The organism is Kribbella sp. NPDC059898 (genome assembly GCF_042730855.1).
Taxonomy (GTDB): domain Bacteria; phylum Actinomycetota; class Actinomycetes; order Propionibacteriales; family Kribbellaceae; genus Kribbella.
On record NZ_JBHWKR010000013.1, the window covers coordinates 195,571 to 252,446 of the forward strand.

49 protein-coding genes and 2 pseudogenes (2 of these 51 only partly in view) are annotated in these 56,876 nt (G+C 68.4%); 24 read left to right on the top strand and 27 right to left on the bottom strand.

The annotated features are described in order from the left end of the window. A protein-coding gene (locus ACFV9C_RS33670) for a VOC family protein (protein WP_380199890.1) crosses the window boundary here: on the bottom strand, nucleotides 1–326 show its beginning. Its footprint begins 361 nt before the window's first position; the window shows 326 of its 687 coding nt (coding positions 1–326); its start codon is at nucleotides 324–326; its stop codon lies beyond the left edge, outside the window. A 71-nt stretch (nucleotides 327–397) separates the two neighbouring features. On the opposite strand from ACFV9C_RS33670, the gene ACFV9C_RS33675 reads away from it, so the two are divergent. Together ACFV9C_RS33675 and ACFV9C_RS33680 are read left to right on the top strand one after the other, a co-directional pair. After that, nucleotides 398–1,813 (top strand): M1 family metallopeptidase, encoded by a 1,416-nt coding sequence (locus ACFV9C_RS33675; RefSeq protein WP_380199892.1) that lies wholly within the window; start codon nucleotides 398–400, stop codon nucleotides 1,811–1,813. Nucleotides 1,814–1,824: 11 nt separating this feature from the next. Then, nucleotides 1,825–4,551, top strand: a complete 2,727-nt coding sequence (locus tag ACFV9C_RS33680) for an ATP-dependent RNA helicase (protein WP_380199895.1) — start codon at nucleotides 1,825–1,827, stop codon at nucleotides 4,549–4,551. 5 nt (nucleotides 4,552–4,556) lie between these two features. Here the strand turns inward: ACFV9C_RS33680 and ACFV9C_RS33685 are convergent, their stop codons facing one another. After that, on the bottom strand, nucleotides 4,557–6,503 hold the full coding sequence (locus tag ACFV9C_RS33685; protein ID WP_380199897.1) for a GTP-binding protein: 1,947 nt from the start codon (nucleotides 6,501–6,503) through the stop codon (nucleotides 4,557–4,559). A 161-nt stretch (nucleotides 6,504–6,664) separates the two neighbouring features. On the opposite strand from ACFV9C_RS33685, the gene ACFV9C_RS33690 reads away from it, so the two are divergent. Continuing rightward, entirely contained in the window at nucleotides 6,665–6,979 is a 315-nt protein-coding gene (locus ACFV9C_RS33690; protein WP_380199899.1) for a chorismate mutase, read from the top strand. A gap of 6 nt (nucleotides 6,980–6,985) precedes the next feature. On the opposite strand, the gene ACFV9C_RS33695 is transcribed toward ACFV9C_RS33690, so the two are convergent. Beyond that, entirely contained in the window at nucleotides 6,986–10,150 is a 3,165-nt protein-coding gene (locus ACFV9C_RS33695; RefSeq protein ID WP_380199901.1) for a discoidin domain-containing protein, read from the bottom strand. 134 nt (nucleotides 10,151–10,284) lie between these two features. Beyond that, nucleotides 10,285–11,160 carry a MurR/RpiR family transcriptional regulator gene (locus ACFV9C_RS33700; RefSeq protein WP_380199903.1) on the bottom strand — a complete coding sequence of 292 codons (876 nt, stop codon included), beginning with the start codon at nucleotides 11,158–11,160 and terminating at the stop codon, nucleotides 10,285–10,287. Nucleotides 11,161–11,286: 126 nt separating this feature from the next. Between ACFV9C_RS33700 and ACFV9C_RS33705 the strand changes: the two genes are divergently transcribed. Next, nucleotides 11,287–13,581, top strand: a complete 2,295-nt coding sequence (locus ACFV9C_RS33705; protein WP_380199905.1) for a DUF4838 domain-containing protein — start codon at nucleotides 11,287–11,289, stop codon at nucleotides 13,579–13,581. 6 nt (nucleotides 13,582–13,587) lie between these two features. Here ACFV9C_RS33705 and ACFV9C_RS33710 read toward each other — a convergent pair whose 3' ends face one another. The 3 genes from ACFV9C_RS33710 to ACFV9C_RS33720 are packed head-to-tail and all read right to left on the bottom strand — an operon-like array spanning nucleotide 13,588 to nucleotide 15,750. Next, complete coding sequence (locus tag ACFV9C_RS33710) at nucleotides 13,588–14,121, bottom strand: hypothetical protein (RefSeq protein WP_380199907.1); 534 nt, start codon at nucleotides 14,119–14,121, stop codon at nucleotides 13,588–13,590. Then, on the bottom strand, nucleotides 14,103–14,654 hold the full coding sequence (locus ACFV9C_RS33715; protein WP_380199909.1) for a hypothetical protein: 552 nt from the start codon (nucleotides 14,652–14,654) through the stop codon (nucleotides 14,103–14,105). The genes ACFV9C_RS33710 and ACFV9C_RS33715 overlap by 19 nt, the downstream gene beginning before the upstream one ends. A gap of 52 nt (nucleotides 14,655–14,706) precedes the next feature. Beyond that, entirely contained in the window at nucleotides 14,707–15,750 is a 1,044-nt protein-coding gene (locus ACFV9C_RS33720) for a LacI family DNA-binding transcriptional regulator (RefSeq protein WP_380199911.1), read from the bottom strand. A 119-nt stretch (nucleotides 15,751–15,869) separates the two neighbouring features. On the opposite strand from ACFV9C_RS33720, the gene ACFV9C_RS33725 reads away from it, so the two are divergent. From ACFV9C_RS33725 to ACFV9C_RS33740, 4 genes are read left to right on the top strand one after another with little or no spacing between them, the layout of a single operon-like run. Beyond that, the gene (locus tag ACFV9C_RS33725; protein ID WP_380199913.1) at nucleotides 15,870–17,372 is read left to right on the top strand and encodes an alpha-N-arabinofuranosidase; all 1,503 of its coding nucleotides are present in this window, start codon (nucleotides 15,870–15,872) and stop codon (nucleotides 17,370–17,372) included. A 23-nt stretch (nucleotides 17,373–17,395) separates the two neighbouring features. Next, on the top strand, nucleotides 17,396–18,736 hold the full coding sequence (locus ACFV9C_RS33730; RefSeq protein ID WP_380199915.1) for an ABC transporter substrate-binding protein: 1,341 nt from the start codon (nucleotides 17,396–17,398) through the stop codon (nucleotides 18,734–18,736). A 9-nt stretch (nucleotides 18,737–18,745) separates the two neighbouring features. After that, nucleotides 18,746–19,639 carry a carbohydrate ABC transporter permease gene (locus ACFV9C_RS33735; RefSeq protein ID WP_380199917.1) on the top strand — a complete coding sequence of 298 codons (894 nt, stop codon included), beginning with the start codon at nucleotides 18,746–18,748 and terminating at the stop codon, nucleotides 19,637–19,639. Beyond that, the gene (locus ACFV9C_RS33740; RefSeq protein ID WP_380199919.1) at nucleotides 19,636–20,538 is read left to right on the top strand and encodes a carbohydrate ABC transporter permease; all 903 of its coding nucleotides are present in this window, start codon (nucleotides 19,636–19,638) and stop codon (nucleotides 20,536–20,538) included. The genes ACFV9C_RS33735 and ACFV9C_RS33740 overlap by 4 nt, the downstream gene beginning before the upstream one ends. Here ACFV9C_RS33740 and ACFV9C_RS33745 read toward each other — a convergent pair. From ACFV9C_RS33745 to ACFV9C_RS33760, 4 genes are all read right to left on the bottom strand, one after another. Then, a complete protein-coding gene (locus tag ACFV9C_RS33745) occupies nucleotides 20,535–21,467 on the bottom strand; it encodes an aldo/keto reductase family oxidoreductase (RefSeq protein ID WP_380199921.1) in 933 nt (310 codons plus the stop codon). The two genes, ACFV9C_RS33740 and ACFV9C_RS33745, sit on opposite strands and share 4 nt — an antisense overlap. A 74-nt stretch (nucleotides 21,468–21,541) precedes the next feature. Continuing rightward, a complete protein-coding gene (locus ACFV9C_RS33750) occupies nucleotides 21,542–22,384 on the bottom strand; it encodes an alkaline phosphatase family protein (RefSeq protein ID WP_380199923.1) in 843 nt (280 codons plus the stop codon). Nucleotides 22,385–22,513: 129 nt separating this feature from the next. Then, entirely contained in the window at nucleotides 22,514–23,293 is a 780-nt protein-coding gene (locus ACFV9C_RS33755; protein ID WP_380199925.1) for an alpha/beta fold hydrolase, read from the bottom strand. A 13-nt stretch (nucleotides 23,294–23,306) separates the two neighbouring features. Next, nucleotides 23,307–23,894: a TetR/AcrR family transcriptional regulator gene (locus ACFV9C_RS33760; protein ID WP_380199928.1), complete on the bottom strand. Its 588-nt coding sequence runs from the start codon at nucleotides 23,892–23,894 to the stop codon at nucleotides 23,307–23,309. Between the two features lie 92 nt (nucleotides 23,895–23,986). On the opposite strand from ACFV9C_RS33760, the gene ACFV9C_RS33765 reads away from it, so the two are divergent. Next, the gene (locus tag ACFV9C_RS33765; protein WP_380199930.1) at nucleotides 23,987–24,412 is read left to right on the top strand and encodes a nitroreductase family deazaflavin-dependent oxidoreductase; all 426 of its coding nucleotides are present in this window, start codon (nucleotides 23,987–23,989) and stop codon (nucleotides 24,410–24,412) included. A gap of 51 nt (nucleotides 24,413–24,463) precedes the next feature. On the opposite strand, the gene ACFV9C_RS33770 is transcribed toward ACFV9C_RS33765, so the two are convergent. After that, on the bottom strand, nucleotides 24,464–25,705 hold the full coding sequence (locus ACFV9C_RS33770; RefSeq protein WP_380199932.1) for a glycosyltransferase 87 family protein: 1,242 nt from the start codon (nucleotides 25,703–25,705) through the stop codon (nucleotides 24,464–24,466). A gap of 193 nt (nucleotides 25,706–25,898) precedes the next feature. Here ACFV9C_RS33770 and ACFV9C_RS33775 point away from each other — a divergent pair, with 193 nt between their 5' ends. Then, on the top strand, nucleotides 25,899–26,960 hold the full coding sequence (locus ACFV9C_RS33775) for a GDSL-type esterase/lipase family protein (protein WP_380199934.1): 1,062 nt from the start codon (nucleotides 25,899–25,901) through the stop codon (nucleotides 26,958–26,960). Here ACFV9C_RS33775 and ACFV9C_RS33780 read toward each other — a convergent pair. The 3 genes from ACFV9C_RS33780 to ACFV9C_RS33790 all read right to left on the bottom strand — a co-directional run bounded on the left by ACFV9C_RS33780 (nucleotide 26,876) and on the right by ACFV9C_RS33790 (nucleotide 30,918). Beyond that, the gene (locus ACFV9C_RS33780; protein WP_380199936.1) at nucleotides 26,876–28,129 is read right to left on the bottom strand and encodes a helix-turn-helix domain-containing protein; all 1,254 of its coding nucleotides are present in this window, start codon (nucleotides 28,127–28,129) and stop codon (nucleotides 26,876–26,878) included. The two genes, ACFV9C_RS33775 and ACFV9C_RS33780, sit on opposite strands and share 85 nt — an antisense overlap. Then, the gene (locus ACFV9C_RS33785; protein WP_380199938.1) at nucleotides 28,126–29,829 is read right to left on the bottom strand and encodes a hypothetical protein; all 1,704 of its coding nucleotides are present in this window, start codon (nucleotides 29,827–29,829) and stop codon (nucleotides 28,126–28,128) included. Before ACFV9C_RS33785 ends, ACFV9C_RS33780 begins: the two co-directional genes overlap by 4 nt. Nucleotides 29,830–29,964: 135 nt before the next feature. Continuing rightward, nucleotides 29,965–30,918 (bottom strand): helix-turn-helix domain-containing protein, encoded by a 954-nt coding sequence (locus ACFV9C_RS33790; RefSeq protein WP_380199940.1) that lies wholly within the window; start codon nucleotides 30,916–30,918, stop codon nucleotides 29,965–29,967. Nucleotides 30,919–31,020: 102 nt separating this feature from the next. Here ACFV9C_RS33790 and ACFV9C_RS33795 point away from each other — a divergent pair, with 102 nt between their 5' ends. The 5 genes from ACFV9C_RS33795 to ACFV9C_RS33815 all read left to right on the top strand — a co-directional run bounded on the left by ACFV9C_RS33795 (nucleotide 31,021) and on the right by ACFV9C_RS33815 (nucleotide 37,564). Continuing rightward, a complete protein-coding gene (locus ACFV9C_RS33795; protein WP_380199942.1) occupies nucleotides 31,021–32,154 on the top strand; it encodes a glycoside hydrolase family 99-like domain-containing protein in 1,134 nt (377 codons plus the stop codon). Further along, nucleotides 32,151–33,950, top strand: coding sequence for a DUF2264 domain-containing protein (locus ACFV9C_RS33800; RefSeq protein WP_380199944.1), 1,800 nt, complete (start codon nucleotides 32,151–32,153; stop codon nucleotides 33,948–33,950). The genes ACFV9C_RS33795 and ACFV9C_RS33800 overlap by 4 nt, the downstream gene beginning before the upstream one ends. A 96-nt stretch (nucleotides 33,951–34,046) precedes the next feature. Then, nucleotides 34,047–35,018 (top strand): ABC transporter permease, encoded by a 972-nt coding sequence (locus ACFV9C_RS33805; RefSeq protein WP_380199946.1) that lies wholly within the window; start codon nucleotides 34,047–34,049, stop codon nucleotides 35,016–35,018. Next, the gene (locus ACFV9C_RS33810) at nucleotides 35,015–35,908 is read left to right on the top strand and encodes a carbohydrate ABC transporter permease (RefSeq protein ID WP_380199948.1); all 894 of its coding nucleotides are present in this window, start codon (nucleotides 35,015–35,017) and stop codon (nucleotides 35,906–35,908) included. The genes ACFV9C_RS33805 and ACFV9C_RS33810 overlap by 4 nt, the downstream gene beginning before the upstream one ends. Before the next feature lie 60 nt (nucleotides 35,909–35,968). Continuing rightward, a complete protein-coding gene (locus tag ACFV9C_RS33815) occupies nucleotides 35,969–37,564 on the top strand; it encodes a hypothetical protein (RefSeq protein ID WP_380199950.1) in 1,596 nt (531 codons plus the stop codon). Nucleotides 37,565–37,596: 32 nt separating this feature from the next. On the opposite strand, the gene ACFV9C_RS33820 is transcribed toward ACFV9C_RS33815, so the two are convergent. From ACFV9C_RS33820 to ACFV9C_RS33835, 4 genes are read right to left on the bottom strand one after another with little or no spacing between them, the layout of a single operon-like run. Beyond that, nucleotides 37,597–38,424 carry a carbohydrate ABC transporter permease gene (locus ACFV9C_RS33820; protein WP_380199952.1) on the bottom strand — a complete coding sequence of 276 codons (828 nt, stop codon included), beginning with the start codon at nucleotides 38,422–38,424 and terminating at the stop codon, nucleotides 37,597–37,599. 24 nt (nucleotides 38,425–38,448) lie between these two features. Then, on the bottom strand, nucleotides 38,449–39,432 hold the full coding sequence (locus tag ACFV9C_RS33825) for a carbohydrate ABC transporter permease (protein ID WP_380199954.1): 984 nt from the start codon (nucleotides 39,430–39,432) through the stop codon (nucleotides 38,449–38,451). Between the two features lie 7 nt (nucleotides 39,433–39,439). Then, nucleotides 39,440–40,780, bottom strand: coding sequence for an ABC transporter substrate-binding protein (locus ACFV9C_RS33830; protein WP_380199956.1), 1,341 nt, complete (start codon nucleotides 40,778–40,780; stop codon nucleotides 39,440–39,442). Nucleotides 40,781–40,824: 44 nt separating this feature from the next. After that, on the bottom strand, nucleotides 40,825–41,955 hold the full coding sequence (locus tag ACFV9C_RS33835) for a DUF4185 domain-containing protein (RefSeq protein WP_380199959.1): 1,131 nt from the start codon (nucleotides 41,953–41,955) through the stop codon (nucleotides 40,825–40,827). Between the two features lie 177 nt (nucleotides 41,956–42,132). On the opposite strand from ACFV9C_RS33835, the gene ACFV9C_RS33840 reads away from it, so the two are divergent. Together ACFV9C_RS33840 and ACFV9C_RS33845 are read left to right on the top strand one after the other, a co-directional pair. Beyond that, entirely contained in the window at nucleotides 42,133–45,846 is a 3,714-nt protein-coding gene (locus ACFV9C_RS33840; protein ID WP_380199961.1) for a hypothetical protein, read from the top strand. 648 nt (nucleotides 45,847–46,494) lie between these two features. Next, a pseudogene (locus ACFV9C_RS33845) lies at nucleotides 46,495–46,623 on the top strand (IS5/IS1182 family transposase); the annotation flags it as partial. Nucleotides 46,624–46,968: 345 nt separating this feature from the next. On the opposite strand, the gene ACFV9C_RS33850 reads toward ACFV9C_RS33845, so the two are convergent. Beyond that, nucleotides 46,969–47,163, bottom strand: a complete 195-nt coding sequence (locus ACFV9C_RS33850; RefSeq protein WP_380199963.1) for a hypothetical protein — start codon at nucleotides 47,161–47,163, stop codon at nucleotides 46,969–46,971. A 230-nt stretch (nucleotides 47,164–47,393) separates the two neighbouring features. Here ACFV9C_RS33850 and ACFV9C_RS33855 point away from each other — a divergent pair, with 230 nt between their 5' ends. The 4 genes from ACFV9C_RS33855 (at nucleotide 47,394) to ACFV9C_RS33870 (ending at nucleotide 48,849) form a co-directional block, all read left to right on the top strand. Then, nucleotides 47,394–47,564 (top strand): hypothetical protein, encoded by a 171-nt coding sequence (locus tag ACFV9C_RS33855; RefSeq protein ID WP_380199965.1) that lies wholly within the window; start codon nucleotides 47,394–47,396, stop codon nucleotides 47,562–47,564. Between the two features lie 128 nt (nucleotides 47,565–47,692). After that, complete coding sequence (locus tag ACFV9C_RS33860; RefSeq protein ID WP_380199967.1) at nucleotides 47,693–47,857, top strand: hypothetical protein; 165 nt, start codon at nucleotides 47,693–47,695, stop codon at nucleotides 47,855–47,857. A 75-nt stretch (nucleotides 47,858–47,932) separates the two neighbouring features. Then, the gene (locus tag ACFV9C_RS33865) at nucleotides 47,933–48,085 is read left to right on the top strand and encodes a hypothetical protein (protein ID WP_380199969.1); all 153 of its coding nucleotides are present in this window, start codon (nucleotides 47,933–47,935) and stop codon (nucleotides 48,083–48,085) included. Then, nucleotides 48,082–48,849: an enoyl-CoA hydratase/isomerase family protein gene (locus ACFV9C_RS33870; protein WP_380199971.1), complete on the top strand. Its 768-nt coding sequence runs from the start codon at nucleotides 48,082–48,084 to the stop codon at nucleotides 48,847–48,849. The genes ACFV9C_RS33865 and ACFV9C_RS33870 overlap by 4 nt, the downstream gene beginning before the upstream one ends. Before the next feature lie 139 nt (nucleotides 48,850–48,988). Here ACFV9C_RS33870 and ACFV9C_RS33875 read toward each other — a convergent pair whose 3' ends face one another. The 4 genes from ACFV9C_RS33875 to ACFV9C_RS33890 form a co-directional block, all read right to left on the bottom strand. Next, nucleotides 48,989–49,474 carry an HNH endonuclease signature motif containing protein gene (locus ACFV9C_RS33875; protein WP_380199973.1) on the bottom strand — a complete coding sequence of 162 codons (486 nt, stop codon included), beginning with the start codon at nucleotides 49,472–49,474 and terminating at the stop codon, nucleotides 48,989–48,991. 80 nt (nucleotides 49,475–49,554) lie between these two features. Continuing rightward, nucleotides 49,555–50,232, bottom strand: coding sequence for a FadR/GntR family transcriptional regulator (locus ACFV9C_RS33880; RefSeq protein ID WP_380199975.1), 678 nt, complete (start codon nucleotides 50,230–50,232; stop codon nucleotides 49,555–49,557). 10 nt (nucleotides 50,233–50,242) lie between these two features. Next, entirely contained in the window at nucleotides 50,243–51,004 is a 762-nt protein-coding gene (locus tag ACFV9C_RS33885) for an SDR family NAD(P)-dependent oxidoreductase (protein ID WP_380199977.1), read from the bottom strand. Next, nucleotides 51,001–51,861, bottom strand: a complete 861-nt coding sequence (locus ACFV9C_RS33890; protein WP_380199980.1) for a fumarylacetoacetate hydrolase family protein — start codon at nucleotides 51,859–51,861, stop codon at nucleotides 51,001–51,003. Before ACFV9C_RS33890 ends, ACFV9C_RS33885 begins: the two co-directional genes overlap by 4 nt. 98 nt (nucleotides 51,862–51,959) lie before the next feature. On the opposite strand from ACFV9C_RS33890, the pseudogene ACFV9C_RS33895 reads away from it, so the two are divergent. Next, nucleotides 51,960–52,299: pseudogene (locus tag ACFV9C_RS33895) on the top strand (aldo/keto reductase); the annotation flags it as partial. Nucleotides 52,300–52,398: 99 nt separating this feature from the next. After that, complete coding sequence (locus ACFV9C_RS33900) at nucleotides 52,399–52,626, top strand: aldo/keto reductase (protein WP_380200064.1); 228 nt, start codon at nucleotides 52,399–52,401, stop codon at nucleotides 52,624–52,626. On the opposite strand, the gene ACFV9C_RS33905 is transcribed toward ACFV9C_RS33900, so the two are convergent. After that, nucleotides 52,603–53,016 (bottom strand): peroxiredoxin, encoded by a 414-nt coding sequence (locus ACFV9C_RS33905; RefSeq protein WP_380199983.1) that lies wholly within the window; start codon nucleotides 53,014–53,016, stop codon nucleotides 52,603–52,605. The two genes, ACFV9C_RS33900 and ACFV9C_RS33905, sit on opposite strands and share 24 nt — an antisense overlap. Then, entirely contained in the window at nucleotides 53,013–53,987 is a 975-nt protein-coding gene (locus ACFV9C_RS33910; RefSeq protein ID WP_380199986.1) for an L-threonylcarbamoyladenylate synthase, read from the bottom strand. The genes ACFV9C_RS33905 and ACFV9C_RS33910 overlap by 4 nt, the downstream gene beginning before the upstream one ends. A gap of 48 nt (nucleotides 53,988–54,035) precedes the next feature. Here ACFV9C_RS33910 and ACFV9C_RS33915 point away from each other — a divergent pair, with 48 nt between their 5' ends. Then, nucleotides 54,036–55,397, top strand: coding sequence for a hypothetical protein (locus tag ACFV9C_RS33915; RefSeq protein ID WP_380199989.1), 1,362 nt, complete (start codon nucleotides 54,036–54,038; stop codon nucleotides 55,395–55,397). Here ACFV9C_RS33915 and ACFV9C_RS33920 read toward each other — a convergent pair. Next, nucleotides 55,367–56,876, bottom strand: partial view of an alpha-L-rhamnosidase C-terminal domain-containing protein gene (locus ACFV9C_RS33920; RefSeq protein ID WP_380199992.1) — the 3' portion only. Its footprint extends 206 nt past the window's final position; the window shows 1,510 of its 1,716 coding nt (coding positions 207–1,716); the start codon falls outside the window, past its right edge — the gene reads right to left on this strand; its stop codon occupies nucleotides 55,367–55,369. The genes ACFV9C_RS33915 and ACFV9C_RS33920 overlap by 31 nt on opposite strands.

The following is a 56,876-nucleotide window of genomic DNA, read 5'->3' on the forward strand; positions in this document are numbered from 1 at the left end:
GACCGTACTTCGCCTGCTCCGGGCTCCGGCACGAACCCGGACTTCTCAACGGTCGTGGAGATCCTGCGCGCGAGCTCGGCATCGAGGGTGGTGACCGCCGCCTGCTCCGTCGACTGCAAGGTGAGGACAGCCCGATCGGCGCGTACGTCGACCCGCAGATGGCGATCCGCGTCGTCACCACACGCCGCGACCACATCCGCTGCCACGCCGATCGCTTGCGCAAGCGTCCCCACCAGAACCGACGTCTGGAAGGTGCCCAGCACATACCGCCACCCGTACTCCTGAACAGCCTCCGACGCTTCCTGCCGACCGAGTCTCCGCTCCATGCCCGCATCCTGCCAGTCACCTGGGACAGGACTAGGGTTGGGCCGGTCGTCGAAGCTGCAATGGAGGAACTGTGAGACGTGTCGCCGGTTGCCTGCTGGTTGTCAGTGCGTTGGCTCTCGGCCTGGTGGCCGTGCCGGGTCCGGCGGCGGATGCTTCGCCCGGGCGGGCGTCGCGGTTCTCGCCAGGCGCGCCGGGCGCGGGCGATCCGTACTTCCCGGACATGGGGAACGGCGGGTACGACGTCAGCCACTACGACATCAAGCTGGCGTTCGATTCCAGCACCAAGGCGATCAGCGCGACCACGACGATTGTTGCCCGCGCCACGCAGAACCTGTCCCGGTTCGACCTGGACTTCCAAGGGCCGCTGAAGATCAGCAAGCTTTCCGTCAACGGGCGCGCCGCGTCGTTCACCCGGAGCGGTGCGCAGGAGTTGGTCGTCACTCCCCGGCACGGCCTGTGGCGGGGTACGACGTTCGTCGTGTCGGTGACCTACGCGGGCGTCCCGCAGAAGATCGACGACCCGGCCCTGGGCATCTCCGGCTGGGTCGCCACGAAGGACGGGGCGGTCGCGCTCAACCAGCCGATCGGCGCGGCGACGTACTACCCGGTGAACGACACCACCGACGACAAGGCGACGTACACCCAGACCGTCACCGTGCCGACCGGCCTCACCGTGCTGGCGAACGGCGAACCCGGACCGACCACCACGCGCAACGGCCGGACGACCTTCCGCTGGCAGATGAACCAGCCGATGGCCAGCGAGCTGGCGATGCTCGCGATCGGGAAGTACGACGTCACCCGCGGGACGACCGCGGACGGCCGGCCGAACATCACCGCGATCGGCCAGTCGATCGACACTAAGCCCGGTCAGGACAAGGTGTTCAACCAGACCACGGCGCAGATCGTGCAGTGGGAGTCGTCGCTGTACGGGCGGTACCCGTTCGGCTCGACCGGCGGCATCCTCGCCGATGTCGGCGTCCACTACGCCCTGGAGACGCAGGGTCGACCGGTGTACGACCAGCGCACCAGCAAGGTCAGCGGCGACCTGCTCGCCCACGAACTCGGCCACCAGTGGTTCGGTGACAGCCTCACGCCGGTGCACTGGTCGGACATCTGGCTGAACGAAGGCTTCGCCACGTACTCGGAGTGGCTCTACCAGGAGAAGTTCAACGGCGTCCCGGTGCAGCAGAGCTTCGCGGAGACGTACGCCGGCGAGAAGGACTGGTCCGGCAAGGTGGCCGACCCGGGACGGGATCAGATCTTCGACGACCTGGTCTACAACCGCGGCGCGATGACGTTGCAGGCGCTCCGGCTGAAGATCGGCGACCGTGCGTTCTTCCAGGTGCTGAAGGAGTGGCCGGCGACGTACCGGCACGGCAACGTGTCGACGCAGACCTTCATCCGGTTCGTGGAGCGGCTGACGCACCGCGACCTCGGTGCGTTCTTCCAGACCTGGCTCTACCAGCCGGGCAAGCCGACCCTCTGACCATCCGGGGCGTGTTGCTGCCTGAGCCGTCGGTGCCGGGGGCCGATCTGCCTGTCCGGGCGGTCCTGCCTGCCACGGTCGACGCGGTGCGTTCGCGCGGTACGGCGGTGCTGGTCGCGCCGCCGGGATCGGGAAAGACCTCGCTGCTGCCGCTCGCGCTGGGCGACGCCCTCGACGGGACGATCATCGTGGCCGAGCCGCGACGGCTGGCGACCCGCGCGGCGGCGGCCCGGCTGGCGACGCTGGTCGGCGAACCGCTCGGGCAACGGATCGGTTATGCGATGCGCGGTGAACGCAGCGGCGGCCGCGGGCTGCGCGTCGAGGTAGTGACGACAGGGCTTCTGGTACGGCGTTTGCAGCAGGACCCGGAGTTGGCGGGGGTCGCCGCGGTGGTGATCGATGAGTGTCACGAGCGGCATCTCGACGCTGATCTGCTGCTGGCGTTCTGCGTCGACATCCGGGCGAATCTTCGGGACGACCTGGCGATCGTGGCGACCTCGGCGACGCCGGACACGGTGCGGCTGAGTCGCACGCTGGGCGGCGATGCTCCGGCGCCGGTCGTCACCGCGTCTGCCGCGCTGTACGACGTTGCGGTCGAGTGGTTGCCGCCACCGGTCGCCGTACCGCTGCTTCCCGGAGGGCGGGTCGATCCGCGGCTGCTGGATCACGTCGCGGGCGTCGTACGGCGTGCGGTGGCCGAGAACGACGGCGACATCTTAGTTTTCGTGCCGGGGGAGGCCGAGATCAACGGGGTGGCTCGTCGGTTGGCCGGTGACAATGTGCTGCCGTTGTTCGGTCGGCAGTCGCGGGCTGAGCAGGAGCGGGCGTTGACCTCGACCGCGACTCGCCGGATCGTGGTCACGACGTCGGTCGCGGAGAGTTCGCTGACGGTGCCCGGGGTTCGGGTTGTGGTCGACTCGGGTCTGGCCCGGGAGCCGCGGACCGATCAGTCCCGCGGCCTTGGCGCGTTGGTCACGTGCCGGGTGTCGAAGTCGTCGGCCGACCAGCGCGCGGGCCGCGCCGGCCGGGAGGCGCCCGGCCGGGTCTATCGGTGCTGGTCGGCCGCCGACCACGCACATCTCGACGATCACCCGGCGCCGGAGATCGCGATCGCCGATCTGGCCGGGTTCGCTCTCGACCTGGCGGCCTGGGGTGCGCCGGCCGGCGAGGGTCTGACGCTGCTGGAGGAGCCGCCGGCGGTGGCGATGACCGCGGCCACCGAGTTGCTGCACCGTCTCGAGGCCGTCGACGACGCCGGCCGGATCACCGAACGGGGACGGCAGATGGCGGCGATCGGAGCGCATCCCCGGTTGGCTCGTGCTCTCCTGGACGGCACACCGCGCGTCGGAGCCGCCCGCGCTCGCGAGATCGTCGCAATGCTCTCGGACACCTCCAGCGGCGACTCCACCGACGACCTACCAGCCCGCTGGCAAGCCCTCCGCCGCGGCACCGACCGCGGAGCCACCACCCGCTGGCAAGAAGAAGTCAAACGCCTCACCCGAGGCACCACAGCGAACGACGCCTCGGCGAGTGGTTCGCGTGGTGGGGCGGCGGGCCGCGCGTCGGCGAGTGGGTCGGGTGGTGGGGCGGCGGGCCGTGCGGCGGCGGGTGCGGCTCGGGGGGTGCCGGCGGGGCGGGGGTCGGCGGGTGCACTGGCCGATGGTGTGTCGGCGGGTGGCTCGCGAGGTGGGACGGGAGATGGCGCGTTGGCGGCTGGCTCGGGTCGTGGGATGGCGGGGGATGGGGTGGTGGGTGCTGTGGTGGATGAGGTTGCGGTGGGGGTGGTGGTGGGGTTGGCGTATCCGGAGCGGGTTGGGCGGGTTCGGGGGGTGGGGTCGGCGACGTACCAGATGGCTGGGGGGACGGGGGCTGTGCTGGATGCGCAGTCGGGGTTGCGGGGGATGAGTTGGTTGGCGATCGCGGTCGCTGATCGGGCGCCGGGGCGGGCCGATGCGCGGATCCGGTCCGCGGCGCCGATCGATGAGCGAACGGCGCGGGACGTCGCGGGCGAGCTGGTCGCGACCACCGACCAGATCCGCTGGGACGACGGCCGGATCGTCACGCGGCGCGTCGAAACCCTCGGCGCGATCGTGCTCAACGACGTACCGCTCACAAACCCAGATCCACTGCTCGTCCAGGCGGCCGTCCGCGACGGTATCCGGCGCAGCGGTCTATCAGTACTGCGATGGTCCGACGCCGCCCGCGCCTTGCGGGAACGGCTCGCGTTCTGCCACGCCCACCTCGGACCCCCATGGCCCGCGGTCGACGACGAAGCCTTGCTGGCCGGTCTCGACGACTGGCTGGGCAGTGAGCTCGCCTCCGTACGAGTCTCGCGCGATCTCGCCCGCATCGACGTGACTTCGGCGCTCCGGCGACTCCTGCCGTGGCCCGCGGCGACCCGGTTCGGCGAACTCGCCCCGGAACGCCTCCACGTGCCCTCAGGCTCCGAACTACGACTGACGTACGACGGCGCCGAGCCGCCGGTCCTCGCCGTGAAACTGCAGGAAGTCTTCGGCTGGACGGCCACTCCCACTGTCGCGGACGGCCGCGTCCCGGTCGTCCTGCACCTCCTGTCTCCCGCCCGGCGCCCCGTCGCGATCACCAGCGACCTCGCCTCGTTCTGGCAGCAGGGCTACCCCCAGGTCCGAGCCGAACTGCGAGCCCGCTACCCCCGCCACCCATGGCCGGAAGACCCTCTCACCGCCGTCCCGACCAAGCGCCCGAAACCACGCCAATGACGGCGTCACTCCCCGCGCCGAGGTGGTCGTCCATGAACGGGTTGATAACCGTCGAACCGGTATTGCAGAACTCCTTCACCACCGGTCAGATCGGGCAGCTGGTGCTGGAGCTCGTGTAGTCGCGCCGCGACGAGTCGTGCCTCGATCCGTGCCATCGCCCCGGCCTGCCACTGACCGACGGGTTCCGCGCCCATCCGGCCCAGAACGGATTGCAGCGCGGCCGCATGGTCTTCCGGTATCTCCAGCGAGACCCGCAGCACAGGCTCGCACACCTGAGTCCCGGCCCGACGAAGCGCCTGCACGCACACCACCGGTGCGACCTTGCGATAGTCCAACGCCGTACTGCGAGGTCCGCGCTTCGACGGCGGCCCGTCGGCCACGCTGTAGGCGACCTCGATCAGCGTGACAACACAATCGGTGACAGCCCAACCGTAGAGGCCGGCCGCCAAAGCTCCGCGGACATGCTGCTCGACGGTGGCCGCGAACCGGGAAACATCGCCATACAGATATAGCGGTACGTCGCGAGCCGCCACCGCGACGACGAAACGGATCCCGGTACCGGGATCCGCCGGCTCGATCCGCAAGCCGATGGTCGCCTGGTACGGGTTGCTGGGCGTGTTGAGCCGCTCGACCGCCGTACCGACGCCACTGGGCCGTTCGATGTGCAGCACGGACGCATCGGCGAACCGGGCCTGTACGCCGTACTCGTCGGCCAGCGTCGCCTCGAGAACCTCCTGTTGCACCCGGCCGTAGAGCGAAACGGTCGGCCGCCCGGACGCGTCGACGTGGACGTTGATGAGCGGGTCCTGATCGGCCAGCTGGGCCAGCGCGGACCGCAACGCCGGCCCGTCCTCGGGGCGCTCGGTCCGGACCGCCGCCTCCAACGTCGGCGGCGGGAACTGCGGTTCGGCCGGGTCGGGTACGTCGCCGGCCGTATCGCCGACCCGGACCGCCGGCACCCCGTGGATCCTGCCGATGGTGCCGGGACCGAGGCTGTCGACGAGTTCCCACCCGCGGTCGCCGTACGTCTCCAGTGCGCTGGGCTTGCCGCTCCGCCCGCCGGGCAACTCCAGCAGCTGACGCGGTCGCACCGTGCCGCGCAGCATGCGCAGGTACGCGACCTTCTCACCGCCTGAGCCGCGCTCCACCTTGAACACACGCGCCGAAACGGCGTCCTCGGCGTACCCGGACGCGGTCGGCAACAGCGTCGACAGCGACGCCATCAGGTCGCCAACGCCGGCGCCTGTTGCCGCGGACCCGGCGAACACCGGATGCAGCAACCCCGCCGTCGTCTGGGCCGAGATCGCAGTACGCAGCCTGCCGGCCGACACCACAGCGCCGTCCACGTACCCGCGCAGGAGCGGCTCGTCGTGCTCGGCAAGCGTCGTCGTTGCCCGCTCGGCGAACGCCGGGTCGTCGTACCTGGAGACACAGAACTCGGCGGCGCGCGATCCGGCCTGACGGACCTGGCCCATGACCAGGACGTCAGGACTCAGCCGGGTACGGACGGCGGCAACCACCCGGTCGAGGTCGGCACCGACCCTGTCGATCTTGTTGACGAACAACAGCGTCGGCACCCGCAGACGCTGCAGGGCGCGCATCAGGATCCGGGTCTGCGGCTGCACACCCTCGACCGCCGACAGCACCAGGATCGCGCCGTCGAGGACGCCCAGAACACGCTCGACCTCGGCGATGAAGTCCGGGTGGCCCGGGGTGTCGACGACGTTGATCCGCCGGTCGCCCAGCGTGAACGACACGACCGCGGACTTGATCGTGATGCCCCGGCGCCGTTCGAGCGCGAGGGTGTCCGTACGAGTGGTACCTGAATCGACCGAGCCGAGTTCGTCGATCGCCCCGCCGAGGTGCAGCAGCCGCTCGGTGAGAGTGGTCTTACCTGCGTCGACGTGAGCGAGGATGCCCAGGTTCAGAAAGCGAGTAGGAGCTGGTGACACGCGAAGTCCTCAAGACAGGAGAAGCCGGAAGAGTGAGGCGAAGGTTCGCGTGTGCTGCTCGCATCGAAGACTCCTGAATCGCGTGCCCGAACAGAGCTACCACTGCCACCCTAGGACCGCGCACGAGGCCGGTGCCAGCGCTTTTCAAGTAGCCTGCCGGTATGACTACGGGTAACGCCGTGCAGGATGAGCTGGAGCGGCTGCGGGACAGCATCGACAACATCGACGCGGCCGTCGTTCATATGCTGGCCGAGCGGTTCAAGTGCACTCAGCAGGTCGGGCGGCTGAAGGCTGAGCACGACCTGCCGCCGGCCGACCCCAACCGTGAGGCCGCTCAGATCGCGCGGCTGCGGCGGCTGGCGGAGAACGCGAAGCTCGATCCGGCGTTCGCGGAGAAGCTGCTCGGGTTCATCATCAGCGAGGTGATCCGGCACCACGAGCAGATTGCGGCCGACACAGAGGTCGGCCGCAACTGAGATCGGTCAGCCGTCGTTGTCCGCGCTGGGGATGTAGGCGCCCGGTACCTCGTCCGGGGTGTAGATCGTGGGGTCGCCCGGGTAGGGCTTGGTGAACGCGTGGGCCTCGTACCAGGAGAAGCGGTTCATCTGCGCCGGAGGAGCGGAGTCGACCTTGGCGTTCGGGCCGGTGAAGGGCTGCTTCGCCTTCCAGGCCTCCCACTTCGCGGCGACCGCCTGCTGAGCGGCAGGGACGTTGTCGGTGGGTACGGGCGCGGCGGCCGGGTTCTGCGCCGCGGGGGTGTCCGCGCCGCAGGACGGAAGGGTCGACAGGCCCTGGGTCAGCGGTGTCCGGTTGGGGAGTGCGGTGAACGGCGTGTAGTCGGGCTTGGTGGTGAACGCCGTACGCATCGGGGTGGCGGCGCTGTCCTTCTGGTTCATCGGCTGGATCCCGAGGATCTGCTCGATGGTGCGGATCATCGTGATCTGCGTGTAGTAGTGGCTGTCCGTGACGCCGTGCTGCGCGTACGGGCTGATGATCTGGATCGGAGCGCGGTGGCCGTCGACGTGGTCGAGCCCTGCCTGTGAGTCGTCCTCGACCACGAAGATCGCGGAGTCCTTCCAGTACTTGCTGTGCGAGATCTCGTCCACGACCTTGCCGACGGCGAGGTCGTTGTCCGCGACCTGGGCGGGGCCGGTCGGCCCACCGCCGGTGTGGTCGTTCGGGAACCAGAACATGTTCAGGTTCGCCGGCCCGTTCTGCTCGAAGTCACGCTTCCAGATCTCGTACCGGTAGATGTCGGGGATGCTGAGGTCGCCACCTGGGTAGCCGTGCACGGAGATGTCGTTGAGCGACGGGATGTCGACGTTGGAGTACATCGGGTACGCCGTGGCCCGCGCCGGGTCGGCCGCCATGTTCTTGGTGTCGCAGTACAGGTTCTGCCAGCTCGCGGCGGACGGCTTGTTGTTCTGCTGCATCTGGTACTCGCCGAAGTCACGGGCGGTCTTGCCCGCCGCCTCCGCACCGGTCCAGAGGAACCCGCTCTTCTGGTGGCCGAGTACGTCGTTGTACGAGTCGTAGCTGCGCTGGTACTCGCCGGCCGTCGACTCGGTGTACTCCGGGTTGTCGGCCTGCATCAGCCAGCTGTGGCCCTCGGCGGAGTTGGTCCCGATGTCGTAGGTGTTGTCGTACAGCCCGAACTGGCGGGCCAGTGCGTGCTGGTTCGGCGTCACGTTCTCGCCGTACTGCGTCAGCGCCGGGTCGCCGTTGCCCTCGGGCATGTCGCCGTACACCTGGTCGTACGTCCGATTCTCCTTGACGAGCAGGAACACGTGCTTGATCGTCGACGGGTCACCGAGCTTGAGCGGGACCGGCACCGGCTTGGCGCCGCCTCTCGCGCGCTGCACGGAGTTGGGGGTCCACCCGTTCTGCTTGAAGACCTGCTGTGTGTAGGTCCTGATGACGCCGTCGTCCGGGAGCTTGAACTGCTGCAGGCTGGATGTCGTGTCGTGGGTGCCGTGATTGCTGCTGTTGCGCAGGGCATCGATGCCGCGGGTGTTCGAGACCACCACGGTGTCGCCGAGGGTGGTGATCTCGGACGGGAAGTAGTCCGTGGGGAGCAGGCCGATGTAGCTGACCGGCTCCAGTGGGTTCTTGTACTTGTAGACCGCGATCGCGTTGGCGCGGCCGAGCGTCACCAGCAGGTGGCCGTCGTCGGTCAGGTTCACCGCGGTCGGCTCGTACCCGACCGAAGCCTCCGGCCACGGCTGAGTGGCGATGGTCTGCACGACCTTGTCCTTGGACGTGTCGATCACCGAGACGTTGTCGGTGGCCGTGTTCGTGACGAACACCGCACCGTTCTTCGCGTATACGGAGGCCGGGTGCAGGCCGACGTCGATGCTGGTGGCCGCGGCCGCTGGGTTCGCCAGGTCGATGACGCTGACCGTCCCGGTGGTGGAGCTACCGGTGAACGGATCGGCCGGTACGGCGGTGCCGTACGAGTTCATCGTGGTTTCGGCCGCGGTGGTCGAGGAGCTGATGTCCCACTCGCTGAGCTGCAGGAGCGGGTCGCCGTAGTTCGCGGTGACGTTCAGTCGGTAGTAGCGGTACGTCGTGGTGTTCTTGAACGTGTAGCTGTTGGTGATGTACCGCGAGTCGAAACGCTGCCCGGTGCGCTTGTCCAGGTCGGTCCAGGTACTGCCGTCGTTCGAACCCTGGAGAGTGAAGTCCTTGGGGTCGCGGCCGGGCGAGTCGTTCGCGGAGGTCAGCGAGTAGCGCACCACCGCCGCGGGCTTGGCCAGCTCGTAGGTCACCGAGCCGGTCGGCTGCTTCGACAGCCACTTGGTCGAAGGATCGTGATCCTTGAGGTTCCCGGCGACCTCGTTCGGCGGGTTCTCACCGTTGGCGGCTACCGCGCTGATCTGGCCGGTCAGGCTGCCCGGCATGGGCTTGGCCGGGCGGCCGCCCTCGTTGCTGACGTAGAGCTTGTCGCCGACCTCGACCATGCCGCGCGGGGCGATGCCGACGGGCCAGCTCTGCTGGACGGCGCCGGTCGCGGCGTCCAGAGCGAGGATCCGGTTCTGCCCGTTGACCGCGACGTACACGGTCTTGCCGTCGGCCGAGAACACCGGCGCGGCGGACAGCGCACGCTTCGAGCCCTGAGCGGCGATGCCGACGTTCGCCGGGTTGGAGAGAGTGCCGTCCGCGTTCACGGTGAACTTGGTGAAGCCGTCGGTCCGGCCCAGCCACAGCTGCGTACCGTCCGGCGAGTACGTCGGGCCTTCCTGTCCGACGTCACCGCCGCTGACCCGCAGGTCCGACTGCGCGTTGGTGCCGACGTACTGCTGCACCTTGTAGGTCTTCAGGTCCACGATCGCGAGCACCTGACCGCCGTCGGTGAGTGAGGCCGCGAGGTGGGTACCGTCCGGGCTGACCGAGGACGACATGATCTTGCCGTACGGGATCACCAGACGCCGCCCGATCGGCTTGATGTACTGGTCGTCGGACACCACCTGACCCCGGTCGGTGGTCTGCCCAACGTGCTCGAACCCGAACTGATCGGTCTGCGCGAAGGCGTTGCTGCCGGTCGCGACCGCACCCAGGGTGGCGACCGCGATCAGTGGTTTCCATGCCTGCCGTCGAGTGCGAGGACTCGTGCGATCCTTCGTACGCCGTTGCCGTGTGACGTGCATCGACTCGTCCCTTCCGGGGCCCTAGGGGAAGCGGTTCGACAGAACCGCAAGGAACCTAGGTACGGCACGTGACGCAGCCCCGGCAGCCAGTCGAACGCGACGGAAACGCCGGACGACCGAGCATGTCCGCGTTCTCAGCCGCGGCGGCGGTGGTCCACCAGGTGCGGCTGGACCGCGTGCGCGACCTTCTCGAACGTGGTCAGCGAGCGGTCGAAGCTCTGGTTGGCGACGGCGACGAAGATCAGGTCCACCAGGAAGAGCTGCGAGTGGCGCGCGGCGAGGGCCTGTGAACGGAAGAGGGAGCCCTCGTTCACGGCCGTGAGCAGGCAGTGGTCGGCGGCGGTGGCCAAGGGACTGCCGGTGGAGTTGGTGATGGCGACGGTGACGGCTCCGGCGGCCGCCGCGGTCTGCAGCACCTGGACGGCTTCGTGCGTACGGCCGCTGTGCGAGAAGGCGACCAGGACGTCGCGGGGTTCGAGCGCGGCGGCGGCGCCGAGGCCGTCGTGGACGTCGGACCAGGACCAGGCCGGCAGGCCGATCACGTTCAGCCGGTGCCGCATCTCCGCGGCGGCGAGCGAGCTGCCGGACACGCCGTACAGGTGGATGCGGCGGGCCGCCGTGAGCGCGTCGACGACCGCGGCCAGGGCCTTGATGTCGAGCTGGTCGACGGTCTGCTGGATCGCGAGCATGTCGCCGCCGGCGATCACCGCGGCGGTGCGTTCGAGCGAGTCGCCGGGCTGGACCTCGGAGCCGATCGCCTGCTGCCAGTTGGCCTGTTCGGCGCGGCCGTTGTCGGTCGCGATCGCAACCTTCAGCTCGGCGTAGCCGGTGTACCCGAGCCGCCGGCAGAACCGGTTCACGGTCGCCGGGGAGGTGTGACTGAGATCGGCCAGTTCGTTGATCGTCGAGCCGACCGCACCGGCCGGGTCGGACACGATGTACGACGCGATCCGGCGCATCCCCTCGGGCAGTTCGTCGGCGGCGGTGGCCAGCTGGGACAGGACGCTCACGTCGTCATCGTGGCGTCCGATGAGACGGTCCGTCAAGCCTGGTGAGTGAAAATTTTCGCTCATGACCTTGACACAAATCTTCCATGATGAATGATTCTGTCTCAAGCCGCTCAGAGAGGACCTGTGATGCCGAACATCTCGCGTCGTACCGTGCTGGCCGCGGGTGGAGTTGCCGCTGCCGCGACGATGGTGCCCAGGACGGCGTACGCCGGATCGCCCGTGCTGGAGCTGGTGCACAAGGGGGCGCCGAGGTACACGATCTATCACGGGTCGGGGGAGGGGGCGGTGACCCGGCAGGCGGCGCGGGAGTTGGCGCAGACGATCGGTGCGATCACCGGTGTCAGTCTGCCGGTCGTGGTCGGGGCGCAGCCGCCGCGCGGTGCCGACCGGCTGGTCGTGCTCGGGCGGGAGAACCCGCTGACCGCCGGCCTGACCCTCGACTACAGCACGCTCGGCGACGACGGGTTCGCGCTCCGGACTGTTGGGCAGACCATCTATCTGACCGGGCCGATCCCGCGCGGCACGCTGTACGGCGTCTACTGGGTGCTCGACCGGTTGTGCGGGGTCCGGTGGTGGTCGCCGGACTTCACCAGCATCCCGAAGTCGCCGACGATCGCCCTCGCGGTGAGTGCGCTGAACGGCGACCAGGTCCCGCGGTTCCGGTTCCGTGAGTACGCCGCCGGCGACGGCAAGGACGCGGCGTACCGGCAGCACAACCTGCTGAACGGGCTGCGCGGACAGGACGAGTTCGACACGCTGCCGCGGACGCCGGGGATCGACACCTGGTCGCGGTACTGGCCGGAGGACAAGGACGACTACTTCAAGACGATCCTTCCCGAGTCGCAATGGGCGGACGGCGGGCAGGTCAGGATGATGGACGCGACGACCCGGGCCACGGCAGCGGAACGGCTGATCGTCAAGATCCAGCAACGCGTCGACGCCGGGGAGGCTCCGACCGCGTCGTTCGCACAGAACGACCAGCCCTGGAGTCCCGACCCGGCCAGCAGGGCGTTCATCGACCTGCACGGCGGCGCGTACTCGGCGCCGCTGGTCGACATGCTGAACGACATCGCCACCCGGGTGACCAAGCGGATCCCATCCGCGATGCTGGAGACCGAGGCGTACAGCTGGAGCTTCACCCCGCCGACCGGGATGAAGGTGCACGACGCGGTCGTGATGACGGTCGCCCCGATCCTCGCCGACTTCGGCAAGTCGCTGATGGGTCCGGGCAACGCCGACGTCGACGCGGGCATCCGGGAGTGGGGGCGGATCGCGAAGAACATCGTGATCTGGGACTACCTCTGCGACTTCCACGCCTACCCGCAGCCGTTCCCGAACTGGTGGGCGATGTGCGAGTCGTTCCCCGAGTTCGCCAAGATCCCGTCCATCCAGGGGTACTTCGGCGAAGGCGCGTGGAACGTCCGCGGCGCCGAGTTCGCGCACCTGCGGATCTGGGTGCTGTCCCGGCTGATGTGGAACCCGGCGGAGAACCCGGACGCGCTGATCCGCGAGTTCCTCCAGGGGTACTACGGTCCCGCGGCCGGCCCGCTGTACGAGTACATGAAGCTGATGGCCGGCGCGGTCGCGTCCACGAACACCCGGCTGACCTGCTTCGTGCCGGAGAACTCGCCGTACTTGAACTTCGAGTCGCTCACGGCGGCCGACGTACTGCTGGACAAGGCGCAGGCGCTGGTGCAGGACGACGGAGTGCTGTCCGCGCACCTGGCCGGCGTACGGCTCGGGGTCGACTTCCAGATCCTGATCCGGCGGGACGAGTTCGGGCGGTACGCGAAGGCGCACGGGATCAGCTGGAACCCCGACACGAAGCGCCGGCTGGCCCGGTTCCAGACCGAGATCATCCAGTCCGGGCTGACGCAGTACACCGAGACCGGCGGCACGCTGCAGCAGATGATCGACCGGGCGACGACGGTCGTGGAGCGGGTGCCGGCGCCGGTGCCGCAGGTCGCGCAGGGGTTGCCGGCGGGGGACTGGTTCGAGATCCAGGACTTCGACTTCACGATCTCGACCAAGACCGCGGCGATCGTCCCCGACGACCTCGCCTCCGACCACGGCACCGTGCGGATGGTTGCCACCGGCAACACCGACTGGGCGGTGATGTTCCCGCTCGACAAGCTCCCGGCGGAGGGCACCTGGAAGCTGTACGTCGCGGCCCGGATCCCGGCCACCGCCGCGGACGGCACCAAGCAGGCGCTCGCGACGGGCGTCTGGCCGCCGTTCGGCAACGTGGTGTTCCCGACGGTCGCGTCGATGCGCGACGGCCAGTACCACGAACTCGCCATCCCCGGCACCTACCAGCGCGACACCGACCCCAACACCACCCACTGGTTCTGGATCGCCCCGGTCGACAACGCCGACGTCCCCTACCTGTACGTCGACCGCCTGATCGGCGTCCGCGCGTAGCCGTCCTCAGATCGAGAGGAAGTCGGTGAGCATCGCGATCGCGCCCGGGCGGCCCGGGCCGATCGCGAACCAGACGAGGGCGACGGCCAGCTGATCGAGGTCGTCGGCGGGAGTGGCGGACCTGAGGTGGAGGCGGCCGAGGATGCCGCTCCTGGTGGAGGCGATGAGGGTGCCGGCGCGCTGGAGTTCGGTTCGCCGTCCGCGAAAGTGGAGCACTTGGTACGTGCGTCCCGCGAGTTGCAGGGTGCCGTTGTGGTCGCGGCGGCGTGTGCGGGTGGGGCTGCCGAAGGTGATCAGAGCTTCTTCGGACGGTGCGTCGGGGTAGTAGACGGTGACCGGGTGGGTCTGCAGCATGTACGGGATCAGCGTCGTGGTGGCCGGCGGTTTCCAGGGGAGCGCCTTGCCACCGCCGGTCCAGCGGACGAGTTGCCAGGTTGCGCGGACGTGCCCGCTCGGGGCGCGGAGTACCGCGTGGCCGGTGTCGTCGGCGGTGGCGGTCCAGCCGAACGGTGACCTGCGCGTCACGGTTGGTTCGGCCACCGCTGGATCCTTCCCGGAAGGCCGCGGGCAGCGTCGTGCTGTTCCTTCAGCAGGAGGTCGAGGGCGATCTTCAACGTGTCCGCCCGGGGACTGAGCAACAGCGGCAGGGCGGCGCGCCGTGCCGGTTGCCCGTCAGGTCCGGTGCGTTCGGCGACCACAAAGGTGTACGTCGCGCGGCTCTGCGCGACGCCGATCCGGAACTCCGAGATCTCCGCCCAGCGCACCCGCTTGCCGCGCACCACCAGGCCCTCGCCGTCGACCACGACCCGGACCCGGGGGATCAGCAACCACGCGATCCAGCTCGCGACTCCGAGCAGCGGTCCTACGAACACCCCGCCGATCGCGATCGGCATGTCCGGGTTCGGGCTGGTGAACGAGAACGCGAACATGCCCAGGAACGGCACCGTGAACGCGACGATCCCCGCGACCGCCTTCAACGACGTCCGCACCTCGAACGCGCCCGTACGCCGGAACTCGTCCACGAGCCGTCCCGCTGCCGGGGGAAGCTCCCACGGGAGCGGAGGACGCGACACGGCGCGAGAATACGGCACTCCGCCGATCCGGAAGAACCGTGAAGCATTTGGCTTAATCCCGCTCGCGGAGCGGCAGCGTGCCAATCGGACCGCCCGGTGATCGGCCGGCCGTGCTCTCCCGGATCGTGAGCGACCACGGTACGTCGACCTGTACGCCGTCGTCGCAGCCGTCGATCAGGAGCCCGATCGCGCTGCGGACCAGCGCCTCCATGTCGGGCGTGATCGTGGTGAGGGACGGCGTACTGAAGGCGGCCTGGCGGTTCCCGTCGAACCCGGCGATCGCGATCTCGTCCGGCACCGCGACGCCGGCTTCGTAGCAGGCCCGGATCGCGCCGAGCGCCATCAGGTCATTGAAGCAGACGACGGCGTCCGGACGTCCGTCCTGCTCGAGCAGCGTCCGCATCGCCTGCCGGCCGCACTCCTGGTCGTACTTGTGGACGCCCCGCAACAGCTGCCGGTCGAACTCCAGACCCGCGGCGTCGAGCGCCTCGATGACGCCGCGGAACCGCAGCAGTCCGGTGCCGATGCTGTCGTCGTGCTCGAAGTGCCCGATGACCGCGATCCGCCGGCGGCCGGTGGCGATCAGGTGCTCGGTGACGGCGCGCGAGGCCGCGACCGAGTCCACCGTGACGCGCGACCAGCCCGGCGGTGGCTCGCGTTCGCCGAGCAGCACCATCGGCTGGCTCGGTGAGCGTTCCGCCAGCTCGGGCCCGGACAGGCTGAGCGGCGAGAACAGGATGCCGTCGATCATGTGCGTCTGCGCGCCACGCAGGACGAGCTGCTCGTGTTCCCGGGTTCCTCCGGTGCTTTCCAGCAGTCCCAGGTAACCACGTTCGACGCACACCTGCGTGAAGAGCGCGGCGAGTTCGGCGAAGTACGGCGCCTCGAGCTCGGGGACGACGAGCGCGAGGAATCCGCCGCGCCCGTACTTGAGCTGGCGCGCGGACAGGTTCGGCCGGTACCCGAGCGCGGTGATCGCCTCCAGCACCCGTGCCCGGGTCACGGGCCGCACGTGCGGTTTCCCGTTGACGACGTTCGAGACGGTTCGCACCGAGACGCCGGCGCGCCGGGCGACATCGCGCAATGTCACGGCCATACAGGGATTCTAACGATGAAGATTTCTGCGTGCCGAGCCGTTGACAGCGTGTTTGCACCCGTTGCAAACTTCCTGCACCGCGGGCGTTACATCGTTGGAACTATCTGTGAGGACTGCCCATGCTCACGTCCACGATCGACCCGGCGTTCAGCGTCGGTGAGCTCAATCCCCTGTTGTTCGGCACGTTTGTCGAGCATCTCGGTCGCTGTGTCTACACCGGGATCTACGAACCTGCCCACCCGACCGCCGACGCCGACGGGTTCCGCGGCGACGTCGCGGAACTGGTGCGCGAGCTCGGTGCCACCGTCGTCCGTTACCCGGGCGGAAACTTCGTCTCGAACTACCGCTGGGAGGACGGTGTCGGGCCGCGCGAGCAGCGGCCGCGGGTGCTCGATCTGGCCTGGCGGTCGATCGAGACGAACCAGGTCGGCACCGACGATTTCCTTGCCTGGTGCAACAGAATCGGCATCGAGCCGATGCTGGCGGTGAATCTCGGCAACCGCGGCCTGGCCGAGGCGGTCGACTACCTGGAGTACGTCAACGGCGCGGCCGGCACCCGGTACGCCGACCAACGCGTCGGCAACGGCTACGCCAAACCGTGGAACGTCCGGCTCTGGTGCCTCGGCAACGAGATGGACGGCCCGTGGCAGATCGGCCACAAGACCCCGCTGGAGTACGCGCGCCTCGCCCAGGAGGTCGCGCGGGCGTACAAGACGTTCGACGCGGACCTCCAACTGATCGCGTGCGGCTCGTCCAACACCACGATGCCGACGTTCGGCGAATGGGAACGCGTCGTCCTGGAGCACTGCTTCGACGACGTCGAGCTGATCTCCGCGCACGCGTACTACGAGCCGGTCGGTGGCGACGAGGCGTCGTTCCTGGCCGCCTCGACGCACATGGACCGCTTCATCCGGGACGTGGTCGCGACCGCCGACCACGTCGCGGCGATGCGGCACTCGGAGAAGCGCATCAAGGTGTCGTTCGACGAGTGGAACGTCTGGTTCGCCGCCCGGCACGGTGAGCAGGAGGTCGAGCGGACCGAGGCGTCCGAGGCGCCCGACCTCATCCAGGACGTGTACAACGCGCTCGACGCGGTCGTGGTCGGATCGCTGCTGATCACGCTGCTGCGCAACACCGACCGGGTCGGCGTCGCGTGCCAGGCGCAACTGGTGAACGCGATCGCCCCGATCCTCACCGTCGAGGGCGGGGCCGCGTGGCGGCAGACGATCTTCCATCCGTTCGCGCTGACCGCGAAGCACGCGCGCGGAACGGTTCTCCTGCTCGCCGGCGACCACGGCCGGATCGACACGCCGGCGTACGGCGAGGTCGAGCAGGTCTGGGCCGTCGCGACGTACGACGCGGAGTCCGGCGACCTCGCCGTCTTCGCGGTCAACCGGTCGCTGACCGACCCCGCCTCCTGGACGGTCAGGCTCGGCGCGTTCGGCGACCTCCGGGTGGTCGAACACCTGGCCGTCGCCGAGGACGACCGGTACGCCGTCAACTCCCAGGACGCGCCCGACCGGGTGGTCCCGCACCCGGGCGTCTCCGAAGTTGCCGGCGGCAACCTCGAGGTCACGCTGCCGCCGGCGTCGTGGCACTGCATTCGGCTCACGAGCCGTTGATCCCCTCAGAAAGGACCTGAACGATGAACGCACCAGATCCTGTGCGGCTCGGCCGCCGGACACTGCTCGGTGCCGCCGGCGCGGCCGCGGCCGGACTCTCGCTGACGGCCTGCGGCGGCAGCCACGGCCCCGGCCAGGCCGGGGCGGCACCCGCGACCGGCAAGGGCGGCGCGGACGGGTACGACGGCCCGAACGTCGAGCTGCAGTACTGGAACGGACTGACCGGCGGCGACGGCCCGGTGATGAAGAAGCTGGTCGCGAACTTCATGGCCGCGAACCCGAAGATCAAGGTCACCACCACGTCGATCGCCTGGGCCGACCTGTTCCAGAAACTGCCGGCCGCGGTGCAGAGCGGCAAGGCCCCGGACATCTGCCTGATGCACACCGCGGACATCGCGACGAACGGCGCCCGGCGGGTGATCCAGCCGATCGACGACGTCGTGAAGGGCCTCAACCTGACGGCCGCGGACTACGCCGACGCGGTCTGGAAGTCGGCGCACTACAAGGATTCGCAGTACGCGATCCCGCTCGACATCCACCCGGCAGGCCTTTACTACAACAAGAAGGTGCTGTCCCAGGTCGGCGCGGACCCGGAGAAGCCGCCGGCCACCAAGGACGAGTTCATGGCGGTCCTGGACAAGTGCAAGTCCAAGGGCGTGAAGGGCTACTGGGTGAGCGCGCTCAGCGTCGGCGGGCTGATCGCCCAGTCGATGATCTTCCAGAGCGGCGGCTACATGATCAACGACGACGGTACGAAGACCGGCTTCGGCGACCAGCCCGCGATCGACTCGATCACGTTCTTCAAGGGCCTGATCGACCAGGGCTACTCACCGCAGAACGCCGCCGGTGACGGCGACTGGGTGTCGTTCAGCAACAACAAGGCCGCGTTCATGATCGTCGGCCCGTGGATGGTGACGCCGTGCAAGACCGCGAAGGGCCTGGACTGGGGCTGCGCGCCGATCCCGGTGTTCGGGTCCGACCAGCAGACCTGGGCCGGTTCGCACTGCTTCACGTTGCCGCGCCAGGTGAGCAACGACAAGAACAAGGCCGATGCGTCGCGCTTCTTCATCAACTGGATGAGCCAGCACTCGGTCGGCTGGGCCGAGGCCGGGATGGTGCCGGCCCGCAAGTCGGTGCGCGAGTCGGCGGACTTCGCGAAGTACACCGAGGTCAAGCAGTTCGAGAAGATGATCGACTGGGCGCACTTCCCGCCGAACGTGCCGGGCATGTCCGACACCGACCCGGAGTGGTCGAAGGCCGTCAGCCTGGCGATGACGGGCAAGAAGCCGGTCGACCAGGCGCTCCGCGACGCGGCCCAGAAGGGCGATCAGATCCTGACCTCGAACAAGAAGAAGTACGGGTGAGTCGGGGCCATGAGCCGGACCGCGCTGCGCCACCACCGCCCGTGGACGCCGTACCTGTTCGTCGCCCCGTTCGTCCTGCTGATGCTGACGTTCCTGATCTGGCCGGCGATCCGCGGTGTCTGGATGAGCCTGCACAACTGGGACTTCATGCTGCCCGCCAAGCCGTGGGTGGGGTTGCAGAACTACCGTGACCTCTTCGACTCGGGGTCGGTGATCTTCCAGCCGTTCTGGAACGGGATGCAGAACACGTTCCTGTTCGTCCTGATCAGCGTGCCGTTCCTCGTCACGATCCCGCTGGGGCTGTCGCTGCTGCTGAACCGGAAGTTCCCCGGCCGGACGTTCTTCCGGGCGGTGATCTTCACGCCGTTCGTGCTCGGTGTCGCGGTGGTCGGCGTGCTGTTCGGATACCTGTTCGACCCGGAGGTCGGCCTGGTCAACGGACTGCTCTCCGGGATCGGGCTGCCGAAGATCGCCTGGCTGTCGAGCCAGCCGCAGGCGTGGATCACGATCCTGATCACCACGATCTGGTGGACGATCGGCTTCAACGCGGTGATCTTCCTGGCCGGGCTGCAGTCGCTCCCACCGGAGCTCTACGAGGCGGCCGAACTGGACGGCGCCGGCCGCTGGGGACAGTTCCGGCACGTCACCGTCCCGGGGCTGCGGAACGTGTTCGTGTTCGTGCTGACCACGACGATCCTGGCCAGCGCGAACCTGTTCGGCCAGCCGTACCTGCTGACCCACGGCGGGCCGGGGGACAGTACGACGACGGCGATCATGGCGATGACCAACGAAGGTCTGCGGGGCTTCCGGATGGGTACGGCGGCCGCGATGAGCTACGTGCTGGCGCTCGCGCTGGCGCTGGTCTCGATCGCCAACTTCCTGCTGATGAGGGAGCGCAAGTGACGACGACTCTGCCGAACGTAGCCCGCACCGCGACGCCGGACGACGACGGTACCGGACGCCGGCGGCCGGCCTATTCGCGGAACCGGGTCGGCCCGCTGACGTACGTCGCGATGACGCTGATCTCGCTGCTCTTCGTGCTGCCGCTGCTGTGGATGCTGCTCACGACGTTCAAGACCGAGACCGACGCGCGGTCGATCCCGATCCACATCCTGCCGGGGCAGTGGACGCTGCGGGCGTACCACCTGATCTTCGCCGACGCGGCGAACCCGGTGTACCTGTGGCTGGCGAACTCGCTGATGGTCTCGGTGCTGCACATGCTGCTGGTCGTCGCGGTCGCGTCGATGGCGGCGTACGCGTTGTCCCGGATGCAGTTCGTCGGACGCAACCTGCTGTTCGGCGTACTGATCGCGACGCTGTTCGTGCCGGGGTTCATCTTCTTCATGCCGAACTACCTGACGATGAGTACGCTCGGCTGGCTGGACAGCATCTGGGCGCTGGTGGTGCCCGGAGCCGCCAACGCGTTCGGGGTGTTCTTCCTCCGGCAGTTCTTCCTGGCGATCCCGCGGGAGCTGGAGGAGAGCGCGCTGATCGACGGGGCGAACTCGTGGACGATCTTCACCCGGATCGTGCTGCCGCTGTCGAAGCCGGCCCTGGTGACGCTGGCGGTGCTGAGCTTCCTCGGCGCCTGGAACGACTTCGTCTGGCCGGTGTTCGTGCTGTTCAGCCCGGAGAAGATGACGCTCGCACCGGGTCTGGCGACACTGCAGGGCGCTTACACCACGGACTACCCGGTCGTGATGGCGGGCGCGACGCTGGCCGCCATCCCGGTGCTGATCCTGTACGTCGTCGTCCAGCGCTACGTCATCGAGGGGGTCGCCAACAGCGGACTCAAAGGCTAAGGCACCTGGTGGCCGGCGGCTTTGAACAGTTCGTACCACTCGGAGCGTGTCAGCGGGACGTCGGAGCCTTGTGCGGCGCCCGCGACACGCTCGGGTGTGGTCGTGCCGAGGACGACCTGCAGCTGCGCCGGGTGCCGAGTGATCCAAGCGGTGGCGACCGCGATCGCGGGTACGCCGTACTGCCTGGCGAGCCGGTCGATCACCGCGTTCAGCTCCGGGTACTCCGGGGAGCCGAGGAACGCGCCGGTGAAGAAGCCGGCCTGGAACGGGGACCACGCCTGCACCGTGATGCGGTGGATGCGGCAGTAGTCGAGAACGCCGCCGCCGTCGATCACAGTGGACTGGTCGAGGCCGGCCATGTTCGCGGCAACGCCCTGCGCGATGATCGGCGCGTGCGTCAGCGACAGCTGCAACTGGTTGACGACGAGCGGCTGCCGTACGGCGGTCTTCAGCAGCTCGATCTGCAGCGGCGTGTGGTTCGACACCCCGAACGCGCGGACCTTGCCCGCCGCCTCCAGGTCGTCGAACGCGCGCGCGACCTCGGCCGGCTCGACGAGTGCGTCGGGGCGGTGGATGAGCAGTACGTCGAGGTAGTCGGTGCGGAGCGCCCGCAGCGAGGCGTCGACCGAGGCGACGAGGTGCTCGTACGACGAGTCGTACCCGAACGCCGGGTCGATGCCCGCCTTCGTCTGGAGGGTGATCTCGGCGCGCTCGGACGGCGTCAGCCGGAGCGCCTCGGCGAACCGCTCCTCGGCGCCGTGCAGCGCACCGCCGTACACCGCGGCATGGTCGAAGAAGTCGATGCCGGCGTCCCGCGCGGTGCGGACGAGGGTACGGATCTCGTCGTCGGTCTTGTCGCCGATCCGCATCACGCCGAGCGTGACGTTCGGTACGGCGAGCCCGGTGGCGCCGAGAGGCACAGTCTTCATCGAGGGTCCTTACGGTTCGTGGTGTCGACGACGAAGAGCCTACGTGCACGCCACCGGGCCCGCGGTCGGCCGGGTCAGTTCCAGCTGTCGGTGATCGGCACCGCGTTGGCGGCCGCGCCGGCGTGCGGCAGGTCGTACATGTCCTCGACGGTGCGCAGGACGCGGAAGTGGTCGATCCGCTCGCTGTAGCTGCCCGGCTTGACCGGCTGGCCGTTGAGGATCGTCGCGATCCGGTTGCCGGCGGAGTGGTCGTCCTCGTCGAACGTCGTGATCAGCACGCTGTTGTGCGTCTTGGCCCACTGGACATAGCCGTCCAGGTGGCTCTTCAGCCAGCTGTCACCGGTCGCGACCGAACAGTCGTGCATGTCGTTGCACAGGTTGGGGATCACCCACGACACCGTCGGCAGCTGGCTGTAGTCCGTCGGGAAGGCACTGAACGGCTTGCTGGTTGCCGACGGCACGTTCTTGAAGTTGACCCAGGGCGCGTGCTTGCGGGCGTAGCGACCCGACGTACACGCCGTCGACCCGACGGACGGCAGGCCTTCGGAGTAGCCCCCGAACGTGAGGCCCTTCGCGATCAGCTGGGCGCCTTCGTTGTCGGTCGAGAAGGTGTGCGGGCAGGAGTCGTCGGTGACGCCCTGGTTGGATCCCGAGAACAGGTCGAGGTAGTTGGGCTGGCTCGGGTGCTCGATGGCGTACGAGCTGGTGAAGTTCGCGCCGGTGGACGCCAGCTGGTTGAAGTACGGCGCCTGCGGGTTGCCGATGATCGATCCGGCGGCGGTGTTCTCGAACAGCACGATCACGACATGATCGGGACGCGGCACACCGGCGGCCGCGACGGCGGCCGGTGGTGCGGTCAGCGGGGTGCAGAGACCGATGATCGAGGCGAGTGCGACTACGGGGCGGATGATGCGCACCAGGTGCTCCTTTCGAGAGCGAACGGTTGGGACGCCAGCGTCCGGTACGACGCCGACGACCAACCCACCATGCCTCGAACGACACTCCGACACCAGATGAACACGGTCCGTGAAATGCTGAGGGTTCTCTCAGCGTTGGCGGTCGAGGAACCCGGTCAGCGCCGCGAGGTACTGCGGGCGGTTGTCGCGGCGGACCGAGTGGCCGGCGTTCGGGATGTGTACGGCGTGGAACTCGCCGGCGGCGGCTTGCGCGCACCGTCCGGCGTACTCGGGGGAGATGAGTCCGCCGCGCTCGGGGTCGCCGTGGATCAGCAGCACCGGGCAGGTGATCTGGGCCAGCAGGTCCGTCAGCGGGGCCGCGTCCTGGAACGTGAGGTCGAACAGGTGCGGGTTGACCTGTGCCTTCGACACGGCCCAGGGCTCGAGCTCGTCGTCCGGCCAGCCGGGGTCGTTGGCCCGGCCGCGGGCGATCCGGTCCGGGAGGTCGAGGGAGCGGAGGCCGGCGAGCCAGTCCGGCTCGGACCACGGTTCGTCCGGATGGTTGCCTGGGGCACCGGTCGGCGGGTCCTCCAGTACGACGGCGCGCACCAGGCCGGGCCTCGACGCGGCCAGGTAGGCGGCGGCCATCGCGCCCATCGAGTGGCCGACCACGACGACGCCGTCGTTCGGCGGCTGGTCGGACAGGACGAGAGCCGCGTCGTCGCGGTGGGCGGTGTAGCGGATGGGTTCCTCGGGGAGCCCGGACTCGCCGTGGCCGCGGGCGTCGATCGCGAGCGTGCGGATGCCTGGGAGTGCTCGGATCACCGGGTCCCAGCACTGCGCCGAGTCGGAGAAGCCGTGCAGGAAGGCGACTTCAGCGGCGCCCTCGCCGGTCCGGTACCACGCCAGTTGGTCCGTTCGTCCTCGCATGCCGAGCATGATTTCACAGCTGGAAGACCCCGGCCCGGGCCGCCGCGAGGGCGATGCCGGCAGCTTGCTCGGCGGTGTGGTCGTCGACGGGTTCCGAGACGACCGTGAGCTGGAAGTAGATCGGGGCGATCAACGTGCGGATCACCGCGCCCGGGTCGGTGCCGGCCGGGAGCTCACCACGTTCGACGGCCCGTACGACGACCTGCTGCGCGCGGCGCGGTCCGTACTCGAACAGATCCCGGCGTACGTCGTCGATCTCGGCGAAGCGGGCCGCGTCGCTGTAGATCGCGGTGAAGATCATCCGTCCCGGCGGACTGCTCACCCAGGCGACGAATGCCTGCGCGAGAGCGAGCAGATCGTCGGCCAGACGCCCGGTGTCGGGGATCGGGAAGTCGGTCGTGATGTGCTCCCCGAGCACCTCCGCCACCAGCCGCTCCCGATTCGGCCACCGCCGATACACCGTCGTCTTGTGCACCCCCGCCCGCCGCGCCACGTTGTCGATCGTCAACGCGGCATACCCACCCTCGGCCAACTCCACCAAAGTCGCCCCAAGCACAGCCGCCCGCACCCGGGGGCCTCGACCAGGCGGTTGTGCACTCATTCGATCACCTTATCGCAACTCGGAGTTGCGATCGGCTCCAAGGTTGTGCAACGCTGGTGATCGCAACTTGGAGTTGCGATGAAGGGGTGGAGATGCGGACCAAGGACCTGGTGTACAAGTTCTCGACGAGGCTGCATGGGGCGGTGTTCTTCGGGTCGAAGGGGCGGGTGTTCGGCCGGGCGATGGGGATGCCGGTGGTCGGGCTCGTGACCGTCGGGCGGAAGACAGGTCAGCGGCGTACGACGATCTTGACCGCGCCGATCGCCGACGACGAGCGCGTCGTGCTGGTCGCCTCGTTCGGTGGCGACGACCGCCACCCCGCCTGGTACCGGAACCTCCGCGCCAACCCCGACGTACAGGTCCTCCTCCGCGGCCGGACCCGATCCCTCCACGCCCGCACCGCAACAGGCCCGGAGCGCGAAGCCCTGTGGACCGACATCATCAAGATCCATGAAGGCTACGAGCGCTACCAGCGACGGACCGACCGCCAGATTCCCGTGGTGATACTCGAGCCCTGAGCCCGTCTCCCTGGAACCAACCTCCCGGACCAGACCAGCCTCGGCTCCGGCCTACTGGCCGCTGTACTGCGTTGACGGGTACTTCGTCTGCTGCCGAGCGCGTCGGGTCATGCTCGTGATCGCGATCATGGTGACAGCTGCGATGCCCGCGAGGATGTAGGCGTTGCCGGGGAGCTGCTGGCCAAGGGTCCAGTCGTACTCGCGGTCGAAGGCCTGTGGCACCCACCGGAACGGCCCCGCGATGAAGTAGCCGAACCAGGCGGCGGCCACCGCGAGCCTGACCAGCGGCCGACGAGCGGGCACCGTCTTGGCCAGCGCGACGCCCATCGGAATCATCCACACCCAGTGGTGGTCCCACGAGATCGGTGCGCACAGCAACCCGACTGTCGCGCAGACACACAGGCTCGCCAACATCTGCCCCTGGTCGTACAGGCGGCGACTCAGCCAGAGACCGGCGACGACTGTCGCCAGCACCAGGACCATCCACACCGCTCCACTCGAGGGTGCGCCGAATCTGACGAGCAGCCCGTTCCAGGACTGATTGCCGGCGAACGCGGGCGGTCCGATCCGGCCCGCGTTGAACACCAGCCGCGTCCAGTACTCCCACGATGCGCTCGGTGCGAACACGAACCCGATCAGCACCGTGCCGCAGAACGTTGCGGCCGCATACCTGAGCGCGCGCCATTGCCTGGTGACAAGAAGCCACGCGACGAAGACGAGCGGCGTCAGCTTGATCCCCGCCGCAACCCCGATCCAGACGCCCCGGCCGGCGTGCTTGCGGTCGAGTACGTCGTACATGACCAAGGCGCAGAGGAAGAGGTTGATCTGACCGTACGACAGCGTCTCGCGCACCGGCTCGACGAGAAGGCACACGGCCACCGCCACCACCATGGCCGCGGTGCGCAGTCGCGGATGGCGCAACGAGTAGCGCAGGATCAGCCACAGCGCGGCGATCGAGGAGGCGATCGAGACGCCGTACGCGAGCGGCCACGGCAGCAGCGCGAACGGTACGAAGACCAGCGCGGCGAACGGCGGATACGTGAACGGCAGCGAGATCCTCGGCAGCCGGGCCGAGTACAGCGCCGACGGGTCGGTCAGGATCGTGTCGCCGCCGAGCCGGTAGACCTTGAGGTCCGCGCCCGTGTGGTCCCACAGCACCGGCAGCAGGACAGCCGCCGTGATGCCGGCCAGTACGGCCAGGACCCACATCCAGCGGGCGTCCAGCAGCGCGACGATGCCCCACCGCTCCGCGCCCGTCCGGTCGTGCTGCTGTGCCGACGGATCGTCTGTCAACCCGGTTCTCCCCCCACATCCCGCCCCACCCAGCATCCGACTCCGGCCGGATCTGCGCTAGCGCGGTATTGGAGCGACCGCGTTACAGCCTGCTAACAGCCGGACCGCGAAATATCGTCCGGTGATCGGGCAACGTAGTCCAAGGACTGTCGCGCGCCCAGTCGTTACGGTCACTCCGAAAGGAGGCGGTCGGATGACTGGGATCGGTCGAAGAACGGTTCTCAAGGCGGTCGCGGGTGGGATTGTGCTGGGGGTTCCCGACGTTGCGTTCGCGGTGCCGAGGACGACGGTGGTTTTGCCGGACGACAGGTGTATCCGGTACTTGGGACGATGGCAGCCGCAGCCGGACGGGTCTGTCATCGGGTATTTCCAGAGTGGGCTCGAGTTCGATTTCGTCGGTACGTCGGTGTCGGTCACGCTCGGCAATACCTGCCGGCTGCTGTACCGCGTCGACGGGGGACCGGTGCAGCGGAACATCACCGCGACCGGGACGGTGGTGCTCGCGTCCGGGCTCGAGAACACGAAGCACTCCGTCCAGGTCTACTCGGAGTACCAGCAGTCGTTCCCGCGGGTGAAGTACTTCGAAGTGGGACAGGTGGTCCCGGCGGCGAAGCGTCCGACGATGGAGGTCATCGGGGACTCGATCTCGGTCGGGTACATCGGGCCGGGGCTGGTGAACTCGCTGGGGAACTCGTTCAGTTACAAGACGCCCGAACTGCTGGGGATGTCGCACAACACGATCGCGTTCGGCGGGATCGCGATGACGCCGGGGTTCGGTTCGCCGGACAAGTCGGGCATGCTGAACCGTTACACCAAACTGTCGGAATATGTTCCGGGTGAGGTGAACGTTCCCGAATGGGACACGTCGAGATATGTCCCGGACTATGTGGTGATCAATCTCGGCACGAACGACTCGACGAGCCCGAACTTCACACCGGCCTATCTGGCGTTCCTGCGGAATCTGCGCGGCTATTACCCGGACGTCACGATCATCGCGATGTCGCCGTTCAACACCAACCACCGCGACGAGATCGCCGAGGTGGCCGGCACGACCGGGGACCTGTTCGTCGACACCACGGGCTGGATCGACCGGGCGACCGAGACGACCGACGGGACGCATCCGACGGTCGCCGCGCACGACAAGATCGCCGGCAAGCTGGCGGCGGCGATTCAGCAGCTGACCCCCTTGCCCTCACTGCCGAAGATCTCGAGCCGCCGCGCCTCGGCGATGTCCACGACGCCTGCCGGAAGGTAGTGCAACTGGACAGCGCGGCGGCGGGTGCCGGTGCGGTTGGCCGGTGTCCCGTGGTGCAGGAGCCCGTGGAAGAACAGGATTCCGCCCCGCGGGAGCGGAACCACAGTGTCCCGGGCTACCTGCACCTCGTCGTCGCACAACTGCCAGTCCCGGCGCAGAAAGTGCGGGACGGGTCCTTCGGTGTGGCTGCCGGGGAGCGGACGACGCGCAGGATCCGCTCGTCGGTCGCCAACGCCCGCAGCCGCGGGTCCTCCTTCGTGAACCACATGAACTTGCGGACGAGGTCCATCCGCGCGAGGCCCGTCGCGTTGTCCACCGCGGCCCAGGACTCGTACTGGATGTCTGCCTTTCCAGGCGTGGTCAGTACGTGCGACAAACCGTCGGTCGCGAACCGGTCGATGTCGGCCGGCCCGCGCGAAGAGTCGGTAGTTGGTGTAGCCCAGTGCCCGCGCGACTTCTGAGACGTTCAGTGCCGTCTCCGTGAGCAGATCGCGTGCGCGCTCGAGGCGGGCCGCCACGCAGTACGCGCGGAACGTCTGGCCCGTCTCGGTGTGAAAGAGCCGGGAGAACGTGTCGGGTGCGAGCTGCGCAACGGCCGCGGCCTCGGCCAGCGTGAGGCGCTGGTCGAGGCGCGAACGGACGAGGTTGACGGCAAGCCGGATCCGCGGGTCCAGCGGAGGTGGGAGGTCGCCTCGTGCGCGGGCAGCCTGGATGTGTACTTCGATCAGCAGCGCGGCGAGGTCGGCCGACGCCTGGACGGGGCCTGAGGAGTCGCGACGATGGACCGCACTGATGACGGTCCGCAGCCGGTCCCAGACCGTGGACGGCTCGGTCAGGCGCACAACCCGTGGTGCGAGCAGGATCGGGTCTGGCGGATGAGCGTAGGTGTAGTGGACGAAGCCCACGGTCAGTCGATCGTTCTGCGTGGCGTCGACCTCGTCGCCCGGGCGCAGCATCAGCACCGTGCCGGACGACAGCGGCACGGTCTCGCCGGCCAACCTCGCCGTACCGGTCCCGTCCGTGACGGCCCACAGATCGAAGTCCGGGAGGCGGTGCTGCCAGGCCCAGCCCGGCTCGCACCGCACCCAGGAGGCATGGACGCCGGCCCGCACCGGGTTCTCCGCCGCGGCCGCCGCCAACTGCTGCCAGTGATCGTCAGTGTTTGTCAATGGCCTCGTCGTTTGGTGAGCCCGGTCCGCGACACCCCAGCAATGGCGTCCAGCCGGAGCGGCCGGCCGGAGTCCCGGATCTCGTACAGGGTCGGGCAGATCCAGCCGCCCTCGTCGAACTCGTTCCACGCGTAGATGAGGACGGTGTTGGCCGGCGAGCTCGCCGCATGGCCGGCGCCCCAGGTGATCGCCGCGCCGAGATGGGACGCGATCTCGGCCGGTGTCGCCTGCTGGCTCCAGTTGTCCTTCAGCGGCGTGTAGTCGGCGATCCACGACACCGGATAGTCGTACCGGGGCCGGTTGTCCCACCCGGTCGACACCGTCGGGACGACCTGGCCCGCGGCGGTCGAGTAGTCATTCCACAACCCGGCCTCCGCAGCAGCGAGGCTTGCGTACGTCGCACCGTTCACACCACCGGTCGCGTACCGGCTGACCGCGTCCGCGCCGACCGTGGTCTTCAGGTCCGCCGCGCCCTGCGCGGTCCACGCCATGACGACAATGTACGGGTTCGGCACGCCCAGCTCGGTCGCCTTCGCCCGCAGCTTGGCGACCTTGTCGGCGTCGGCGCCGGACAGGAAGTAGACCAGCGGGCGCCCGCCGAGCACCTTCTGGTAGTTCGACTCGCTCCAGTGCGACGCCAGCGCCGGAAGGTTCGCGTCGAACGCCCCGGTGAAGTTCCCGTCGAGCAGCGCGCACCAGCTGACGTCGTTGCGGTGCGTGCTCGACAGGTAGAGGTTCCGGGCGCGGTTCAGCGGGTCCTGGGGGTAGTACACGAACGCCCAGTAGTCGATGCCGGCCGCGGCGGCGTACTGGATCTCCTGGTCCATGATCGCCTGGGTCGCACCGTTGGTGTTCACGGACTCGGTCACCGCGACGCTGACGTTGTCGACGTACAGGTCCGAGGTCAGCGCCTCGTTCGTCCGCAGCGCGAGGCTGTCGAACGTCGGCGCGGTCACCAGCAGCGCCGCGTGGCTGATTCGCCGTACGCCGTTGACGTACACGTCCACCCAGGGCGTCTCGCCGGGTGGTGCCGGGTCGGCGATCACCTTGATCGTGTACCACGTGTCGTCGGTGACGTCCTGCAACGTCTTCCAGCTGCCGTCCGGGGCACGCATCACCAGGTGCTTGCCGCTGGCATCGGTATTCGTCGCGATGTCGACCGCGGCCGTCGACCCGGCGACCAGCAGGGCGCGGGCCCACTTCCCGGCGACCGTCTCCTTCCAGTCCCACTGCACCGTCACGGCGCGGCTCTGTCCCGCGAACGTGTGCGCCATCGAGGCCATCAGCGTGGTGGACTCGTCGTGCAGGTGGACGGTCTTGCCGGTACGGTCGGGGCCGTCGACCACGGACACCGTCGTACCGGCCGGCGACGAAACGGTCCACCCGGACGGCGCCGCGCCGGTCGTCTCCGCGTCGAAGTTCTGGTTGATCAGCAGCCGGTTGGGCACGGTGATCTGGGCGTAGTACGGCAGCCGGAACTGGTACTGCTGCGGGGACAGTGTGCGGTTCACGGTGCTGCCGACGTGCGAGTCGCCGCCGACCCAGGCGTCCCAGCGGATCGCCCCGACCAGCGCCGGAGCGGCCTTGATCCTCTTCGCGGCGGCCGTGCCGCCAGGCAGACCCAGGACGGCGCCGCCGGACACGACGGCTGCCGCCTTCAGCACGTCGCGGCGATTCAGCCCCGACTCATGAACAGACATGACTCATCTCCAATGCTGGGAGCCTCAACTGTTCGTGCATCATTGCCTGTCGGGACCGGATCCGCCTTCGCTCCGGTTGACCGAATCTAGGACGAAGTTGGCCGCCCCACCGACAAAAGTTGCCGAGGGCACCTTTCAGCCGACGATCTGCCCGCCGAAGCGCGCACCGCTGACCGGCAGCGCCGGCATCGGCTCGGCGGTCGCGTGGTACCGGGCCTCGCCGGTGCGGGCGCGGTTGCGGTACGCCGACGGGCTCAGGCCGTACGCCGTCTTGAACCGGCGGGCGAAGTACCCGGCGTCCTCCCAGCCGACGCGCGCACCGATCTGGGCGACCGGTGTATCGGTCTGGACCAGGAGCCGGGCCGCGGCCTGCTCCCGCAGGCGGTTGAGGTACGCGATCGGCGGCGACCCGAGCTCGCGCTGGAACAACCGCACCAGGTGAGTCCGCTCGGTGGTCGTCGCCGCGGCCAGTTGCGCGAGCGTCCACGGCCGGCCGGGTTCGTCCTCCATCAGCTGCGCGGCCCGCGCCACCGCGGGATGCAGTGGCGCGATCGACCGGCGGTGCACCGCCTGCTCCGGCGACCAGCTGCGGTTCAGGATGTTGAGGTAGATCAGCAGGTGGCCGACCAGTTCGATCCGGGTCCGCCGGGCCGGGGTGGTGTCGCTCATGCTGTGCAGCTCGGCGATCGCGAGGCTCACGTCGTACTTGCCGAGCTCGATCCGTTGCGGCAGCGGCAGGCTCGACTTGTGCACGGTCTGCATCAGCGGCAGCTCGGCGTCCAGGAACGACAGCGTGCCGTCGATCAGCTCCGGCGCCACGAAGCTGTCGAACACCACCAGGTCCTCGCACTGCGCGTACCCGTGCCACTGGTTCGGCGGTACGACGATCGCGCTGCCCGGGCCGATCGGGTGGTCGCCGTCGGCCGCGATGTGCAACCCGCGGCCCTGCGTGACGAGCGCGATCTCGAAGAAGTCGTGGTCGTGCGCCGCGACGTCACCGGGCAGCCGGTGCCGGTCGGCCCAGACCGGCAGCCCGTCCGGGTTGAAGACCGCGGCGCGCTCGTACCGGGGCTTGCTGCGACTGGCCACTTTTGTCCTACTTTCCCTCAACCTCCGCGAAGGTGCGGCGCCTCGATCGTCAATAACATCACATCACCGAGCACCGTGACAGAGTTCCGAGGAGTGACCCCTGTGTCCCAACGCGACGTCGCGATCGCGGCGTACTACTTCCCCAACTACCACGTCGATCCGCGCAACGAGCGGTGGCACGGCGAGGACTGGACCGAGTGGGAACTCGTGAAGCGTGCCGAGTCCCGGTTCGAGGGCCACCTGCAGCCGCGGGTCCCGCTCGACGGCTACCTGGACGAGGCGGATCCGGACGTGATGGCGGGCAAGATCGCGATGGCGACCGCGCACGGCGTGGACGCGTTCCTGTTCGACTGGTACTGGTACGACGGCCGCCCGTACCTGGAGCGTCCGCTGGAGGCCGCGTTCATGCCGAACGCGGCCGCCGGGGAGATGAAGTTCGCGCTGATGTGGGCGAACCACCACTGGAGCAACATCCACCCGTGGAAGTCCGCGACGCCGGCCACCCAGCTCGAGTCCGGCACCGTGGACGCGGCGCAGTTCGAGGCGGCCACCGACTACATGATCGAGCGGTACTTCGGGCATCCGGCGTACCTGCGGATCGACGGCGACCCGTACCTGTCGATCTACGAACTCGCGACGCTGGTGGAAGGCCTCGGCGGAGTCGACGCCGCGAAGGCCGCGCTCGACAGGCTGCGCAAACGGGCCGCGCTGGCGGGGTTCCCGAACATCCACCTGAACGCGATCGCCCGCGAGCGGCAGGTGCTGCCGGACGACGGGGTCTCGCTCGACGGCCCGACCCTGATCAGCCGCCTCGGCTTCGACAGCGTCACGTCGTACGTCTGGGTGCATCACCACCCGATGCCGAACCTGCTCACGCCGTACGCCGACATGCTGGAGCAGGCCGTGGACGGCTGGAAGCGGTACGCCGCGGAGTACGAGCAGCCGTACTACCCGAACATCACGGTCGGCTGGGACTCCTCGCCGCGGACCGTGCAGTCGGACCGGTTCAACCCGGCGCTCGGGTACCCGCACACGAACATCATCTCGGACGCTTCGCCGGAGCAGTTCGGGCGGGCGCTCGAGCAGGTGCGCGAATTCGTTGAGCAGACCAACGTTCCGCTGGTCACGATCAACGCCTGGAACGAGTGGACCGAGGGCAGCTACCTGGAGCCGGACATGCTGCACCGGCACGGGCACCTCGAGCAGATCCGCCGGGTCTTCGGGACGCGGGAATGACGCCGACCGGCTGGACCCGGCAGCACCTCGTCGACCTTGCCGACGAGTCGCTGCTCGCGCTGCGTCCGTGGGCGACGGCGGGGCACGCCCGGTTCGATCTGCCCGGGCCGGCGGGGCAGTCGGGTCCGGTCTCGGACGGGCTGGAGGCCTTCGCCCGGTCGTTCCTCGCGGTCGGGTTCCGGTTGGGGACGGCCGAGTCCGATCCGCACGATCATGCCGGGTGGTACGCGCGCGGGCTGACCGCGGGGACGGATCCGGACTCGCCTGAGCGGTGGCCGTCGCTGGTCGACGTACCGCAGGCGCGCGTCGAGGCGGCGGCGATCTCGATCGCGCTGCACGAGACGCGGCGGTGGATCTGGGGCCGGCTGCCGGCCTCCGTGCAGGAGCGCGTCGTCGACTGGTTGGCCGGGTCGATCGGTGCGTGGTATCCGGAGAGCAACTGGCAGTGGTTCCACAACGTGACGCAGGCGTTCCTGCGGTCGGTCGGTGGACCGCACGACCAGGCGCGGACGGACGAGTTCCTTGCGTATCTCGACGGCTGCTACCTGGGCGACGGCTGGTACAGCGACGGCCGGCCGGACGGGCGCGGCGGGAACATCGACTGGTACGCCGGGTTTGTCATGCAGCTGTTCTCGTTGTGGTACTGCCGGATCTCGGCCGGTGAGCCGGGAATCGTCGAGCGCCAAGCGCTGTACGCCGAAAGACTTCGGGCGTATGTCGCGAGTGCCGCCGGGCTGTTCGGCGCCGACGGTGCACCGCTGTACCAGGGCAGGTCGTTGGTGTATCGGCATGCCGTGGTCGGGGCGCTCTGGGCCGGGGCGGTCTTCGACGCGAATCCGTTGCCGGCTGGTCGGCTTCGGCGTACGTGCGTGGGGGCGATCAAGTACTTCGTCGAGCGGGGTGCGTACGACAAGGACGGTTTGCTCAGTCTTGGTTGGCTGGACCGCTTCGAGCCGATGCGGCAGCCGTACTCGGGTCCGGGCGGGCCGTACTGGGCAAGCCTCGGATTCGCCGGGCTGTTGCTGCCGGAGACGCATCCCGTCTGGACCGAACCGGAGGAGCCCGCGCCGATCGAGGGTGTGCGGGCGATTCGGCCGATCGGCTGGTTGGTCGCGGGGACGGAGTCGGACGGGATCGTCCGGGTGATCAATCACGGGGTTGATCACAGCACTGCCACGCCGGGGCTGGAAAGCCCGCTGTACAACAGGTTCGGGTACTCCACCGTCACGGCTCCCGTCCCGCTGACCGACGGCTCGGCGGGCGAGGCCCTGGACAACCAGGTCGCCATCGTCGACACCGCGGGCCGCTGGTCCCAACGCCCCCTGATCAACCTGGTTGCCATCGACAACAACCGCGCCGAGAGCAACCACGTGGCGAGCTTCGTGCGATCAGACGGCGAACTCGACGCCGGGCCACGACTTACCTGTATCTCGGTAGTCCGCGGACCAGTCGAAGTACGTGCTGTGCGACTGGAAACAGGTAGTGCCGCGGCGCTGGTGGTGTCCGGGTACGCCGTGCCACGGAAGCCGGCCGACGGGGTGCGGACGGATCTTGTCAGCGCGGTGGTGCCGCTTACTGCCGGTGGGGTGATTGGCAGGTCGGTGCACGAGCTGGAGACAGCCTTTGGGGCTGAGCTTGAGGTGCCGTGGTGCCGGTTCGCCACGCCGGACGTGGGCCGGTGGTACGTGGTCGCGTCGTACCTCGGTGTCGCCACGCCGGACTGGCCGACCGTTGTGGTGTCCGGAACCGGCCGCCCGACGGTCACCTGGCCGGACGGCGTTGCCGATGAGATCTGAGGGGCGCGCCAATCCTGTCCTAGTTTCGGTCAATCCAGCCGGTAGCAGGTGCCGAACGGCCGTCAATAACATCCGGGAAATCGAGAGGAGGAGTTCATGGCCATGACCGTCAAGCACAAGCTCGCCACAGCCGGCCGGCCGGCAGTCGCCGGCGAGTCGCCCCGACGGTTCCAGCGGCTGCGCCGGGACCGGCTGCTGGTCGCGCTCGGGCTGCCGGGTGCCACGGCTCTGGTCCTGTTCCAGTACGTCCCGCTGCTCGGCAACATCATCGCGTTCAAGGACTACCAGCCGTACCTCGGCATCACGGACGCGCCGTACGTCGGCCTGCAGAACTTCTCGTTCCTCTGGGACGGCAACCCGGCGTTCCGGAACGCGCTGATCAACACGTTGATCCTGACCGTGGTGCAGGCCGTGCTGGTGTTCCCGATCCCGCTCGGGATCGCGCTGCTGCTGAACAGCCTGGCCGGTGAGCGGCTGAAGCGGCTGCTGCAGTCGGTGCTGTACCTGCCGCACTTCCTGTCCTGGGTGATCGTGGTCGCGATCTTCCAGCAGATGCTCGGCAACGCGGGCATGCTGAACACGTTCCTGATCCAGCACGACCTGCCGATGTTCCAAATCATCGGCGTACCGGACCTGTTCAAGGTGCTGCTGACCACGCAGGTGATCTGGAAGGACGCCGGGTGGGGGACGATCATCTTCCTCGCCGCGCTCGCCCAGGTCGACCAGGAGCAGTACGAGGCGTCGGCGGTCGACGGGGCGAACGCGCGGCAGCGGCTGTGGCACATCACGTTGCCGGCGTTGCGCGGGATCTTCATCTTGCTGCTGATCCTGCGGCTCGGCGACAGCCTGTCGGTTGGGTTCGAGCAGATCATCCTGCAGCAGGGGCCGGTCGGCGCCGATGCCAGCGAAGTGCTGGACACGTGGGTCTACAACAACGGCATCATCGGCGGCAACTGGGGGATGTCGACCGCGGCGGGGCTGGTGAAGAGCGTCGTCGGGGTGCTGCTGGTGATGGGTGCGAACAAGCTGGCCCATCTGTTCGGCGAAGCGGGGGTGTACCAGAAATGAGTACCCGCCCGATCTGGATGGAACGGCCCAATCCGTTGGTCCAGGCAACGAAGTCGATCGCGCTCGGGATCGCCGTACTGCTGGTGATCGTTCCGTTCTGGTCGATCATCGCGACGTCGCTGGCGGATCAGAAGACGATCGACACGTCCGGCGGCGGCATGGTGCTGTGGCCGGGCGGTACGTCGATCGCGGCGTACCGGGCGATCCTGTCCGGGGGAGTGGTCACGCGAGCGTTGACGATCTCCATCGGCATCACGGTCATCGGTACGTTGCTCTCGCTGACCGCCACGTCCGGACTGGCGTACTGGTTGTCGAGACGCGGCGCGGCCGGCACGCGGCCGATGCTGATGGTGGTGCTGGGCGCGGTGCTGTTCAGCCCGGGACTGATCCCGAGCTACCTCGTGGTGAAGCAGCTCGGTCTGCTGGACTCGTGGTGGTCGCTGATCCTGCCGGTGGTGGTGAACGCCTTCAACGTCCTGGTGATGCGGGCGTTCTTCCAGCAGCTGCCGCAGGAGCTGTTCGAGTCGGCGGCGATCGACGGTGCGTCCAGCGCGACCACGCTGGTCCGGATCGTGCTGCCGCTGTCCAAGGCGGTGCTGGCCGTGATGGGACTGTTCTACGCGGTCGGCTATTGGAACGCGTTCTTCAATGCGCTGCTGTACATCCAGAGCACGGACAAGTGGCCGATGTCTCTGGTACTGCGCACCTTCGTCGTGAACCAGACGACGATCGGCGGTGACCAGGTCGGCGCCGGAGCCGAGGCGATGCCGCCCCAATTGCCGTTGCAGATGGCGATCCTGGTCGTCGCCCTGGTGCCGATCCTGGTCGTCTATCCCTTCCTGCAGAAGCATTTTGCCAAGGGAGTCATGGTCGGCGCCGTCAAAGGTTGAGGTTTTTCAGTCAGGAGAAACGCAATGGTGTACAGAGCAATCGGGCGCAGGTCCTTTCTGGTGGGTGCGGGGGGCGGAGCAGCGGCGCTCCTGGGCATTTCCGGCTGCAGCAGCGGTGGCGGCGGCGGCCAGGCGAACTCGGTGGAGTCCAACAGCAAGGTGACGCTTCCGACGTACGTCGAGTACGGCGGGATCACGCCCGACCTTCCGGCGTCCGCGACCGGCGTTGACCCGGCGTTCCGGCACTTCCCGAAGGAGCGGCCGAAGTCGGTGCCGGACAAGCCGGGCAACGGCGAGACGGTCACCGGGATGGCCAACATCTTCCTGCCCGTTCCACCCGGTGCCGGCAGCAACAGTTACTGGGCCGGCCTCAACGACCGGCTCGGCGTCGACCTGAAGATGCAGATGGTGCCGGCGGCCGACTACGAGCAGAAGTTCGCGACCACGATCGCCGGCAACGAGCTGCCCGACGTACTGCAGATGCGGCCGGTCGCGAACCTGCCCGCCCTGCTGGACAAGCGGTTCACCCGGCTGGACGAGCACCTCGCCGGGGACGCGATCAAGAAGTACCCGAACCTGGCGAACATCCCGACCCGGACGTGGAAGTCGGCGGTGTACAACGGCGGGATCTACGGCGTACCGATCCCGCGCGGCGCCGTACAGCTGTACAGCTTCATCCGGCAGGACCTCTTCGAGGCCGCCGGGGTGTCGCCGGAGCCGAAGAGTTTCGCGGAGCTGACCGACGCCGCGAAGGCGCTGACCAACCCGAAGGCCAGGCGCTGGGCGTTCGGTGCGTGGAACCAGGTGCGCGACTACCTGCAGATGATGAACAAGGCACCGAACGGCTGGCGTGAGGAGGGCGGGAAGCTGACCCACCAGTACGAGACCCCGGAGTACAAGCAGGGCATCGCGGACCTCACTCAGCTGTGGAACGCGGGTGTGATCCACCCGGACTCCTTCTCGGACCAGCTCCCGTTCAAGAACCTGTTCAACGCCGGGACGATCGCGATCAACGCGATCGACGGGTACCTCGGCTGGAACCAGTACATCCAGACCGCGGCCGGGAACCCGAAGTTCAAGCTCGGGCTGATGCCGGCGTACACCCGGGAGGGCGGCGAGCTCGCGCCGTGGTGGCAGGGCGGCGGCATCTACTCGATCACCGCGCTGAAGAAGCAGACCGATCCGAAGAAGATCGAGCTGGTCCTGCGGGTCCTGAACTGGCTGGCCGCACCGTTCGGCACCGACGAGTACGTCTACCGGGTGTTCGGCAAGGAGGGCGTCGACCACACCGTCAACGCCGACGGTGATCCGACCCTCACCCAGGCAGGTCAGACGAACACGGCGATCCCGATCCGGTACCTGGCCGACGCGCCCGCGGTCGTCTACCAGCCCGGCCGGCCGCAGGACGCCGACGTACAGCACGCCTACCAGACCAAGGTGCTCGCGAAGGCGTCGGTCAACCCGACCGTCGGGCTGTTCTCGAACACCAGCGCCACCAAGAACGCCGTACTCGACAAGGCGATCAGCGACGGCGTCAAGGACATCGTCCAAGGCCGCAAGCCGATGAGCACCCTCGACGACCTGGTGCGAACGTGGCGCAACACCGGCGGCGACGCAATGCGCAAGGAGTACGAAACCCAGCTGCAGACCCGCTAGCACCGCCGGCGGGGGCGCGCCCCCGCCGGCGTCTACTTCATTCCGGCCAGGCGGACGCCGTTGACGATGTAGCGCTGGAAGATCAGGACGAGGACGATCGTCGGGAGGGCGGCGAGGGTGGAGCCGGCCATCAGCATGCCCCAGTCGTTGCCGCGGGACGAGCGGAACGTGGCGAGGTACTGCATGATCTGGGTCAGGTCCGGGTTCGACACGACGAGGACCGGCCAGACGTACGAGTTCCAGTACGCGAGGAACGAGCCGATGCCGACCACGACGTACGGGCCGAGGGACTGGGGGACGAAGATCTGCAGGAAGATCTGCCAGCGGGTCGCGCCGTCGATCAGCGCGGCCTCCTCCACCGCGGCCGGCATGTTCAGGTAGAACTGCCGGAGGAAGAACATCTGCGCGCTCGACGCGACGCCGGGGACGATCAGTACGGCGAGCGTGTCGAGCATGCCGAGCTTGCTCACCACGACGAACGACGTCAGCAGGATCGCCATCGCCGGGATGAACATCGGGGTGATGCAGACGACCCACCACAGCCGCTTGCCGGCGAACTCGAGCCGCGCGAACGCGTACGCGGCCGTCGAGTTCACCACCAGGCTCGCGACCGTGAAGATCGCCGCACCGGTGAACGTGATCGCCATCGCCCGGACGAACGCCGGGTCGGCGAGGATCAGCCGGTAGTTCTCCACCCGCCAGACGTCGGGGAAGAACTGGAACGGGCTGCGCAGTACCTCGGTCTGGCTCTTGAAGCCGGACATCGCCATCCACGCGAGCGGGAAGAGCGCGGTGAGGGCGATGCCGGCGACCAGCAGGTACGACAGCAGCCGGCGTGGGGCGTACCACGAGCGGTTCATCGAAAAGGTCCTTTCGGTGACGCCTCAGGCGTCCGACGACTTCTCGGAGCTGACGACCCGGAAGATGATGATCGAGATGGTGCCGATGACAACGAACAGCAGTAGCGCCGCCGTCAGCGAGTAGCTCGTCGCGTACGGCGTACCGTCGCGGAAGCTGTTGAAGATGTACAGGTTCGGCGTGTTGGTGGCGTCCACCGGGCCGCCGTTCGTCATCACCAGCGGCAGCTGGAACTCCTGGATCGTCAGCGTCAGCCCGGTGACCAGCAGGAACAGGATGACGTTGCGCAGCGATGGGACCGTGATGTAGCGGGTGCGCTGCCAGAAGTTCGCGCCGTCCAGCCGGGCCGACTCGAAGTAGCTCTCCGGGATGTCGAGGATGCCCGCGAGCATGATCAGCGTCGAGACGCCGAACCCGAGCCAGATCGCCGGGATCGCCACCGCGGGCAGCGCTGTACCGGCCGTGTTCAGCCAGGCGACCGGCCCGTGGCCGAACAGCCCGATGAACCAGTTCGCGACGCCCTCGTCCTGGTAGATGAAGACGAAGATGATCGCCGCGACGACGCTCGAGACGACCGCCGGTACGTAGACCGTGGTCTTCATGAACGCCGCCAGCCGTTTCGACAGCGTCGCGATGAAGCTCGCGAGCAACAGCGCGAGGACGAGGATCGCCGGGACGACCATGATCGCCAGCTTGAGGCCGACCCACAGCGACGCGTAGAAGTCCGGGTCGGTCAGCACGTACTGGTAGAAGTCGAACCCGACGAACTTCGCGTCCTTGTAGAAGCTCATCTCGAAGAAGCTCAGGTAGAACGCGTAGACCAACGGCCAGATCACGAAGATCCCGAGCAGGATCACCATCGGCGCGATCATCAGGTAGGCGGTCAGATGGGCCCGCAGGTGCTTCGGTACCTGGTCCCGGACCTTGGTGCCGCGCTTGCGCCGGGGCCGGCGCGACGGGCCGGTCACCTGGGTGACCCGGCCCGTCGGCTGTGTGGAGGTGTCGAGCATCGTTCGGTCAGCCCTTCGGTGCCGTGCCCTTGAGGTGCTGTTGCTTGATCACCCGGTCGATCGCGTCGCTCGCCTTCTGGGTCGCGCCCGGGATGTCGGACTTGCCCTTCATCACGGACTCGATCGCGGTCGCGAAGGCCAGCGAGATGTCGAACGGGTACGCCGGCTCCGCCTTGCCGGTCGCGACGACCTTGTCGCTGATGATCTTCATGAACGGGTCGGAGGTCGCCGCCGGGTCAGTGGCCAGCGCCTGGTCGACGGACGTACGGACGGTGTACTTCGAGAAGCCGCTCTGCCGGAAGAAGTCGGCCATGATCGCCGGGTCGCCGGCCAGCAGGTAGTCGATGAACTTGGCCGCGGCCTCCTTCTTCTTCGTCTTGCCGTCGACCGTCAGCGTCCAGCCGCCGAGCGTCGCGGTCGGCTTGCTCGGGTCGCCGTCGATCGATGGGAACGGCGCGACCGCGGTGTTCTTGATCATCGCCGGGAAGCTCTGCTTGAGCTGGCCGACCGCCCACGAGCCGTCCGCCATCATCGCCACCTGGCCCTGGCCGTACGGCGACGCGTCGGCGTACCCGACCTTCGGCTGCTGTGGCATCCAGCCCTTCTGGAACAGGGTCTGGTACAGCTGGAAGAGCTTGGTGTAGCACGGGTCCTTCGCGTTCGCGGCGGACCAGTCGTCGTTGATCGGCAGGTGGCCGCACGCGTTGTACTGCAGGCCCCAGCTCGACCAGCCGAGGTCAGGCGCGACCGAGGCCATCGTCATGCCCTTGACGTTGCCCTTGGTCAGCTTCTGGGCCCAGGTGAGCAGCTCGTCCCAGGTCTTCGGCGGCGAGTTCGGGTCGAGCCCGGCGGCCGTGACCAGGTCCTTGCGGTAGTAGAGGACGGTCGAGGGCTCGACCAGCATCGGGTACGCGTAGTGCTTGCCATCGACCTTGACGAACCCGGCGACGTTCGGCTTGAGGTCGCCCCAGACCTTGTCCGGCAGCAGTCCGTCGAGCTCGGCGAACTGGCCGTTCGCGACGCCGGCCGGGATGCCGCCGTAGTTCGTGGTCGCGACGTCGGGCTGGGTGCCGGCGGCCTGCGCGGCCTTCAGCTTCTGCGTCCAGGTGTCACCGGGAACCACCTGGTACTTGACCTTGACGGCGGTCTGCGACGCGTTGAACTTGTCGACGTACGTCTTGAACCACTTCTGCTGGTACGGCTCGAACTGCTGCTGCCAGAAGGTGATCTCGGTCGTCCCGCCCTTGCTGCCGGAGCTCCCCGAGTTGCCGGACGAGCCGCAGCCGGCGAGGGCGAGCGTCGCGGCTACTGCCGAAGCGACGAGAATCCTGAGTCTCCGGTGACGCATGTTCCTGCTCCTTGTGATCTGTGATAGATGGTGCCGGGTGCCGGTCACTTCGACTTGACGAGGTCGGCGCGGTACCAGAACACGTTGTAGGGACCCCACTGGGAGATCGAGAAGTAGATCGTCCGTCCGCCGTTCGCAACGTACCCCGGATGCAGGTACGGCGAGTAGACGCCGGGCAGATCCTCCTGTGTGACAAGGGGTTTCGGGTCGCCCCACGGACCCCAGGGTGTGATACCTTCGCGGATCGTCGAGCCCAGGCCCGACCCCTCGGTCGAGGTCATGATCCAGCGGCCGAGGTACTCGCTCCACATCACCGAGAGTTCGCCGACGGTGCCTTCGACGATCTGCTCGGCCGCCGCCGGGTCCTTGCCCCAGGTCGGTTTGCCGTCGCGTACGCCGGTGAAGTACTCGTACGCCTTCTGCTGCTCGACGTCCTTCCCGGCGACCCGCATCAGCGCGACGCCGCCGAACCGGCCGTGCGTGACACCCCAGAAGTAGAGCGTCCCGTCGACGTTCGTCACGCTGACCTGGACGAAGTTGCCGTTGCCGTCCCAGCGCGGGGAGTCCAGCACGGTCCAGTTCTGGCCGTGGTCGGTCGACTTCGCGAGGCCGGCGTAGTTGGTCTCCCACTCGCCCGGGTCGCCCCAGTGCCGCACCGACATGAACGCGAGGTACATCGCGCCGTTCGCGGCGAAGCCGTACGTCGGGATGATCGTCATCTCGTCGTTGTCGAGCTTCTTGCCCGGGATCAGCTCTTTCGCCCAGCCGGTGTCGTCGGTGACGTAGCCGCCGAAGGTAATGCCGTCGGCCGGGTCGCGGTCGGTGGTCCAGGCCATCGTGTTCGACCGCCACTCGGTGCCGCCGCCTCCGGTGTGTCCGGCCTCGCGCTGCCCGAACGTGTCGCCGAACACGAACCAGGTCTTCCCGTCGGCGTCGAACATTGACCCGAGGTCCTGCCCGACCACCTCGACCGATCCCGTGTGGTTGATCGAGTCGTGGCCGGTCAGCTGCGCTACCTTCGTCACGTGCTCGACCCCGCCGAGCCGGAACGGCGCTTTCTGGTCACCGCTCAGCCGCGGATCGGTGGTGGACGGAGCCCCGCCGCAGGCAGCAGTGCTCGACAGCGCGAGGCACGCCAGCCCCGCCATCACACCGACCCTGCCCACGCTGTTCATGCGGGGGAGTGTGGCAGAAATCGATTTCCCGCACAATGGGTCAAGGAGCGATGGCGAGGCAACGATCTGGGCACGACGGGTTGCTGACGCTCGGCTGAGACGGTGGCGGATGCGGAGCGGATTCGTGGGCTGACGTGGCGTGTACCGTGCAGCTGTGCTGGGACCGGGTGAGGCTGGGTGACGGGGCCGGACGTCGACTTCGGGCGGATCCGCGCGTATGGGGCGCCGGCGGGGCGGGCGGCGGGGTTCGAGGAGCTGGCGTCACTGGTGGTGACGGCGGGCGTTCCGGGGCTGGTGGAGTGGCCGGCCGGGACGGCGTTCGACCGGTTCGGGAATCCGGACGGCGGGCGTGAGGGCAAGGGTGTGCTGCCGGGCGGGGACGTGTGGGCCTGGCAGGCGAAGTACCTGTTCAGGCTGGGGGACAGCGAGCTCGGGCAGGTGGACGCGTCGGTCCGGCGGGTGCTGGAAACTGAGCCGAACCTGAGGCGTTACATCGTGGTACTCCCGTACGACCGGCCGGCGGGGGACACCCGGCGCAGCAGGTCGGCGTACACCAAATGGCTCGGGAAGACGGTCGAGTGGGAGCGGCTCGCGGCGGAGCGGGGGATGGACGTCGAGTTCGTGTACGTCGGCGCGAGCGAGCTGGTCACCGAGCTGACGAAGACGGAGAACGCGGGGCGGCTGCGGTACTGGTTCGGTACGTCGGTGCTGACGCCGGAGGAGCAGCGCGACCGATTGAGCGACGTACTGAACAAGGTGGGACGTCGTTACACGCCGCAGTTGCATGTCGAGGTGCCAACCGTCGAGGCACTCGAAGGGCTCGGCCGCACCGAGGCCTATATCCTCCGCATCCAACACGTCCTGGCCGACCTGCGCCGGATCCGCGCGTACCGCCGGCCGCTGCAGAACGAGCTGGCCGCCGCCGCGGCGGTCCTCGCCGACTTCCTCACCGCCACCCGCTCAGGCGCCCGCCTCCCACCGATAGCGAGCGATCTCGAATCCGCCCACGCTGCGCTCGCCGATGCCGTCGCCGGAGCAGACCCGCTCACGCAGTCCGTCTACAGGACCGCGGTGCGGGCACTCGAGGAAGCGCTCGGACTGGTCCGCAGCGTCGCGACAGAGGCGGCCGATCGCGGTCTGCTGTTGATGACCGGGCGTGCCGGCGTCGGGAAGACGCACCTGTTCTGCGACGTCGCGGCGCGGCGTATCGAGGCAGGGCTGCCGACGGTCGTCCTGCTCGGGCAGGACTTCGACGACGGCGCGCTGCTGCCGCAGCTCGGGAGGCTCGCCGGGATCGACGGCCGGCTCGACGACGTTCTCGGCGTACTCGACGCGGCGGGTGAGGCCGCGGGACGGCCCGCGATGCTGATGATCGACGCGATCAACGAAACTGCGCGGGCCGACCGGTGGGCCGACGAGCTGCGCGTCCTCGCCGGCGCGGTCGACCGGCATCCGCACGTGGTGCTGGCCGTCTCCTGCCGCACCGAGTTCGTCGAGCCGGTGGCCGACGGCAACGATTTCCCGCACGTCGAGCACATCGGCTTCGCGGAGTCGACCGCGGAAGCAGTCGCCCGGTACACCGCGGAGTACGGACTGGAACGGGTCACGTTTCCGATCCTCGACCCCGAGTTCGGCAACCCGCTCTTCCTCAAACTCGCCTGCGAAGGGCTCAGCACCCTGGGACGGCAAAGCCTCGGCAACACCGGCCTGACCACCGTGTGCGATGTCTTCCTCGAAGCGGTCAACGAACGCCTCGCCAAACCTTCCCGCTGCGACTACGACAGGGCGTCCGACCTGGTCAGATCTGTGACTCGCCAGTTGGCGGAGCTCGGCCCCGGGCCGTACCGGCGCGCCGATGTCATCGCACTCGCGGATGCCACGCTCCCGAACCGTCGCTGGTCGCAGAGCCTGTACGTCGGCCTGCTCCGCGAAGGCGTGTTGCTGGAGGCAACTGCCGGTACCGTCGTCTTCAGCTACCAGCGACTCGGCGACGTCCAACGCGCCACCCTCCTCGCGGAACGGACACCGACCGAGCTGCGGGACTGGTACCGCGCGCTCGACGACGCGACGAGCTGGGCCGAGAACGGCGTGATCGGGGCACTCGGACTGATCCTGCCGGAGACGTCCGGCCACGAGATCGCGGACCTCTTCGCCGACGAGACCGGTCGCGCCGATCGACGGGTCGTCGATGCGTTCCTCCAGAGCCTGACCCTGCGCGCACCGGAACACACCACCGAGCGAACCACCGAGCTCGTGACCGAACTCCTGCCCGCTCCGGAAGCGTGGCTCGCCCTCGTCCGGGTCGCCTGCGTCCCCGGCCACGCAGCCAACGCCGACTTCCTGCACCGCGTCCTGTCCGGCCTCTCCCTTCCGGAACGCGACCGCACCTGGTCCGAATGGCTCGCCTCGTCGGCGCACGACGAAACGGCCGTCCTCCTCGACTGGGCCTGGCCCGAAGTACGCGGCCCACGTCAGAACGGCAGCTCCCAGCTCGCGACGCTGACCATCGGCTGGTTCCTCACCTCGACCGTCCGCGCGCTGCGCGACCGGGCGACCAAAGCCCTGGTCGCGATCGGCGAGGACAGTCCGGCCGAGTTCGCCGCGGCGGTGCGGGCGTTCCGCGGCTGCGACGATCCGTACGTCGTCGAGCGGCTGACCGGTGCGCTGTGCGCCGTCGCCCTCCGCTCCACGTCCGCGGACGTGATCACCGCGGTCGCCGACGCGGCGGCCGAGCTGGTCGTGAACGGCGTACCCACGCACCTGGTCACCCGCGACAACCTCCGCCGCATCGCCGAAACAGCCACCGCCCACGGCTGGACCGGCCCGAACTGGCGTCCGCCGTACGACGCCGCCTGGCCGGTCGAGGTACTGCGCGAGGAGGAGCACACGACCGTGGGCTTCGGGCGTGACGTGCTCAGGCCCTCGCTCGACGCGTTGGTGACCGACGATCGGGAGCGGCTGTTTCGGGAGGCGCGGCGGGCCGTTGATGTGCGCGCTGTCGAGCTCGGCGGTGGTGAGAAATACCGATGGATCGGTTTGTACGAAACGCTCGGCCGCCTCGCCGACCACCACCGACCGCACGACCTCGACCAGCTCATCGGGCGCGACATCGACCCGACGGTGCTGGTGCGCCCGCGGGCGGATCAGGCGGGCTGGTTCGCGCCGGCGGCGGCGTTCGTGGACGAGCCGGAGGTTCTCGACGGCGTACCGGACCCGCTGGACCTGATCGCGCTGATCGACCCCGACGGGACCCGCTGGCTCTCGCTCGTCCGGTACGACACCTGGACCGAGGATCTGCCCCCGGAGATCGCGGCCGCCGACCCGCCGATCCTCAACATCTGGATGCAGACACGCTCGTACCTCGTCCGCGCGGACGACGTCGCCGTACTGCGCACCTGGGCCGCCGGACAGGACTACGAGGGGCGCTGGATGCCCGAGCACCCCGAGATCAACAGTCGTCTCCTCGCGACGTACCCGACCTCGCCCGACTGGGACGTCGACACCGTCGACACGAACCTCCCGTTCCCCGTCGAGCTGCCGAACTACGAGTACACCGGCACCGGAACCACCCGCGACACCTCCGGCGCCGTCACCGGCTACCTACCCAGCAGACTCCTGTACGACGTATTCAGCCTCCGGCACGGCAACGACTTCGCGTGGCCCGACAGCACGTCGCGACCGGCGGTGATCGACCCGACCGCCGGGATGAGCGGCGTCGGCGCGTTGCTGATGCGACGAGACCTGACGGACGCGCTGGCCCGCGCGGGATACACGCTGTTCTGGACAGCCCTGGTACGCAAGGAACTCCTGAACGACGGGTACGACGAATACCGCGGGACCAGCGCGAGCGCCTCCTATCTCCTCACTGACGGCACCATCGAACGGATCTAGCGGAAGAGCAAGCAAGCAGGAAGGGAGTGGGACTGGGTGCGGGCGGGCTGCTGCGGGCCAGTCGCGTTCGGCGGGTCTGAGGAGGCCCCAGAGAAGAAGATTCAGAGGGCTGGTGCTCCGTGAGACAGGCAGCAAGACAGGACATCTGCGGAGGAGTTGCGGGGCAAGAAGGCTAGTCCGAGGACTTGCCAGAGGTGCCAGAGGCAACGGTGAGGAGCATCAGCCCGCGCCCACCGGTGACCGACCGGATGACGCTGACACGGCGCCCGAGGTGCTCACGTCGACTGATGACGCCGCGGATGCCGCAGACCGGCCGTCCGGAGGACCCACATCGACTGTCCGCGTCGCATCTGACCGAGTACCCCTGACCCCTGCGCGAGCAATTGCTGCAGGACGCCGTCTTCACCTGCCTCGGCTGGGGAAGCGATGAACCTGCACAATCGGAGCAAGCAGATGCAGTCGATGCCGACGTGCCGCCGCCGGCGAGCGCGATCGAGGCTGCGGAGTACGTCGACGTACCTGACACTGACCGCACCGCCACATCACCGAACTGGTTTCCGCGTACGACAGGACTTGGGATACCGCGGAAGCAGCTCTGCCGGCAGGTCCGTTGCCCGAGTCCACGAAGAGCCTCAGCCCCGAGGTCATCAGCGCGCCAACGCACTCCTCGAAAGCACCTGGCAGGCACTCCGCAGAATCACCCTCGACCCCCGGCGAATCGGACGCATCACCGCCGCCGCACTCGTCCTACTCCACCTCCAGAAACCCACCCGGTGAGAAGATCTCACTCTACCAACGATGCCTGGATGGACTCCGGCCACGGAGCATGCAGACCTACTCATGGCCGGTTACGACCCCAGTGCCCAGGTTAAGCACGCATGACCTCGGCGTGAATCGTCCCGCCTGATCCGCAATGCAGTCTCAGCCGCAGCCATCCTCGAATATGCTCTGTTCAGCTACTATCTGATGACCGCAGCTCGGGCGGATTCGGGTCTTGAGATCTCAATTTCGGCAGTCACTATAGTGACGCCGACGCTTCCCGTACCCCACTACACCCTCCTGCCATCGGTGCCCTGTGGCAGTGGAAGCTGGTAGGCGACAAAGGCAATGAGAATCACTCACTCATTTAGATCCCTCCCCAAACGCGTTGCTAGGCTTTGGTGGCGAATCCCATTCCTTCTCCGAGCGGGCCTGCTGCCATTGGTTTGTTATCTGATATATCAAGGGATCGGATTCGAGACGCAATGGCATGGCCTGGCCGGGACGCTTGTCGTCGGCGCCGTAACTCTCAGCTTTGTTTTGATAGAAGGTCGTCATCGCGAACAACGCAAGCGATCGTAATGTGACCGGACCCGCGGACGACGGCCTCGTCGAGCGTGGCCCGCTAGTCGGGCGGGTCGTGTAGTGCGTCGGGTGAGTAGGCAACTTGCATGACGGATATGGGCTCGGCCGTGATCCGCCTCCCGCTCAGACCTTGAATGCACAGCCGGAGGACGTTGGCGTACTCCTTTGCCAATGGACCTGGAGCCGCCGGGGTGTCCTTGCCGATGGTCAAGGCCATCGAGCAGGGCACGAGGTCCGGCAGCCTGAGCATGCTCAACAAGCTGGCCACCACTCTCGGCATCAGTACCTCGGATCTGATGGCCAGCGGCCGGGAGTGCGTGTCCCGACTGAGCCTGCAGCGGCCGAGGCGCTCCTGGGCATCCGTCGCGCGCTGACCCCGGCGGATCTTCGCAGGCGACGTGACAGACTCCGAGCCGCCGTCGCTGTCCGACTGGCGCGACTCCCTGCGGTACTCAGTCCGCCTCTATTCCGGGGACAAGTTTGACCTGGTACTTGCTATGCGGTGGGGCTGGATGACGGGCTCGGCCAGTCGCAGGCGTACCTCCAAACCGGACGGATCCTGATTCAGTACCGCCAGTTCGACCTCGCGAACCAGGCCATGATGATGGCGATGGACGCAGGTCGAGCCACCTCTGATGAGGTGATGGCGGCCTCGATCGCGTTCTAGTCCGGCCAGCCCGCTCGCCTGAGCGCCTGGACGGCGGACGCCGCGCCCGACTTCTACCGTTCAACCCTGAACACCATGACCTCCGCCTGGGTACGCTCTCGTAACCCCGGCTACATCGAGTTCCAGACTGCGGCGAGCGAGGTGGTCCGCGACGTCGTGTACGGCGACGTCACCACCACCGCAGGCCTCGACCAGCTCGCGACCTTGTGGAAAGGCATCGCCAGATGAGCGACGAAGTACTGTTCGAGCAGCACGGCCAGGTCGCCGTCATCACGCTCAACCGCCCCGCGAAGCTCAACGCGGTTACGGCTGAGATGTCCGACGCACTCGTCGAGCTCGCCCAGCGATGCAACGAGGACGACGACATCCGCGCCGTGGTCCTGACCGGAACCGGCCGTGCCTTCAGCGCCGGCTCCGACATCGCGGAGCTCGACAAGTACGAGACCCCGTGGGCGTTCCGCAACCGCGCCGACTACTGCGACGCACTCAAGGTCCTCCGTAAACCGGTAGTTGCCGCGATCAACGGCTACGCCTTGGGCGGCGGTCTCGAAACGTCCCTGATCTGCGATATCCGCCTGGCCTCCAGTACGGCGGTTTTCGCAGCCGCCGAGGTCAAACTCGTCTGGATCGGCGGCGGCGGGATGTCCGCGCTCCTGACCCACACGATCGGCCCCGGCAACGTGTCGATGATGCTGATGACCGGCGACCCGATCGACGCCCGGCGCGCGCTCGCCTGGGGACTCGTCAGCGAGGTCCTCGAATCAGGCGCCCTGCTGCCCCGCGCCCTGGAACTTGCCACCACGATCGCCGCCCGTGCCCCGATCGCCGTCGAGACCGCGAAGGCGAACGTCGCGGCCGCGCTCAAGATGCCGCTGGAGCAAGCAGTCGCCTACGAGCGCGACGTACAGACGATCTGCTTCGCCACCAACGACGCTGCGGAGGGCCGCGCGGCGTTCGCGGAGAAACGCGACCCGAGGTTCACCCGTGCCTAGGTGATGTCTGGCAGACGCCACCTAGTCATTGATGCACGGCGATCTCGGTCCACCGCAGACGCATGGGTGCACAGGCAGGCCCAGGTGTCTGACCCGGGACTGACGCGTGACTTGCCGTCAGTGGCACAAGGTGTTCGTGTCAGAAGGGTGGTGGATTGTCCGGTGGCACGGGGGCCGGAGGTGGTTGTCGGGCGACGGGTCCGCGGGCGGGAGGGACGGTCGTATATCGGTGGCCGGTCGGTGCGGTCAGGGTGACCGACCCATCGGGATGGTTGGTGGTCGACCAGCCCCAGTCGGGGGTGTCTTTGACGACGTGGTGGTATTCGCAGAACGGCGCGAGGCCGGCCAAGCTGGTTTCGCCGGATCGGGCGAACGGTGTGCCATGATCGCGATCGCATTCGCGCGACGTGCGGTTGCAGCCGGGCCAGGCGCAGACGGGGTGTCTGGCAAGCAGGGTTTCGGTGACCATCGCTCCAGGATCGTGCCGCGTGGTGGAGGCTTCCACCACGGTGCCGTTGGCGCGATCGGTCAGCAGGCGTCGCCAAGTGCCGCCGGTGGCGATGCGGCGGGCCGACTCGGCGGGGATCGGACCGAAGCCGGCCAACTCGGCCGGGTCGTCGTCCATCCCAAGCAAGGTGGTGATCGGGATCAGCACCTCGATGTGGGGCCGTCGGCGGTGCTGGTCGCCCAGGGGTAGGCGCGGTTCTAGGTGGAGAGGTTGCGCCGGATCCAGTTTTCGATGCCGGCGACGTGGGTGAGGGAGAGGGCGGCGGCGACCGTCGGTTGGCGTTCGGCGATTGCCAGTGCGATCGCACGGTGTTCGCGCTGGGTCTGCTCGAAGGCGTTCTCCTGGGTGACGGCGCGCCAGGCCCGTGCCTGGTGGGTGCGGCCGGCGACGCTGTCGATCAGCGAGCAGAGGACGGGGTTGCCGGCGGCGGCCGCGATCCGGTGATGGAACTCCAGGTCGTTCGCGACCAGGTCGCCGATCGGGCTGTCCGGGTCGACGGCCTCGGTCAGCGCGAGCAGTTGTCCGGCGGCGTCGTCCGCCATCAGCCGGGCCGCCTTCTCGGCCGCCATCGGCTCGAGGGCGCGGCGTACCTCGAACAGGTCGAGGATGCTGGAGTCCTGGTGGAAGTCGATGATGAAGCTCATCGTCTCGAGCAGCAGATCGGGCGTGAGGCTGGTGACGTACGTGCCGTCTCCCCGCCGTACGTCGAGGATCCGCAGCATCGACAGCACGCTGACCGCCTCGCGCAGCGGGCTCCGGGAGATGCCGAGCTGCTCCGCGAGGTCGGCCTCGCGGGGCAGCTTGTCACCCGGCTTCAGTCGGCCGTCGAGGATCATCGCCTTGATCTTCTCGATCGCGATGTCGGTCAGCGCCATCTGGTGCCTCTCAGTCTTCCTTTGGACGTAGGCGCAGACTAGCCATTCCGCCGTCGACGGCCAGCGCGGTCCCCGCGGTCGAGCCGGACGACGGTCCCGCGAGGTAGACGATCGCGAGCGCGACCTCCTCGGCCGAGACCAGCCGGCCGTGCGGCTGACGGGCGTCCAGCGCGGCACGTTCGGCGACCGGATCCGGCGCCGCGTCGAGCAGGCGCTGCACCCAGGGCGTCGCCGCCGTACCGGGGTTGACGCAGTTCACCCGGACGCCTTCGCGGAGGTGGTCGGCGGCCATCGCCATGGTCAGCGACTGCACCGCGCCCTTCGTGGTGGAGTACAGCGCGCGCTGCGGGATGCCGGTGGTCGCGGCGACCGAGGCGACGTTGACGATCGCGGCGGCCGGCGACTTCCGCAGGTACGGCAGGGCCGCGCGGCTGACCCGGACGGCGCCCATCACGTTGACGTCGAACACCTTGTGCCACTGGTCGTCCGGGTTGTCCTCGACCGTGCCCTGCGCGCCGATGCCGGCGTTGTTGACCAGTACGTCGATCCGGCCGAACGCCTCCACCAGCTGCTGGACCGCCGTACGCACGCTCTCGTCGTCGGTCACGTCCGCGCGGATCCCGAGCACGCCCTCGGGGGCGCCGGACGGGTCGAGGTCGAACGCCGCCACCCGCGCACCGCGGGCCGTCAGTTCGCGCGCGGTCGCCGCGCCGATCCCGGACCCGCCTCCGGTGACGATCGCGACCAAACCGTCGTACTCCCCACCGCTCATCGGCCCGCCTCCCAGGCGACGTACTCCTGGCGCTGGCGGCCGAGGCCGTCGATCTCCACCTCGACGACGTCGCCCGCCGTCAGGTACGGGAAGCGGCCGGAGAGCGCGACACCTTCCGGCGTACCTGTCATGATCAGGTCGCCGGCGTCGAGCACCATGTACTGGCTGAGGTGGTGGATGACGGTCGCCACGCCGAAGATCTGGTCGGCGGTGCTGGAGTCCTGCCGCGGCTCGCCGTTCACGAAGCTGCGCAGCGTGAGTTTCTGGTGCTCGACCTCGTCGGGCGTGACCAGCCACGGGCCGACCGGGCTGAAGCCGGCGGCGATCTTGCCCTTGCTCCACTGGCCGCCGGACTGCTCGAGCTGGAACGCGCGCTCGGACAGGTCGTTGGCCACCACGAAGCCGGCCACGTGGTCGAGGCTGTCCGCGGGGGAGTCGAGGTACGACGCGCGCTTGCCGATCACGACGCCGAGCTCGACCTCCCAGTCGGTCTTGGTGCTGCCGCGCGGGATCGTCACCGGGTCGTTCGGGCCGGCCAGCGTGTTCGGCGCCTTGAAGAAGATCACCGGCGTCGACGGCGGCTCGGCGCCGGACTCGGCGGCGTGGGCGGCGTAGTTCATGCCGATGCAGACGATCGCGCCGGGCCGGCAGATCGGGGCGCCGATCCGGAGGGCGTCGGCGTTCTCGACCGGCGGCAGTTCGCCGGCGGCCAGCGCGGCCGCGACCCGGGCCGGACCGTCGGACTCCCAGAACGCGGCGTCGAGGTCCGCGGTGATACCGGTGAGATCCCGGACCCCGTCGTCGGTGCCGACGACCGGCCTTTCGGCGCCGACCGGACCCAAGCGGGCGAACTTCATCGCGTCTCCTTAGATCTTATCTTTGCCGGACTATTCCGGCTGATTTGGCGATCGCCGGTAGCTTGACACGCTAAAGATATGATGTCTAGCGTGCTGCCGTGATCGACCAACCGCGGTTCGGGCTCGGCTGTGCGCCGCTCGGCAACCTGTTCGAGGAGTTCACCGACGAGCAGGCCGACGCGATCCTGACCGCCGCCTGGGACGCCGGCGTCCGGTACTTCGACACCGCGCCGCACTACGGCCTCGGCCTGTCCGAACGGCGCCTCGGGCAGTTCCTCGCCACCAAGCCCCGCGACGAGTACGTCGTCTCCACGAAGGTCGGCCGGCTGCTCCGCGAGAACCCTTTCTGGGACGGTACGGCGCTGGACGCGACCGGCTTCGTCGTACCGGCGAGACTCCGCCGCGAGCTCGACTACTCCGCGTCCGGCGTCCGGGCCTCCGTCGAGGACTCGCTGACCCGGCTCGGCCTGGACCGGATCGACATCCTCTTCGTCCACGACCCCGAACTGTCGGGCGACCGCGGCGCCACTCGACGAGATCTGCCGCGCCCACGGGGTCGAGCTGCCCGCGGCCGCTCTCCGTTATCCCTTGCTGGACCCCAGAGTCGTCGCGGTGGTGGCGGGTGCGACCACACCGGCGCAGGTCCACCAGAACCTTGCTCGCCTCACCGCCGACATTCCGGCGGCGCTCTGGGACGACCTGATCAGCTCAACGATTGGAGCGCCTGGTCGGCGTGGACGTTCATGTTGGTCTCGCTGTGGATGACCTTACGGACGCGGCGGTCGGTGTCGATCGCGAACGTCCAGCGCCTGACCGGGGTGATCTTCGCCAGTACGCCGTTACGGGCCACGCCGAACGTCCGGGCGACCGCGCCGTCGGCGTCGGAGAGCAGCGGATAGTCAACGAGTGCAGGTCGGAGAACTGCTTCTGCTTGTCGACGGCGTCCCGGCTGATGCCGACGCGCTGCACTCCGGCGGCGTCGAAGTCGGCCGCCACGTCGCGGAAGTGACAGGCCTCCTTCGTACAGCCGGCGGTCATCGCCGCGGGGTAGAAGAACAACACGACCGGACCCTTCCTGAGCAGCTCGCTCAGGGACCGCGTCTCGCCGTACTGGTCGGGGAGTTCGAAGTCCGGGACGACGTCGCCTTCCTTCATGCTTCACCTGTCCTAGGTCCTGCTGCGCGGCGGAGTCGGTTGGCGATGGCCAGGCCGAGGCCATGTTCTTCGGGGAGGGTGGCGAGGATGACGTCGCAGCCCCGGTGGTCGAGGTCGCGGAGGTAGCCGAAGAGGCCGCGGGCGTAGCCGGCGAGATCGTCGGGGAGGACGACGACTGCGTGGGCCTCGATCGCGGCGCCGGCCAGGGCGGGCGGGACGAGCACTCCGACCTTGTGGTCGGCGTACCGGGCGGCCTCGGCGGCGAGGTCTTGCGGTTCGACCAGTACGACGCGGGCTCGCGGGGCGTAGTGCGACGGGTGCTGGCCGGGGACGCGGACCGAGCTGGACGCCGGTACGGCGAGGGCGTGGCCGAGGGCTGCTTCGAGGTCCTCGCGGGTCACGCCGCCGGGGCGGAGGACGGTCGGCGCCGGGCCGGTGACATCCACGATGGTCGACTCGACGCCGACGCCGCACGGGCCGCCGTCGAGGACGAAGTCGACGTCGTCGCCGAGTTCGAGGCGAACGTGCTCGGCAGTGGTCGGGCTGACCGAGCCGAACCGGTTGGCCGACGGCGCGGCGACGGCGCCGCCGAACGCGATCAGCAGTTCCAGCGCGACCGGGTGATCGGGAACCCGGATCGCGACTGTCTCGAGCCCGCCGGTGGTCTCGAGCGGCACCCGGCGGCCACGTCGTAGCACGAGCGTCAGCGGGCCGGGCCAGAACCGCTCGGCCAGCAGCCGCGCGGTCTCCGGTACGTCGTCAGCCCAGTCGTCGAGCTGATCGGCGCTACCGAGGTGCACGATCAGCGGATGCGACGGCGGCCGGCCCTTGGTCGTGAAGATCCGGCCGACGGCCTGCGGGTTCTCGGCGTCGGCGGCCAGCCCGTAGACGGTCTCGGTTGGGATCGCCACCAGGCCCCCGGCACGCAGTACCTCGACGGCCCTCTCGATCTCCTCGGTTCCTGGCGGCACGCTTGCCATGGTCTCACGGCGTACAACCGGTTCTGAAAGGGTAGGGGCATGACTGATCGCCCTGTGCTCGTGCCGCCCGCCGGTGTCCGCGGCGAAAACCTCCAGGTCTGCTACGCCGCGGCCCTGCACAACCTGCTCGACGTCAACACGATCCCTGACGGCGGTACGGCGTACCTCCGGGCCGGTGGCGGGTATTCCGATCCGTGGACCCGGGACGCCGCCATCAACTCGTGGCACGCGGCAAGCCTGCTGTCGCCGGAGGTCGCCAGGCACACGCTGCTGAAGGTCTGCGGCGACGGGCTGATTGCCCAGGACAACCAGTGGTGGGACCAGATCATCTGGGTCATCGGGGCCTACCATCATCGGCTGGTGACCGGCGACACGTCGTTCGGCGTGGAGGCGTTCCGGATCGGGGCCGCTTCGTTCGACATCCTGCGCCGAGATCGCTTCGATGCCGCGACCGGCCTGTACCGCGGGCCGTCGCTGATGCAGGACGGGATCGCCGGCTTCCCGGAGCCGCCGTACCAGCCGGGCAACCCGTCGTCGTTCGTCCTCGACCACCCGGGTGCCGCCGAGCTCCGGTGCCTGTCGACGAACGCCGTGTATGTCGGGGCGCTGGGCGCTCTCGAACAACTTGCGGCGGAGGCCGGCGCGGATCCGGCGCCGTACGCCGCGCAGCGGGCCGAACTCGTTGCCGCCATCAACGAATATCTGTGGTCGGAGGAGGCGGGCCAGTACGGCTACTTTCTCGGGGACGGGCTCGATCTGCACCAGGAGACGGCCGGGCTGGCGTTGGCGGTGGAGTTCGGGATTGCCGGGCCGGAGCGTGCGGCTCAAGTTATCGCGGGGATTCATCACGAGCCGTACGGCGTGGTCAACGTGTGGCCGCACTTCCCGCGGTTCGACGCCCAGCACCCCGGGCGGCACAACGCGATCTGCTGGCCGATGGTGATGGGGCTGTGGGGGCATGCCGCCGCGAAGGTGGGGGAGGCGGCGGAGTTCGGTCGTACGGTCGACGATCTGGTCAGGCTGTTCCGCTCGAGCGGGGACGAACTGTTCGAGCTTTACAACGCGACAACTGGCGAGGTGGACGGCGGTTGGCAGGTGGGGCGGCAGTGGGAGTCGCTGCCGGATCAGACCTGGTCCGCGACCGCGCTGCTGCGGCTGGTGCATGAGGGTCTGTTCGGGCTCGAGTTCGGCGTCGATGGCATCACCTTCCGGCCGACGGTGCCCTCGTCGTACGCAGGTGAGTGGTCGCTGCGATCGCTTCGCTACCAGGCCGCGACGCTTGACATCACCTTGCGCGGCGAGGGGACTGAGGCCCGATCCGTCCAGCTCGACGGGCAGAACGTTACGCACGTGCCGGCGACGCTCACCGGTCACCACTCCGTCGAGGTGCTCGTCGGCTGATCTCGGGCGACCCCGGGGCGCCAGTTGATCACCGTGATCTGGGGTGGTGCGGTGACCTCGGTCCGGCCGCCTGCGGTCGCGCGGACCTCGAGCGGGCCGTACGGCGTCGGCACGGAGGCCTGGGCCCATTCGAGACCGCCGAGCTGTGGCTTGATCGTCACCGTCCTCATCCCGGGTGCCGTCGGTCGTACGCCGAGCAGCGTCGCGGCGTAGTGGTACAGCGGGTGCGCGCCCCACGCGTGACAGTCGCTCCGGGTCGGCTCGGGGTGCTCGATGACCGTGCGGAGACCCTGATCCAGCAGGCCGTACCAGAGGTCGAGCCGGTCGAGCAGTACGTCGGTCCGCCCGATCCGCTGCAGCGCCTCGAACAGGTAGTGGTCGAAGTACACCGTGGTCCGTGCCAACGATTCGTGCAGCATCGTCCGGACGGCCGTCTCGCCGTACTTCGCTCCCGCGAGCAGGGCCAGCGATTGCGCGTGTTCGGAGAAGGCCGTGTGGTCCAGGTCGTCGGCGTACAGCTTGCGGTCGGCGTCGTAGAAGGCCTCGTCGGCGGCGTCGAGCAGGCGGTCGGCCAGCTGGGTGTACTCGGCGGCGGATCCGCCGGTCCAGGTCTCCAGGTCGGCGGCCTGGCGCGCGACCAGCGCCAGTTGGAGGTGGAGGACCGACGAGACGCCGTGGCTCGGGCCGGGCCAGTCGGGGTGTACTTCGCCGTCCTGGACGATGCCGGGTGGGCAGCCGGCTTCCCAGCCCGGCACCCAGTCGGTGAAGTTCCAGCCGTGCAGGGCGTGGAAGACGCCGCGGTCGTCGACGGTACGGCGGTGCGCGTCGAGCGCGGCGCGGACGCCCGGCATCAGCTCGGCGACGAAGGCGAGATCGCCGCGCCACAAGGCGAAATCGTGCACCATCGCCACCCACCAGAGAGTGAAGGGCGGGATGGGGGACGAGCGGCGAGAGGGGGTGCGGGACGGGACCAGTCCGTCCGGGGTCTGGGTTCGAGCGAAGGCGCGGAGGGCCTGGCGGGCAAGGGAGTCGTCGCCGGTGGCGGCGTACGCGATCAGGCATTGGAGACGGGTGTCGCCGGTGTACTGGAGTTGCTCGTAGTACGGGCAGTCCATGGTTGTCTCGTGGCTGCAGGCCTGGAGGGTGCGGAAGGCCAGGGCGCCGACCTTGGCGAGTCGGGGGTCGCTGGAGGTGAAGTTGAGGCGGTCTTCGTAGGGGTAGTGGGTTTCGCGGAAGCGTAGGGCGGTGATTGTCAGGGGTTCAGTGGCGGTGGTGACGAGGAGCTCGACGTAGCGGCCGGACTGCCACCAGAGGGTGCTGTGTTGTTCGCGGTGGCCGCCGGCGATGAACAGGTCGCCGATGCCGTCCTCCTCCAGTCCTGGGCGTCCGAAGAGCTTGCCTTCGACAACGTCACGATTTCCCTTGCCTGCTTGGGGATTTGGTTCGTAGAGGGACTCTTGCCAGTGCATGCGTACTTCG

Coding starts and splice junctions, on each gene's coding strand:
- ACFV9C_RS33690 (WP_380199899.1), top strand. CDS start 6,665: ATGACTACGGGTAACGCCGTGCAGGATGAGCTGGAGCGGCTGCGGGAC.
- ACFV9C_RS33695 (WP_380199901.1), bottom strand. CDS start 10,150: ATGCACGTCACACGGCAACGGCGTACGAAGGATCGCACGAGTCCTCGC.
- ACFV9C_RS33705 (WP_380199905.1), top strand. CDS start 11,287: ATGCCGAACATCTCGCGTCGTACCGTGCTGGCCGCGGGTGGAGTTGCC.
- ACFV9C_RS33720 (WP_380199911.1), bottom strand. CDS start 15,750: ATGGCCGTGACATTGCGCGATGTCGCCCGGCGCGCCGGCGTCTCGGTG.
- ACFV9C_RS33725 (WP_380199913.1), top strand. CDS start 15,870: ATGCTCACGTCCACGATCGACCCGGCGTTCAGCGTCGGTGAGCTCAAT.
- ACFV9C_RS33730 (WP_380199915.1), top strand. CDS start 17,396: ATGAACGCACCAGATCCTGTGCGGCTCGGCCGCCGGACACTGCTCGGT.
- ACFV9C_RS33735 (WP_380199917.1), top strand. CDS start 18,746: ATGAGCCGGACCGCGCTGCGCCACCACCGCCCGTGGACGCCGTACCTG.
- ACFV9C_RS33745 (WP_380199921.1), bottom strand. CDS start 21,467: ATGAAGACTGTGCCTCTCGGCGCCACCGGGCTCGCCGTACCGAACGTC.
- ACFV9C_RS33755 (WP_380199925.1), bottom strand. CDS start 23,293: ATGCGAGGACGAACGGACCAACTGGCGTGGTACCGGACCGGCGAGGGC.
- ACFV9C_RS33760 (WP_380199928.1), bottom strand. CDS start 23,894: ATGAGTGCACAACCGCCTGGTCGAGGCCCCCGGGTGCGGGCGGCTGTG.
- ACFV9C_RS33765 (WP_380199930.1), top strand. CDS start 23,987: ATGCGGACCAAGGACCTGGTGTACAAGTTCTCGACGAGGCTGCATGGG.
- ACFV9C_RS33775 (WP_380199934.1), top strand. CDS start 25,899: ATGACTGGGATCGGTCGAAGAACGGTTCTCAAGGCGGTCGCGGGTGGG.
- ACFV9C_RS33785 (WP_380199938.1), bottom strand. CDS start 29,829: ATGTCTGTTCATGAGTCGGGGCTGAATCGCCGCGACGTGCTGAAGGCG.
- ACFV9C_RS33800 (WP_380199944.1), top strand. CDS start 32,151: ATGACGCCGACCGGCTGGACCCGGCAGCACCTCGTCGACCTTGCCGAC.
- ACFV9C_RS33805 (WP_380199946.1), top strand. CDS start 34,047: ATGGCCATGACCGTCAAGCACAAGCTCGCCACAGCCGGCCGGCCGGCA.
- ACFV9C_RS33810 (WP_380199948.1), top strand. CDS start 35,015: ATGAGTACCCGCCCGATCTGGATGGAACGGCCCAATCCGTTGGTCCAG.
- ACFV9C_RS33820 (WP_380199952.1), bottom strand. CDS start 38,424: ATGAACCGCTCGTGGTACGCCCCACGCCGGCTGCTGTCGTACCTGCTG.
- ACFV9C_RS33825 (WP_380199954.1), bottom strand. CDS start 39,432: ATGCTCGACACCTCCACACAGCCGACGGGCCGGGTCACCCAGGTGACC.
- ACFV9C_RS33830 (WP_380199956.1), bottom strand. CDS start 40,780: ATGCGTCACCGGAGACTCAGGATTCTCGTCGCTTCGGCAGTAGCCGCG.
- ACFV9C_RS33835 (WP_380199959.1), bottom strand. CDS start 41,955: ATGAACAGCGTGGGCAGGGTCGGTGTGATGGCGGGGCTGGCGTGCCTC.
- ACFV9C_RS33850 (WP_380199963.1), bottom strand. CDS start 47,163: ATGACGACCTTCTATCAAAACAAAGCTGAGAGTTACGGCGCCGACGAC.
- ACFV9C_RS33855 (WP_380199965.1), top strand. CDS start 47,394: ATGGTCAAGGCCATCGAGCAGGGCACGAGGTCCGGCAGCCTGAGCATG.
- ACFV9C_RS33865 (WP_380199969.1), top strand. CDS start 47,933: ATGACCTCCGCCTGGGTACGCTCTCGTAACCCCGGCTACATCGAGTTC.
- ACFV9C_RS33870 (WP_380199971.1), top strand. CDS start 48,082: ATGAGCGACGAAGTACTGTTCGAGCAGCACGGCCAGGTCGCCGTCATC.
- ACFV9C_RS33875 (WP_380199973.1), bottom strand. CDS start 49,474: ATGGACGACGACCCGGCCGAGTTGGCCGGCTTCGGTCCGATCCCCGCC.
- ACFV9C_RS33880 (WP_380199975.1), bottom strand. CDS start 50,232: ATGGCGCTGACCGACATCGCGATCGAGAAGATCAAGGCGATGATCCTC.
- ACFV9C_RS33885 (WP_380199977.1), bottom strand. CDS start 51,004: ATGAGCGGTGGGGAGTACGACGGTTTGGTCGCGATCGTCACCGGAGGC.
- ACFV9C_RS33890 (WP_380199980.1), bottom strand. CDS start 51,861: ATGAAGTTCGCCCGCTTGGGTCCGGTCGGCGCCGAAAGGCCGGTCGTC.
- ACFV9C_RS33905 (WP_380199983.1), bottom strand. CDS start 53,016: ATGAAGGAAGGCGACGTCGTCCCGGACTTCGAACTCCCCGACCAGTAC.
- ACFV9C_RS33915 (WP_380199989.1), top strand. CDS start 54,036: ATGACTGATCGCCCTGTGCTCGTGCCGCCCGCCGGTGTCCGCGGCGAA.